Below are 55,463 nucleotides of genomic sequence, written 5' to 3' on the forward strand. Positions count from 1 at the left end.
GCCAGCGTTCGTCCTGAGCCAGGATCAAACTCTCCATCGAAAAAACAAAGAGCAAGACCATGACAAAAAACCAGAAAAACTGGCATCAATCACTAATCAATCACTCAAAGAAACCTGTAACCCAACCACAAAAGCCAGGCACGAGGCAACACACAAACTGACAAACAGTCTGTGCAAAAAATGGCATTGACTTATAGACACGCTGTTGAGTTCTCAAACTTCCGAAGCACACCAAGCCGAGGAACTAATTCCTACCGCTCGGGGCGACTTGAATTACTTTATTGGAGCGAGATCGTCGAGTCAAATCGAAGATTCTTTCTCCGTTCCGGCGTCACCGATTGGTCGAGCATCCGCCTTCACGACGTAATGTTCGCTTCTTCGATGAGTTGGGATCGGCGCCGGATCGCGGTCGAACCGGTCTTACTCGGCTCGCCCGCCTCTTCCAGGCGCTTGACTTACTTTAGGAGGTTCGTCCCGCCAAATCAAATCGACTGACTCCCCTGCCCCGACCGCTTCCCCGTGGGCTCCACGAAGGCAAAACCTGCGCTTGAGCGTGTGAGGTGCTTGGTCGACCCCGGGTTCGTCCGGTCCGCTCTCGCGCCCCGTCCGTGTCACCCGAAGGCTTAGAAGACACTACGCGGGTGACAGCCGGAAGTCAAGGTGGACCGCCACGTTCCCGTCGGGACCCCGCGGGCCACGTCCGCCTCGGAGCTCAGCGCTCCACCACCACGGCGCCCACGGTCTTCTTGCCCCGCCGCGTGACGACGTAACGACCGTGCAGCAGGTCTTCGGCCTGCAGGGTCGCGTCGACGTCGGTCACCTTGTCGTTGTTGACGTAGGCGCCGCCCTCGGCGATGGCACGCCGAGCCGCCGACTTGCTGGCGACGACGCCCGACTCCGTCAGCACGTCGACCACGAGGGGCAGCTCCTCCCCTGCGGTCACGACTGGCGCCTTGAGCTCCGTGCTCACCGCGGCCAACACATCGGGGGCGAGGTCGCGCAATTCGGAGCGTCCGAAGAGCGCATCGGCGGCCGCCTGTGCCGCGCGGCGTTGCTCTTCCCCGTGCACCAGGTCTGTGATGTCGTCGGCGAGAGCCCGCTGGGCAACCCGCAGGAACGGTTTCTCGGCTTGTTGCGCCGCGATGTCCTCGATCTCCTCGCGCGGGCGTTCGCTGAACACCTTCAGGTAGGACACGACCATGGCGTCCTCGGCGTTCAGGAAGTACTGGTGGAACGCGTACGGCGATGTCATCGCCGGATCGAGCCACACGGTGCCCGACTCGGTCTTGCCGAACTTCGTCCCGTCCGCCTTGGTGAGCAGTGGCGTCGCCAACGCGTGCACATGCGCGCCTTCCGAACGCCGAATCAGATCCACGCCCGCGGTGATGTTGCCCCACTGGTCTGAACCGCCGGTCTGGAGCGTGACGCCGTGTCGGCGGTACAGCTCTCGGTAGTCGAGCGACTGCAGAAGCACGTAGCTGAATTCGGTGTAGGAGATGCCCGACTCGAGCCGGCTCTTGACCACCTCGCGGTCGAGCATGCGGTTCACCGAGAAGTGCTTGCCGATGTCGCGGAGGAAGTCCAGCGCGGAGATCTCGGCCGTCCAGTCGAGGTTGTTCACCAGCCTCGCGGCGTTCGGCCCCTCGAGGTCAATGAGCCGTCCGACCTGAGAGCGGATGCGCTCGACCCAGCCCGCGACGACGTCCACGTCGTTCATGACACGTTCGCCCGCCTGCTTTGGGTCGCCGATGAGGCCCGTGGAGCCGCCGACCAGCAGGATCGGGCGGTGTCCAGCCCGCTGCAGCGCACGCTGCACCATGACCTGGACCAGGTTGCCCATGTGGATGGATGGCGCGGTGGGGTCGAAGCCCACATAGGAAGAGATCGGCCCCTCGTCCAGGTGGGCGCCCAGGGCGTCCAGGTCGGTCGAGTGGGCGATCAGCCCACGCCAGGAGAGTTCGTCGATCACTGCGTTCACGATGAGTCACCCTAGCCGACCCCGGCCGGCTCACCCCTCGCTGTTCGGCTCCGCCTGCCAACGCAGCTCGGCCGCGGCGGGTTCCTCGCGCGGCGTCTCGTCCGGCCCCTCGATCCACTCCGTGATCGCGTCGATGGCGTCCAGCACCTCGTCGAGTTGCTCCTCGACCCGGACGCGGGCGGTGCCGCCGCGTCCGTCCCTGGCGTTGATCGAGCCGTCGACGCTCAGGACCGACAAGACACCCTCGCCGATCCGCTCGTCGATTCGCGGCAGGTCGTCGGCCCTGAGGTCGTACAGCTCCTTGCCGTGCTCCTCGCAGTACCGCACTGCCTTCCCGGAGATTTCGTGAGCCTGGGCGAACGGGACGCGCTGACGCACCAGCCAGTCCGCGACGTCGGTGGCCAGCGAGAACCCCTCGGGCGCCCGCTGGGCCATCCGCTCGGGCTGGAACCGCAGGGTGCCGATCATCCCGGCCATCGCCGGCAGCAGCACGCGCAGTTGATCGAGCCCGTCGAACAGGGGCTCCTTGTCCTCCTGGAGATCGCGGTTGTACGCGAGCGGCAGCCCCTTGAGGGTGGCCAGCAGCCCGGCCAGGTTGCCGATCAGGCGTCCTGCCTTACCGCGGGCCAGTTCGGCGACATCCGGGTTCTTCTTCTGCGGCATGATGGACGACCCGGTCGACCAGGCGTCGTCGAGCTTCGCGAAGCCGAACTCGACGGTCGACCACAGGATGACCTCCTCGGAGACCCGGGACAGGTCCACGCCGATCATCGCCAGGACGAACGCCGCCTCGGCGACCAGGTCGCGCGCGGCCGTCCCGTCGATCGAGTTCGGCACCGAGGAGTCGAACCCCAACTCCGCCGCGACGAACTCCGGGTCGAGGCCCAGCGACGTCCCGGCGAGCGCCGCCGACCCGTACGGGGACACGGCCAGCCGCTTGTCGAGGTCGCGGATGCGTTCGACGTCGCGAAGCAGCGGCCACGCGTGGGCCAGCAGGTGGTGGCTCAGCAGCACCGGCTGGGCCGACTGCAGGTGCGTCCGGCCCGGCATCGGGACGCCGAGGTGCGCGCGGGCCTGGTCGTGCAGCGCGACGACGACCTCCTGCACCCCCGCGGCGACGACGCGCAGCTCCTCGCGCAGGTAGGACCGGATGAGGGTCGCGATCTGGTCGTTGCGGGAGCGGCCGGCGCGCAGGCGTCCGCCCAGCTCGGGACCGACCCGCTCCATGAGACCGCGCTCGAGGGCACCGTGGACGTCCTCGTCGGTCTCGGCCGCGACGAACGCGCCCGAGGCGACGTCGGCGTCCAACCGGTCGAGGCCCGCCAGCATGCCCGCCAACTCGTCGTCGGTGAGCAGCCCGGCGCGGCGGAGCGCCTTGGCGTGCGCCCGCGAGCCGGCGATGTCGTGGTGCGCGAGCCGCCAGTCGAATTGGGTCGACTTGCTCAGCGCGAACATCGCGTCCGCGGGGCCGCCGGCGAACCGTCCGCCCCATAACCGTCCCTCAGACTGCGCCATGATCACCCTTCGCTTCTTGAGATCTGCACCAACTGGGCGGCCACCTCGGCGCCGCCCTCGGGGTCGCGGGTCACGATCAGGATCGAATCGTCACCCGCGATGGTGCCCAGCACGGCGTCCCAGCCGACCCGGTCGATGGCCGAGGCCAAGTATTGTGCAGCGCCCGGCGGAGTCTTGACCACGACCAGATTCGACGAGGCCTCGGCGCCCACCAGCACCTCCCCACACAGCCGGTGCAGCCGCTCCTTGGCTCGGCTGCCTCCGCTCCCGGGGGACTCCGAGTTCGCGGCCAGGGCATACGCGAGTTCCCCGTCGGCGCCCCGCACCCGCAGGGCGCCGACGTCGACGAGGTCCCGCGACAACGTGCCCTGCGTGACCGTGAATCCCTCATCCCGCAGCAGCGTCGCCAGCTCACCCTGCGACCGGATGGGCGAACGGTTCAGCAGCGCCGCGATGCGGGCCTGACGTGCTGCCTTGGTTTGCGGGGCGTTCACCGCCCACCCTCGACGAGGCCGGCGAAGGCGGCGACGAACGGCTCGAGCTCCTCGGCGGTGATCGTCAGCGGAGGCGCCAGCCGGATGACGGAGGGACGCGGCGCGTTGACGATGAATCCCGCGTCCTGGGCGCGCTGCTGGACGTCCGGGGCGATCTCCTCGGCGAGGACGACGCCGCGCAGAAGGCCGCGACCGCGGACAGCGGACACCCCCGGGACGGTGGCCAGCTCATCGGCCAGCCAGTCGCCCACCTGCGCCGCGTGGCGGAGCAGCCCGTCACGCTCGATCACGTCCATCACGGTCAGGGCGACGCGCGCGGCCAGCGGATTGCCGCCGAACGTCGTGCCGTGCTGGCCCGGGGTCAGGAGCGTGCCGGCCTCGCCGAGCGCCACGCAGGCACCGATCGGGAAGCCGCCGCCGAGGCCCTTCGCGGACGTCACCAGGTCGGGCGTCACCCCTTCGGCGTGGTGCGCGAACCACTCGCCGGTGCGGCCCATGCCCGACTGCACCTCGTCGAGCCAGAGCAGGGCGCCGGCCTTCGCGGTGATCTCGCGGGCGGCCGACAGGTAACCCTGCGGGGGCTCGACGACGCCGTTCTCGCCCTGGATCGGCTCCAGGACGACCGCGGCGACCGTGTCATCGACCGCGGCGGCCAGGGCGTCCGCGTCGCCGTACGGGACGAACGTGACGTCGCCGGGCAGCGGGTCGAAGGGCTCGCGGTAGGCGGCCTTGTGCGTCAGCGCCAGCGAGCCCATCGTGCGGCCGTGGAAGGAGCCCTCGGCGGCGACCATGCGGGTGCGTCCCGTCCGGCGGGCGATCTTGAACCCCGCCTCGTTCGCCTCGCTGCCGGAGTTGGCCAGGAAGACCCGCGTCTCGACGTCCGCCGAGCCCTTCACCAGCGCCCCGAGACGCTCGCCGAGCTCGATCTGCGGGACCGTCGTGAAGAAGTTCGACGTGTGCATCAGCTTGCCGGCTTGGTCGGCGATGGCCGCGACCAGGTCCGGATGTGCGTAGCCGAGGGAGTTGACGGCGATGCCGCCCAGCAGGTCGAGGTAGCGGCGCCCGTCCACGTCGTAGACGTAGACGCCCTCGCCGCGGTCCAACACGAGCTTCGGCGTGCCGAACGTGTTGATGAAGGAGGCGCCGTAGCGCGCCAGGTAGTCCGCGGACGCGGTCATGCGATCACCGCCGTTCCCAGACCGTCGTCGGTCACCATCTCGAGCAGGAGGGCGTGCGGGTCGCGGCCGTCCAGCACGGTCGCCTGGGACACCCCGCCGCGGACGGCGCGCAGGCACGCCTCCATCTTCGGCACCATGCCCGAGGCCAGGCTGGGCAGCAACTCGGCGAGCTCGTCGGCGTGGATCATGCGGATGACGTCCTCGCTGTTGGGCCAATCGGCGTACAGGCCTGCCACGTCGGTGAGCACGATGAACCGCTCGGCACCCAGCGCCACGGCCAGGGCACCCGCGGCGGTGTCCGCGTTCACGTTGAAGATCTCGCCGTCCTCGTCGGGGGCGACGGTCGCGACGACCGGGATGCGGCCGGCGTTGACCAGGTCGAGCACGGCGTCGGGGTTGACGTGGACCACGTCTCCCACCTGGCCGAGGTCGAGGTGCTCACCGTCGACGACGAGGTCGCGGCGCTGCGCGGTGAACAGGCCGGCGTCCTCACCCGAGAGGCCCACCGCGAGCGGGCCGTGGGCGTTCAGCAGGCCGACGAGCTCGCGTCCCACCTGGCCGACGAGCACCATGCGGACCACGTCCATGGCCTCGGGCGTCGTGACACGCAGGCCGGCGCGGAACTCCGAGTCGATGTCGAGCCGCTTCAGCATGTGCGAGATCTGCGGGCCGCCCCCGTGCACGACGATCGGGCGGACGCCGATGCGGCGCAGGAAGACGATGTCCTCGACGAACGCGCGCTTGAGTTCGTCGTTGATCATGGCGTTGCCGCCGTACTTGATCACCATGATGCTGCCGGCGTAGCGCTCCAGCCAGGGCAACGCCTCGATGAGCGTGGCTGCCTTGGCCAGCTGTTCCGCCTTCGCGGTGCTGTGCATTTTCGCTGTGTGGGTGGTCATGAGGAGTACTCCGCGTTCTCCTTGACGTAGTCGTACGTCAGGTCGTTGGTCCAGATGGTGGCGGACGCCTCGCCGGCGCCCAGATCGGCGACCACCTCGACCTGGCGATCTGTCAGATCGACCAGCGAGCGGTCTTCCCCGAGCCCGCCGTCGGCGAACACGGTGACCCCGTTGAACGTGACGCTGACGCGCTCGGGGTCGTAGGCGGCCGAGGAGGTGCCGGCCGAGGCGAGCACGCGGCCCCAGTTGGGGTCGTTGCCGTAGATCGCGCACTTGAAGAGGTTCGACCGCGCGATGCACCGGGCGACGTCGACGGCGTCGTCCTCGGTGGCCGCGTGGTTGACGATCACCGCGACGTCGTGGGACGCACCCTCGGCGTCGGTGATGAGCTGGCGGGCCAGCGAGCCGCAGACGTCGGTGAGGGCGGCCGTGAACTCGTCGGCGTCGGGCGTGACGCCGCTCGCGCCGGAGGCCATCAGGATGACGGTGTCGTTGGTCGACATGCAGCCGTCGGAGTCCGTGCGGTCGAACGTGACCCGCGTGGCGGCGCGAAGCGCCTTGTCGGCGGCCTCGGAGTCGAGATCGGCATCGGTGGTGATGACCACGAGCATGGTGGCCAGCGCAGGAGCCAGCATGCCGGCTCCCTTCGCCATCCCGCCGACGCTCCAGCCGTCCGAGCCGGCCGCCGAGGCCTGCTTCGAGACGGTGTCGGTCGTCATGATCGCCTCGGCCGCGCTGGCGCCGTTCTCCTCGCCCAGCTCGGACGCCGCGGCGGTGATCCCGGCCGCGACCGCGTCCATCGGGAGGCGGACGCCGATGAGCCCCGTCGAGCACACCGCGACGCGACGGTCGGTGGTGCCGACGGCCTGCGCCGTCAGCGCCGCCGTCATGGCCGAGTCCGCGAGGCCGTCGGCGCCGGTACAGGCGTTGGCGCCGCCGGAGTTCAGCACGACGGCATCCAGCTCGCCGGACGCGGTGACCTGCCGGCTCCAGACCACCGGCGCGGCCTGGAAACGGTTGGACGTGTAGACGGCCGCGGCCGTCCTGCGCGGACCCGTGTTGACCACGAGCGCGAGGTCGCGGCGTCCGGTCGCTTTGATGCCGGCCGCGACGCCTGCGGCCTGGAAGCCCTGGGCTGTGGTGACGCTCACGGTGCCACCGCCACGGTGGTGAGGCCGGCGTCCTCGGGCAGGCCGAGCGCGAGGTTCATCGACTGGATGGCCCCGCCCGCGGTGCCCTTATAGAGGTTGTCGATCGCGGCGATCGCGACGAGGCGGTGCGCGGCGGCGTCCACGGTGACCTGCACCTGGACGTTGTTCGAGCCCACCACGGCGGCGGTCTGCGGCCAGACGCCCTCGGGCAGCACGGTGACGAACTGCTCATCCGCGTACGCGGCGACGTAGGCCTCCCGCGCCTGGTCGGCCGTGGTCGCGGCGTCCGCGAGCGGCGCGGTGACCGTGGCGAGGATGCCGCGGGTGGTCGGCACGAGCACCGGCGTGAACGACAGGCTGGGCTCGGCGGCGCCGAGCAGGCGCAGGTTCTGCAGGATCTCCGGCGTGTGGCGGTGGACGCCCCCGACGCCGTAGGCGCTGACGTTGCCGATGGCTTCGGCGCCGAGCAGGTGCGGCTTCAGCGACTTGCCCGCGCCCGACAGGCCGGACGCCGCGACGACCACGATGTCGGAGCCGGTCACGAGGTCGGCGGTCACCGCGGGCAGCGCGGCGAGGGTCGTCGCCGTCGGGTAGCAGCCCGGCACCGCGATGCGCTTGGTGACGGCCAGCTTCTCCCGCTGCCCCGGCAGCTCAGGCAGGCCGTAGGGCCACGTGCCGGCGTGGTCGGTGCCGTAGAACTGGCGCCAGGCGTCGGCGTCGGCCAGGCGGAAATCGGCGCCGGAGTCGATGATCAGGACGTCGTCGCCGAGCTGAGCGGCGATCTCGGCCGAGGTGCCGTGCGGCAGGGCCAGGAAGACGACGTCGTGGCCGGCCAGGTTGGCGGCCGTGGTGTCGAGCACCTCCCGGTCGGCGAGCGGCGCCAGGTGTGGATGGTGGGCGCCGAGCGGCGTCCCGGCGGACGACTTCGCGGTGAGCGCTCCGATTTCAACGTCGGGATGCCCCAGCAGAATCCGTAGAATCTCCCCCCCGGCATAGCCGGTACACCCCGCGACAGCAATATTTATGGTCACGTTCAACAGCATTCCGAGCTTCGCATAGTCATGCAAGCCAGATCCGGGGCACGGACGGGTGACTTGGAAAAAAGGCCCTGACCGGGTCCCCTCCCGTGGTGACCGCCGGGGCCTCTCAGCCGTCGAGCCGGGAGAAGTTCATGGTGTGGACGACGAGTTCGCCGGACTCGTCGCATTCGTCGAGGTCGACCACCGCCTCGATCGACCAATCGCGGTTGCCCTCGGGGTCGTCGATGATCTGCCGGACGTCCCACGTGCGGCCGCGCTCCGTGATGACCAGCATCGCCGGGCCACGGGCGTCGGGGCCGGTACCGATCTCGTCGTGTTCGTCCCAGTAGTCGCCGAGCGCGTCGTCCCAGCGCTTGCGCGTCATCACGACCCGCTGCCCGGTCTCGAGTTGCGCGAGGGCGTCCACGTCGTCGTCCGCGCACAACTCGACGCGGCGGAACATCGCGTTGCGGACGAGAACCCTGAACGCGCGCGCGTTGCCGGTGACCGGACGCGTGGGCGGCGCGACGTCCTCGGGCTGGGTGTCCGCGACGTCGCCGCTCATCGCGGTGAGCTCGGCCCACTCGTCCAGCAGCGAGGAATCGGTGAGGCGGGTCACCTGCCCGAGCCACTCGATGATGTCGGTGAGCTCGTCGGTCCGCAGACCCTCCGGCACCGTCTGCCGCAGGGCGCGATAGGCGTCCGACAGGTAGCGCAGCAACAGCCCCTCGCTGCGTTGCACCTTGTAGAACGCCACGTACTCGCCGAACGTCATCGCGCGCTCGAACATGTCACGCACCACCGACTTGGGGCTCACCGGCGTCTCGAGCAGCCACGGGTGGGAGGAGACGTAGGCGGTGTAGATCTCGTCCAGCTCGTCGGCCAGCGGGCGCGGCCACGTCACCTCGTCGAGGATCTCGACCCGCTCCTCGTAGTCGTAGCCGTCCGCCTTCAGCTCGGCGACCGTCTCGCCGCGGGCCCGGAACTGCTGCTGCACCAGCACCGTGCGCGGGTCCTCCAGCGTCGACTCGATGACGCTCACCACGTCGAGGGCGAACGTCGGCGACTCGTCGTCGAGGCGTTCCATCGCGGCGAGCGCGAACGCCGACAGCGGCTGGTTCAACGCGAAGTCGCGCTGCAGGTCGACGGCCAACGCGTAGCGGCGTCCGCCCGGGGTCGGCTCGTCGAGCCGCCGGACGACCCCAGCCGCGATCAGCGCGCGCCCCATGCCCGCGGCGCGCTTGATGAGGCGCCGCCGCACGGACAGGTCGGGGTGCACCGAATCGATCAGGCGCATCAGGACGTCCCCGGTGTCCTCGTCGCGCTGCAGCAGGTTCAGCAGCATGCCGTGCGTCACCCGCATGCGCGCGTGCAGTTCCTCAGGCTCGCTCTCGATGAGCTTGCTGAATGTCGCCTCGGTGTAGTTGACGAAGCCCTCCGGCGGCTTCTTGCGCCGGACGCTCTTGAGCTTCTTGGGGTCGTTGGCGTGCTTCGCGACGATGCGGGCGTTCTCGACCTCGTGCTCGGGCGCCTGCGCGACGACGTAGCCGACCGTGTCGTAGCCTGCGCGGCCGGCACGGCCGGCGATCTGGTGGAACTCACGGCTGCGCAGGATGCGCTGGCGGCGCCCGTCGAACTTCGACAGGGACGCGAACAGCACCGTCCGGATCGGGACGTTGATGCCCACCCCGAGCGTGTCGGTGCCGCAGATGATCGCCAGCAGCCCGCGCTGGGCGAGTTGTTCGACGAGGCGGCGGTACCGCGGCAGCATGCCGGCGTGGTGGACGGCCACCCCCGCGTGCAGAAGTTTCGACAGGGTCTGGCCGAACCCCCCGGCGAACGTGAACCCGCGCAGCGCCTCGTTCAGCGCCGCGCGCCGGGACTTGTCGACGATGCCGGAGCTCAGCAGCGCCTGGGCGCGCTCGACGGCCGCGGCCTGCGTGGAGTGGACGATGTAGACGGGCGCCTGGTGCGACTCCAGGATCTCCGCCACCGTGTCGTGCAGCGGGGTCATGGCCCAGTTGTAGACGAGCGGGACGGGGCGGGTGACGCCGCCGATCACCGACGTCGTGCGCTGCGTCGTGCGCTCCAGCGCGGACGCCAGGCCGGTCACGTCGCCGAGGGTGGCCGACATGATGACGAACTGCGCCTGCGGGAGCTCGACGAGCGGCACCTGCCAGGCCCAGCCGCGGTCGGGGTCCGCGATGAAGTGGAACTCGTCCATGATCACCTGGTCGACCTCTGCCCCTCGACCCTCGCGCAGGGCGATGTTGGCCAGGATCTCCGCGGTGCAACAGACGATGGGCGCGTCCGGGTTCACCGAGGCGTCCCCGGTCACCATGCCGACGAGCTCGGCGCCGAAGGTGGCGCACAGCGCGAAGAACTTCTCCGAGACGAGGGCCTTGATCGGCGCTGTGTAGTACGTCCTGCCGCCCGAGGCGAGCGCGACGAAGTGCGCCGCGGTGGCGATCATCGACTTGCCCGAGCCCGTCGGCGTCGTGACGATCACGTTGGCGCCGGCGAGCACGTCGATGAGCGCCTCGTCCTGGTGGGGATACAGGGTCAGGTCCTGCTCCCCCACCCAGCCGACGAAGGCGTCGTAGAGGGCGTCCGGATCCTTGCCGCCGGTGGCGGGCATGCGGTCGGTGAGCGTCACCGGCGCCCCTCCTCGTGCCGACGGCGCGTCACGCGCTGCGCAGGACGGCGCCGAACCGGTCGGACGCCGCCTTCACCGCGGCGTCGCGCGCAGCGGTGACCTCGGCCTCCTTCAGCGTGCGATCGGGCGCGCGGAAGCGCAGCGCGAACGCGACGGACTTCTTCCCCTCGGGCACCGGCGCGCCGGTGTAGATGTCGAAGACCATGACCGCCTCGAGCAGGTTCCCGGCCCCCTCGCTGACAGCCTGGGCCAGGCTCGCCACGGGCACGGACGCGTCGACGATCAGCGCGATGTCCTCCTTCGCGACCGGGAACCCGGACACGGGGGCGATCGAGCCGCGCCCGGCGAACAGCGACACCAACAGGTCGAGGTCGAGCTCCGCCGCGGCCGTGCGCTCGGGCAGGCCGAAGGCCGCGACGACCCGCGGGTGCAGCTCGCCGGCATACCCCACGACCGTGCCCCCGACGCTCAGGCGGGCGCACCGCCCCGGGTGCCAGGGCATCTGGTCGGCGGCCGTGCGGGTGAGTTGCAGGCCCAGGGCATCGGCCGCGAGGTCGGCGAACGCCAGCGCGACGCGCCAGTCGGCGGACACCGTGCGGCCGCTCCAGCCGCCGGTGACCCAGTCACCGGTCAGGACGACCGCCAGATGCCGCGGCTGGTCGGGCAGCGCCTCCTCGATCGCGGCGAGCTCCTCGTCGGAGGGGCGGCGCTCAACGCCCGGAAGCGGGGCGGCCTCCCGGCTCTTCGCCTCGAAGACGCGACCCGCCTCGTAGAGGGCGAGGTCGTCGTTGCCCCGCGACACGTTGCGGTGGACGGCCGCGAACAGGCCGGGCAGCAGCGACCGGCGCAGCAGCGGCGCGGTCTCGGCGAGCGGGTTGGCCAGCCGCACGGAGCGGTCGTCGGACGGCAGGCCGAGCTTGGCGCGTTCCTCGTCCGACGAGAACGGGAACGACAGCACCTCGCTGAAGCCGTTGGCTGCCAGCGCCCGGTTCAGGGCGCGGCGCAGCGTCTGCTCGGACGTGTAGCCGTGCCCGGTCGGCGCCATGGGGACGACCGACGGCAGGTGCTCCAGCCCGACCTTGGTGCCGACCTCCTCGACGTAGTCGTAGGGGTCACGCAGGTCGGGGCGCCACGTCGGCGGCTGCAGGGCGAGCGCGTCTCCGTCCACCGTGACCTCGACGCCGCTGCGGCGCAGGATCTCGACGACCCGCTCGGCGCTGACGTCCATGCCGAGGATGCGGGCGGGCAGCCCGGCGTCCATGCGGCCGGACGGCAGGGCATGCACCTCGCCGGCCACGGTCTCCTCGGCCGCGATCGTGCCGCCGGCCAGGGTCACGAGCAGGTCGGCGACCCGGTGCGCGGCGGCGTAGGCCGCGCCCTGGTCGACCGTGCGCTCGAACCGCCGGGACGCCTCGCTGGACAGCTTGTGCCGGCGCGACGTGCGCGCGATCGTGACGGGGTCGAAGCTCGCCGCCTCGATGACGATCGAGGTTGTGTCCTCGCGCAGCTCGGTCGCCTCGCCGCCCATCACGCCCGCCAGGCCGATGGCGCCGGAGTCGTCCGCGATCACCAGGTCGGCCGGGTCGAGCGCGCGCTCGACGCCGTCGAGGGTCACGAGTTTCTCCCCCTCGTCGGCCTGCCGCACCACGATGGGCCCGGTCAAGGCGTCGGCGTCGTAGCAGTGGTTGGGCTGCCCGGTCTCGAGCATCACGTAGTTGGAGATGTCGACGCTGAGCGCGATCGGCCGCATCCCGGCGGCGACCAGCCTCCGGGTCATCCAGGACGGGGTCTGCGCGTCCGGATCGACGCCGGTGACGGTGAGCGCGACGAACAGCGGGCACCCGGGCGTCTCCAGGCGCACGGGGTAGCCCGAGCTGGTCGGCGCCGGGGTCACCAGCGCGACCGGGTCGGTGAAAGCGACGTCGAGCGCCTGCGCGGCCTCGCGCGCCAGCCCGCGGATGGACAGGCAGTAGCCCATGTCGGTGGTGACCGGCATGTCCAAGACGTCGTCGCGGACGCCCAAGGCGTCCAGCGCGTCGACGCCCAGCGTCCAGGGACGGCCGGCGTCGTCGGTGTCGCCGAGCACCATGATGCCGCTGTGGTCGTCTCCGATCCCCAACTCGTCCTCGGCGCAGATCATGCCGTCGGAGACGTGGCCGTAGGTCTTGCGCGACGCGATCGCGAAACCGCCGGGCAGCGTCGTGCCGGGCAGCGCGACCACCACGTGGTCGCCGGGCGCGAAGTTGGACGCGCCGCAGACGATGCCGCGCACGTTCGGAGCCGGGGTCTCGCCCTCGCGCAGCGGCTCCGGCGCCTTCTCGGGCGCGTGCTCGGCGCCGCAGTCGACGTGGCACCACCGGATGGTCTTGCCGTTCTTCTGCGGCTCCTCGACGAAGTCGACGACGCGTCCGATGACGAGCGGGCCGGAGATCTCGCCGCCGACGCTGTCGACGGCCTCGACCTCGAGCCCGGCACCGATCAGGGCGTCGCCGAGCTGCCAGCCGGTCAGCCCCGCGGGCAGCGCGGCGTGCTCGGAAATCCAACTCATCGGCGCCCTCATCGCGCCTCCCCCTTCAACGAACGGCTGAACCGGATGTCGCCCTCGACCATGTCGCGCATGTCCGCGGCGTTGTTGCGGAACATCAGCGTGCGCTCGATGCCCATGCCGAACGCGAAGCCCGAGTAGACGTCCGGGTCGACGCCGGCGGCGGCGAGCACCCGCGGGTTGACGACCCCGCAGCCACCCCACTCGATCCAGCCCTCCGAGCGGCACGTCCTGCAAGGCCGCTCGGGGTTACCCACGGACTCCCCGTGGCAGACGAAGCATTCCAGGTCCATCTCGGCGCTCGGCTCGGTGAACGGGAAGTAGTTCGGACGCAACCGGGTACGGATGTCGCCGAACATCGACGTCGCCAGGTGGTCGAGGGTGCCCTTCAGGTTCGCCATCGTGATGCCCTTGTCGACACAGAGCCCCTCGATCTGGTGGAAGACAGGCACGTGCGTCGCGTCGAACTCGTCGGCCCGGTACACCTTGCCGGGGCACACGACGTAGACCGGTAGCGGGCGGTCCAGCAACGAGCGGATCTGCACCGGCGAGGTGTGGGTGCGCAACAGCTGGTGGTTCTCGATCGGGTCGACGAACAGGGTGTCCGTGGTGCCGCGTGCCGGATGGTCGGCGTGGATGTTCAGCGCGTCGAAGTTGAGCCATTCGGCCTCGACCTCGGGGCCCTCGGCGATCTCCCAGCCCATCGCGACGAACACGTCGCTCATCAGGTCGATCAGGCCGGTGATCGGGTGGATCGCACCCGCCGGGTGCAGGTCCATGGGCAGCGTCACGTCGACGGCCTCGGCGACCAGTCGCTGGTCGAGCTCGGCGGCCGAGACGACCTCCTGCCGTGCGGCCAGCGCCTGGTTGACGCGGCCTCGGGCCTGGCCGATGCGGCGTCCGGTCTCCTTGCGCGCCTGCGGGGGCAGGGCGCCGATCTCCCGGTTGGCCAGCGCCAGCGGGGACTTTTCGCCGGTGTGCGCCGCGCGCGCCGCCTTCAGCTCCGCGACGCTGCCGGCCGCCTCGAAGGCGGCCAGCGCGTCCGCGACCATCTCCTCGACGGCCTCCTCGCTCAGGACGGCGACCTGCTTGGGGTCGTAGTTGTCTCCACGCCCGCTCATTGGGCTCCTCTTCTTTGCTTCTGGGTTCGTCACGCGGGACGGCTCAGGCCGCCCGCGGGCTCAGGCCTCCGGCGACGCGGGCGAGGCGAACTCGACCCGGCCGACGGACCGGACGTCCGACTGCGCCGGCGTCGGTGCGCTGTGACCGGACGCCGCCCCGCGGTTGCCGTTGTCGCCGCCGGATTCCGAGCGCTGCGCGCTCGCCGACGCGTACAGGCAGATCGCGGCCGCGGTCGCCAGGTTCAGGCTCTCGGCCTGCCCGTAGATCGGGACGGCGACGGTCTCGTCCGACAGCTCCAGGCTCTCCGAGGGCAGCCCCCAGGCCTCGTTGCCCATCACCCACGCGGTGGGGCGCTCGAGGTCGGACGCGATGTCGGTCAGGTCGACGCCGGCGTCGCCGTCGGTGGCGAGGATCTGCATTCCCGCGGCGCGGCACGCCTCGATCGCCGTCTCCAGCTCGGCGCCCACCACGATCGGCAGATGGAAGATGCTGCCCACGGAGGCGCGGACGACCTTGGGGTTGTAGACCTCGACGGAGTCGGAGCTGAGGATCACCGCGTCCGCACCGAAGGCGTCCGCGCACCGGATGACCGTGCCCGCGTTGCCGGGGTCGCGGATCTGGGCGCAGATGACGACCAGCGAGACGTCCTTGCGGGCGTGCTTCTTCTTCTCCTTGGCCGGGTTCTTGCGCTTGGTGCCCATCAGCTCGGAGAGCGAAATGTCGATGTTGTGCGCGACCGCGACGACGCCCTGGGGCGTGATCGTGTCGGAGATCGTCGCGAGGTTCTGCTCGCTGACGCCGTACACCGGCACTTGGCAGGCGCGGGCCAGGTTGAGGATGTCGAGGTTGTCGTGGACGTTCGCCCAGCGCAGGAACAGCGACTCGACCACGCCTTCGGCCTTCAGCGCCTCGCGCACCGCCTGGCGTCCCTCGACCAAGAAGCGGCCGAGCGACTTGCGGTCTTTGCGGCGCACCAGCCGGCGCGCTTCGCGCATGACGGCCTGCGACGGCTCGTCGAGCTGGATGCGTTCCTCGGTCATCGCTCCTCCATTCTCATCCCGACCAGCTTCCCACACGTTGAGCGACCGGCCGGACACACCTCGGGTTGCGAAACGAAGCGCGGCGCCCCGGGAGCCGAACTCTCCGGGAGCGCCGCGCGACGTGATGCGGGGGTTGCGGTCAGGCGGCGTTCGCCGGGGCGGCCGCCTTCGCGGCCTCGACCAGAGCGGAGAACGCCGTCGGGTCGGAGACGGCCAGCTCGGCCAGCATCTTGCGGTCGACCTCGATGCCGGCGGCCTTCAGACCGGCGATGAACCGGTTGTAGGTCATGCCCTCGGCGCGAGCCGCGGCGTTGATCCGCTGGATCCACAGCGAGCGGAAGTCGCCCTTGCGGTCCTTGCGGTGGGCGTAGTTGTACGTGTAGCTGTGGAGCAGCTGCTCCTTGGCCTTGCGGTACAGGCGGGACCGCTGGCCGCGGTAGCCGGACGCCTGCTCCAAGACCTCGCGGCGCTTCTTCGCCGCGTTCACTGCGCGCTTGACGCGTGCCATCTGTTACTCCTTCGTCGTCGTTCGTCGGCTCGCGCTCAGCGGGCCCGCTTGCCCAGCAGCTTGCGCGCGTTCTTGAGGTCCGCGCCGTCCACGGCAGCGTCGACGCTCAGCCGACGGGTGCGCTTGGTGGGCTTGTGCTCGTTGAGGTGGCGCTTGCCGGCCTTCTGTCGCATGAGCTTGCCGCTGCCGGTCACCTTGAATCGCTTCTTGGCACCGGAGTGCGTCTTCATCTTCGGCATTCGCCGCTCTCTTCCTTCTTGATGCCCGGCCTGCCTCGGCAGCCGTCCGGGACGGGTTCTTACAGGTCGATGTCGGGGTCCATGTTGTCGGCCGGGCCCCGGCGCTTCTTCGTGGCGGACTGGGCCGCGGCGCGGGACTCCGCGAGCTCGCGCTCCTCCGCCTCGTGGTCGGCGGCGCGGGTCGCGGCGCGCGCCTCCTTGTCCGCCTTCTGCTCGGCACGGGCCTCCGCCTTCTTCCGCGTCGGCGCCAGCACCATGAGCATGTTGCGGCCGTCCTGCTTGGGCGCGGACTCAACGAAACCGTCGTCGGAGACGTCGTCCGCGAGCTTCTTCAGCAGGTTGAAGCCGAGTTCGGGCCGGCTCTGCTCGCGGCCTCGGAACATGATGGTGATCTTCACCTTGTCCCCGGCCTTGAGGAAGCGGACGACGTGGCCCTTCTTCGTCTCGTAGTCGTGATCGTCGATCTTGGGACGAAGCTTCATCTCTTTGATGATGGTGTTGGACTGGTTGCGTCGGCTCTCGCGGGCCTTCTGGGCGGCCTCGTACTTGAACTTGCCGTAGTCCATGAGCTTGCACACCGGCGGACGGGCCTGCGGCGCCACCTCGACGAGGTCGAGATCGGACTCGCGGGCCAGGCGCAGCGCATCATCGATGCGGACGATGCCGACCTGCTCCCCATTGGGGCCGACCAGGCGGACTTCATTCACATGGATGCGGTCGTTGATGCGCGGTTCGTTGCTGATTGTTCCTCCAGTTGTCGTTGGATCGGGCGCCCGCCCCAATCAAAAAAGGGCCCCCACGCGCGTGGAAGCCCAAGCCGGCGGCACTCGCCCCGGACGAAACCGGGGGCACCGGGACCTCTCAGCCGCGGCCGAGCAGGTGGGAGCTTGGCGTCTCCACTTGCATCGATCGCCCCCAACAGGGGACGGACCCGTCCAGTGTAGCGCCGCGGGGGCGCGCAGGCCAACCGGGCGGGTCAGCCCGCCGATGGCCCGGGTTCGGCGTCCGGGTCGGCGGCGTTCGGGACCATCCAGCCGAACTCGCCGGCCGAGACCTCGACGAGCCGGTGGCCCTGCGCCAGCTCCGTGACCAGCGCGTGCTCGATCACCAGCGAATGCGGACCCTGCAGGTCGATCAGCACCACGCGGGAGCCGGTTTCCTCGGCGGTGGCCGCCACGTCGTCGAGCGTGCACGGAACGGGGCGAGCGTCCGGGTTCCAGTCGGTCAGCGCGTCCAGGCCAGTGAACGCGACGATGCCGCGGGAGCCGTCGGCGGCCTGCACCATGACCGCGGCCATCTCGGCCTGTCGGTCCGGGTCGGGGCCCGATCCCCCGTCGTCGCCGGTCGCGACGATCGGGAGCAGCAGCCGGGACGTGCACAGCTCAGCGACGGCGCGCAGGTAGGGCTCGTGTCCCCCCGAGTACGCCTGGGCGAGGGTCGCGCGGAGCGCAGGGTCGGGTTCCCCGCGGTCGTGGGCGAAGGAGGCGTTCGGCGAGAAGAGGGACTTCATGGCGTCCACGGTAGCGACCGATCACCGGACGCCGACGCGCGTCGGTGGTGACGCCGGGGCTGACCGCGTGGAACGCTGGGGGCGTGCTCAACTACCTCTTGATCGTCTGCGCCGGACTCAGCGCGCTCGGCCTCATCATCACCGTCCTGTGCTGGCCGCGCGCCCGCTGGCGCACCGTCATCGCCTGGCTGGGCCTCTCGCTGCTGCCGATCGCGCTGTACCTGGCGGGGCTGGCGCCGCTCCTGATCGACGCCTGGAACGTCCTCGTGGAATGGAGCCGCCAGCTGCCGTCCATGCCGGTGCAGATGGTGGGGGCGGCCCTCGGCGGCCTCGGCATCCTGCTGATCGTGATCAGCCGTTTCCTGCCCAGGCGGCCTCGCCGCCCGCGCGTGGAGCAGACGGAGCAGCCGCAGGAACTCACGCGGCGGCGTCCGGTTTACGACGACCCGGCGCAGCAGGGCCGGACGAGGTCGTACACCGGCGGATCGACCTCCTCGGCGAACGGCCGAACCGCGTCGACGTCCGGCGGCGCCAGCGCCGAGGACGCCGAAGTGGCCGACATCCTCAAACGCCGCGGCATCGAGTGAGCACGACTCGTCGCCCCACCGTGGTGGCGACGCGCCTCCCAGCGCCCTCGAACTCGGGCATCTGATCGACGCGGAGCGACGCAGACGCCCGCGCTGAACCCCCGCGAGATCGGCGTCGGGCAGCCCTGATCCTGGCTCGTCGTCAGCGCCCGCCGCCGAACGACCGCTGGGCCTCGCGGAGCGCGGCGACGATCGCGTCGGCGCGTGCTCCGTCGGTGCGCATGACCCCCATCAGGGCGAGCCTGCCGGCGGGGTCGTCCAGCTGAACGAAGGCCCACGGGTCGCCGGGTGCGAAGCGGAAGCCGAGGACGTCCGACCACGGACGGTGGTGGGTGCGCAGGCCGTTGCGGAAGTGCAGTCCGGACGCGTCGGCCCGGACGTAGCTGAGGCCGACCGTCCACAGGAACGCCAGGATGAACGCGAGGAAGAGCACCAACGTCCCCACCTGGAGCTCGGTGAACAGGTCCCGGATGTGTTGGGGGAGGGAGAACCAGCCCAGCAGGGAGCCGCCGACCAGGACGATGGTCCACGCCACGCAGTTGACGAGCACGACGCGGGGACGGCCGACGACCGCTCCGTCCGCGGTGCGGATGTCGAACATCAGCTCAGCCGACAGGCGGCGATGTCGGTGACGAGGATGCCTTCGGCGCCGACCTCCCACAGGTCGTCCATGATGACCGCGGCGTCCTTCGCCGGGATCATGGCCTGCACCGCCAGCCACCCGTCCCGGGCCAGCGGAGAGATCGTCGGGGAGTCGATGCCGGGCGTGATGCGGCAGGCGGCGTCGAGCTTGGCCGACTCCACGTTGTAGGCGATCATCCGGTAGCTGCGCGCCGTCATGACGCCCGAGATGCGCCGCTGCAGACGGGCCAGCCCGGGCGGTTCGGGGGCGCCCGCAGGCTGGATGAGGATGGCCTCGGATTCGAGGATCGGCGGGCCGAAGACGTCCAGCCCGGCGCGGCGCAGCGTGCTGCCGGTCTCGACCACGTCCGCGATGGCGTCGGCGACCCCGAGACGGACGGCGCTCTCGACCGCGCCGTCCAGGTGGATGAGGCGAGCGGTGATGCCGCGCTGGACCAAGAAGCGCTCCAGCAGGCCCGGGAAGGACGTCGCCAGCCGGCAGCCCTCCAGGTCGTCGAGCTTCCAATCGGACCCGCCGGGGGCCGCGAAGCGGAACTTCGTGCCGCCGAAACCGAGCGGCATGATCTCGGTGGCCTTGGCGCCGGAGTCGAGCAGCAGGTCGCGTCCCGTGACACCCAGGTCGAGCGTGCGCTCCCCCACGTAGACCGCGATGTCGCGCGGGCGAAGATAGTAGAACTCGACGCCGTTGGTCTCGTCGACGAGGACGAGGTCCTTGGTGTCGGTGCGCTGCTTGTAGCCGGCCTCACGCAGCATCGACGACGTCGACTCCGCCAAGGAGCCCTTGTTGGGCAGCGCGATCTTCAGGAGTGCGGGTTCGGGGGTCACGACCCCGACTCTACCGGGGGCGCTCACAGGTAGCGGTACACGTCCTCGAGCGTGAGACCTTTGGCGATCATCATCACCTGGACGTGATACAGCAGCTGCGACATCTCCTCGGCCGCCTCGGCGTCGGACTGGAACTCCGCCGCCATCCAGACCTCCGCGGCCTCCTCGACGATCTTCTTGCCGATGGCGTGGACGCCCGCGTCGAGTTCGCGCACGGTGCCCGACCCCTCCGGCCGCGTCCGCGCCTTGTCGGTCAGCTCGCTGAACAGCTCTTCGAAGGTCTTCACGGGTGAGCAGCCTAGCCGCCGACCTGCCGCGGCCCCGTCACGACCGCGGCCCGGTACAGCCCCGGCCCGGTAAGGCCTCAGCCTGGTACAGCCCCGGCCCGTTACCGCCCGAGCCCGGTCACAGCCGCACGCCGAGCAGGGCGTCCACCGCTCGGGCGTAGGACGCGGCGTTCTCGGCGGCGCCCTCGTGACCGGAGGCCGAGGCGACCCAGGCGTCCACCGCGGCCAAGGCGGCCGGGGCGTCCAGATCGTTGGCCAACGCAGCGCGGACCGCGTCGATCATCGGTTGGGCCGGTGGCGTCGCGGCGCCCAGGACGACGCGCCAGCGGGCGAGGCGGTCGCGGGCGGCGGCGAGGTCGGCGTCCGTCCACTCCCAGTCGTCGCGGTAGTGGTGGGCCAGCAGCGCGAGCCGGATGGCCATCGGGTCCTCGCCGGCCTTGCGCAACTGCGACACCAGCACCAGGTTGCCCTTGGACTTGCTCATCTTCTCGCCCTCGTAGCCGACCATGCCGGCGTGCACGTACGCGCGGGCGAAGGGCTCGCCCGTGGCTGCCGTCCCCTCGGCTGCGCACATCTCGTGGTGGGGGAAGATCAGGTCGGAGCCGCCCGCCTGAACGTCGAAGTTCTCGCCCAGGTACTCCAGGGCGATGGCGGTGCACTCGATGTGCCAGCCGGGGCGTCCCTGACCGAGGGTGGACGGCCAGCTCGGCTCGCCCGGACGCTCAAGGAGCCATACGAGGCAGTCGAGCGGGTCGCGCTTCCCGGGGCGCTCGGGGTCGCCACCGCGCTCCCCGAAGATCCGCAGCGCCGCCTCGACGTCGAGGTGGGACTCGGTGAGGAAACCGGGGGCCTGTGAGGTGGCGAAGTACCAGTCGGGGTGGTCGGCGTCGTCCACCTGGTAGATCAGACCGGTCGACTTCAGGCGCTCGATCAGGGCGACGACCAGGTCGATCGATTCCACCGCCCCCACGTAATGCGCCGGCGGCAGGATGTTCAGGGCGACCATGTCGGTGCGGAACAGCTCCACCTGCTCGTCGGCGAGGTCCTCCCATTCGACGCCGGTCTGCGTCGCCCGCTCGAGCAGGGGGTCGTCCACGTCGGTGACGTTTTGGGTGTAGGTGACGTCGAGCCCGGCGTCGAGCCATGCCCGTTGCAGGAGGTCGAAGGCCAGGTAGGTGTTGGCGTGGCCGAGGTGGGTCGCGTCGTAGGGCGTGATGCCGCAGACGTACAGTCGGGCGCTGCCCTCGACGGGGCCCGACTCGACGAGCGCGCCGGTGGCGGTGTCGTGCACCCGCGGACGTCCACCCCGGGTTTCCAGGGTCGGGACGGCGGGACGTGGCCAGGCCTTCATGGGTCTCCTCGCGGGTCGGGACGCGGCGGCCGCTCGGTCGCCGCCGTCAGCCTAGTCGCCGAGCCCGGCGCCGTTCCGGCCGTGGACGTCCGCCTCCCCGACCGACCTTGGTGCCGGGGCTATTCTTGCGCGCGGACGTGGCGGCCCCGACGCGACGCGGAACACGGAAAGTTGGGCGGTTCAATTGATGGAGTGGTGGCAGTCGATCCTGCTGGGAATCGTCGAGGGGGTCACCGAGTTCCTGCCGATCTCGAGCACCGGCCACCTCACTCTCGTCGAGAAGCTCATGGGCTTCCACATCGACGACCCGAGCGTCACCGCCTACACGGCGGTGATCCAGGTGGGCGCGATGATCGCCTCGATCGTGTACTTCTGGAAAGACATCGTGCGCATCGTGGTCGCGTGGTTCGGCGGCCTGCGCAGCGCCGAGGGACGCAAGAACCCCGACTACCAGCTGGGCTGGGCGGTCATCGTCGGCTTCGCCGTCACAGCAGTCATCGCCCTGCTGCTCAAGGACTTCATCACCGGGCCGCTCCGCAGTCTGTGGTTCATCGCCGGCGCGCTGATCGGCTGGTCGGTCGTCATGTTCCTCGGCGACCGCCTCGGCAAGCAGCAGCGCGGCGAGCAGTCCATCACCTGGAAGGATGGCCTGCTGCTCGGCCTCATCCAGTGCTTCTCGCTCATCCCGGGCGTCTCTCGCTCCGGCGCGACGATCTCCGGCGGTCTGCTGATGGGCATCGACCGCGTCACCGCGACGCGGATGAGCTTCTTCCTCGGCATCCCGACCCTCGTGGCCGCCGGTGGCTACCAGGCGATCAGCGAGGCGTCCGCGATCGCGGGCCGGGGCGGCGTCGGCTGGGGCGCGACGCTCGTCGGCACCCTCGTCTCGTTCGTCGTTGCTTACGCCTCCATCGCGTGGCTGCTGCGCTATGTGCAGAGCAACGACTTCCGCTGGTTCGTGGTCTACCGCGTCCTGCTCGGCCTGGTCATCCTCGGCCTGCTGGTCGGCGGTGTGGTCACCGCGTCCTGATCCGCCGCTAGGGTGACGACACGGCCGCCGGTTCCGCGCGGCCCCGCTCGGCACAGGAGGTAGCGCGATGCAGCGGCGCAGGGTGGGAGGCAGCGGCCTCCACGTCGGCCGGCTCGGCCTGGGCACCATGACGTGGGGCCGTGACACCAAGATGGACGACGCCAGGCCCCTGCTCTCCGCCTTCGTCGCGGCCGGCGGCAGCCTGGTCGACACCGCCGCCGCGTACGGCAACGGCGAGGCCGAACGGATGATCGGCAAACTCATCCGCACCGAGGTGCGCCGCGACGACCTCGTCCTCGCCACCAAGGGTGGCTTCGGACTGCGGGACGGACGCCGGATCGTCGACACGTCCGCCCGCGCCATGCTCGAGGATCTGCGCGGCTCGCTGCGGCGGCTCGGCACCGACCACATCGACCTGTGGCAGGTGCACGCCTGGGGAGACGCGCCCTTGGCGGAGACGCTCGCCGCCATCGATCAAGCCGTCACGGCCGGCGACGTGCGCTACGCGGGGCTGTCGAACTTCGTCGGCTGGCAGACCGCCAACGCCGTGACCTGGCAGAGAGCCTTCCCCGGACGCGCGCCCCTGGTCAGCGCCCAGGTGGAGTACTCGCTGCTCGCCCGCCGCGCCGAGGTGGAGGTGCTGCCCTGCCTGCGGCACTTCGACGTCGGCTTCTTCCCGTGGTCGCCGATGGGACGCGGCGTCCTCACCGGCAAGTACCGCACCGGCATCCCGCGCGGCTCCCGCGGCGCGACCGAGCACTTCGGCTGGTACGTCGAGCCCTACCTCGAGCAGCGATCGCGCGCGGTCGTCGAGGGGGTCGCCAAGGCTGCCGACGGCCTGGGGATGACGCCGCTCCAGGTCGCGCTGCTCTGGGTCCGGGACGCCCCGGGCGTGACCGCTCCCCTCCTCGGCGCGCGGACGAAGGCGCAACTGGACGAGTACCTGGCGTGCGAGGAGATGACCCTGCCCGATCAGATCGCCCAGGCCCTGGACGATATCTCCGGCGGACCGAATGCCGGCCGTTCCGAGGAGTCGGTCGGCGGGTGACGCCTCGGCCGCCGGCTTCGGCTTGTCGTCAGCCGCGCCCACGCCGGGTCTCGTTTCGACAGGCTCGGCGGCCGGTTGCTATAGTTGCGGGGTTGCCGCAGGGCGGTGACAGACACCCTGTCCGGGTGGCGGAATAGGTAGACGCGCTAGCTTGAGGTGCTAGTGCCCGTTATAGGGCGTGGAGGTTCAAGTCCTCTCTCGGACACCGAGACAGACCCCGTTGCCGATCGGCACGGGGTTTTTCCTTGTCCCGACCCGCGCAGCCTTGCCGACGCCGGGTCCCAGCTCACTCCGACTCGATCTCCACGTCGTGCCTGCGCGCCGCCTTCTTGATCCGCTCCTTGATGCGGTCGACCTCGGTCTTGTTGTACTTGGCGGCGTTGGCGTCCTTGTTGATGTAGCTCCAGGCCGCCCGGACGTGCGCCGCGCTGTCGATCGGGTACTTGTTGTTCACCGGGTCGGCGAACTCGACGTCGCCGTACTTGCGTTCGCCTTCGTCCGGGTTCACGTCGTCGCGGTGGTGGATCTGCTTGCTCATGTCGGACCTCCTCGTCGCCACGAAAACTAATCGCGCACCACCGTACGCCCGCAAGCCTCGGCGCTCCGCGTCCCTCGGTGATCCCGTCATCGTTATCATATTGATCAGTCGCTATGAATCTCAGGACTTCCAGAACCGGGAGTTCTCCAGGCCGAGGATCACATCATGACCGAACGCAAGCGGGGCTTCAGGCCTTCGACGGCGCGCCGCAAGACCGAGTCGATCGCGATGGCTGCTCTCGTCGCCGCGGCGCTGCTGGGAGGCGGGTGTGCGTCCCCGGCGGCTTCCGATCCGGCGCCGGCCGGCTCCGTACCCGCGGCCCCGAGCCCCGCGTCGCAATCCACGACCGGGCAGCCACGGGACTTCGTAGCCCCGGCCACGTCGGCGGCATCTCAGGCAGACACGCCGGCGGCGGCCGCGCCGTCGTCGACAAGGACGTCCACTGCCCCGTCCACGACGGGGACGGACGCGATAGCTGCCGCCGGGTCCGCGGCAAAGTCCAGCGCGGTCTCCGCCGCCAGGTCAACCCGAGCCCCCCGCTCGACCTCCACCGCAACGAAGAGCGCCAAGGATCGCTCGTCCAAGGCGTCCCCGAAGAAGAAGGCGTCCCCGACGACCTCGTCCCCGAAGAAGTCTTCGCCAAAGAAGTCTTCGCCAAAGAAGAAGTCGTCGTCGAAGCGGGCTACTCCAGGGAACTTCGTCCACCCGGGTGCCTATTGCTCGGGCGGCACCGGGGTCTCGAAGACCGGCAAGCCGATGAAGTGCGCACCGGCCAAGGACGGGCGGCTGCGCTGGATGCGTGCCTGATCGTGGGACTGTTCTTCCGCAGAACCGTGAACCTGGGAGGCGGCCGTCGTGCCAACTTCTCCCCCTCGGGCGTCTCCTTCTCCCAAAAGATCGGCAAGCGCATCACGGTGAATAGCCGCGGTCGCGTCACGATCCGCATCGCTCCCGGCGTGAGCTGGCGGCTCTGACACTCGCGCGTGCGGGCCGCCGCTGACCGAACCTCAGTCCCAGATCGTCACGGGCTACCATCCACGGGTGATTGAAACGCTGCTGGGCTTCGGGTGGGGCGCGATCGCGCTCATGGCTCTGGGCGCCCTCCTGATCGGGATCGCCAAGACATCGTTCGGCGGCCTGGGCGCAGTCGCTGCGGCGTTGTTCGCCCTCGCGATGCCAGCGAAGGAGTCGACCGCGGCGATCCTCCTTCTGCTGCTCATAGGCGACGTCATCGGCGTATCGCTGTACGGGCGCAACGTGCAGTGGAAGCTCATCTGGCGGCTCGTGCCCACGATCATCCCCGGCCTCCTGCTCGGCTGGGTCTTCATGCGCTTGGTGGACGACACAACCATGCAGCGAACGATCGGCGTCATCCTGCTCGTCAGCGTGCTGATCCAGGTGTGGCAACGGAGGCGCCGGGGCGCAGAGCCCGCTTCGTCCGACCAGACCAGCTGGCCGGTCGCCGCGGGCACCGGCGTCGCGGCGGGCTTCACCACCATGACCGCCAACGCCGCCGGACCCGTCATGGCGCTGTACTTCTTGGCGGTCAAGCTCGACAAGGCGCGCTTCATCGGCACCAACGCCGTCTTCTTCTTCCTGATCAACCTCTGCAAGGTTCCCCTGCAGATCTCGCTGGGACTGTTCACCCCCACTGTCTTCACCCTCGGCGTCACGATGCTGCCGTTCCTCCTGCTCGGTGCGGTGCTCGGCGTGGTGGCCGTGCGCAGGGTGAGCCAGAAGGGCTTCGATCGCATCGTGATGGCGGCGTCGGCCATCTCGGCGTTCTCGTTGCTGATCCGCTGAGCCGGCGATCATCTTGCCTCCTCGGCAGGAGGCTCCGGCAATGGCCGGTCGCGTACCTCGCCGATGCGCCAGCAGCCGTCCTCGGTCGCCTCGGCCAGTCCCTGGGTGCTGAGCCTAGACAGCGCCGCCAGCGTGTCGCGCACCCCGAGCCCCGCCCGCAGCGACAGCTCGTCGGTGGGCCGGCGTCCGCGCGACGGCAGGGCCTCATAGACCGCCCGCTGCGCCGCGTCCAAGCCGTCCAACAGCCGCTCGCGTCGGGGCCGCCGCGGCGCCAGCCCGGTCCCGACCGGGCTGAGCAGCTCGACGATCTCTTCGTGCCGGGTGACGAGCACCGCCTCCCGGTCGCGGATCAGCTGATGCGGCGTGAACGACTGTGCGCTGGAGACCGGGCCCGGCACCGCCATCACCGGGCGGCCGCAGGCGCTCGCCCACGACACCGTGTTGCGTGCCCCGCTGCGCACGGACGCCTCCACGATCACTGTGCCGACGGTCGCGGCGGCGATGAGCCGGTTGCGGGCGAGAAAGCGCCGTCGCGTCGGGTGCTCACCCGGCGGATACTCCGAGACGACCGCCCCCGTGCGTCCCAGCTCGGCCAGCAGCGCCTCGTGGGCACGCGGATACGGCTCGTCGATGCCGCCGGCCACGAACGCCACCGACGGCCCGCCCTCGGCCAACGCCCCTCGGTGCGCCGCCGCGTCGATTCCGTAGGCCGCCCCCGACACAACGGTGTAGCCGCTCGCCCCGACCCCGGCGGCGAGGTCCGCCGCCACCCGCTCGCCGTAGGGGGACGAGGCCCGGGAGCCCACCATCGCGACCGAACTTGCCAGCAAGGCTCCCAGCGCCCGACCTCGCGCCCAGAGGCCGATCGGCTGCCCCGCCATGCGCTGCACCGGCGGGCAGCCCGCCAGCGTCCGCAACCCGGCGGGCCACTCGTCGTCGTCCGGGATCACGAATCGGATCCCCGCCCGATCCTCGGCCCGGCGGATGGCATCCAGGTCCACCGCGCGGGCCCGATCAGCCCACGGGCTCGCCGCCTTGGTGGTGGTCAGCACCCGCCAGGCATCGATCGGGCCCAGCTTGCGCAAGAGCTCGGCCGCGCGGGCGTCCCCGGCCTCCAGGACGCAGGCCAGCCCCCGTCGTGCGTCTCGTTCCTCATCAGCCACAGCGCGCCTCCACCTGTTCACCGCGGCGCATCGCGAGCGCCGTGTCCACATCGGCGGGGGTCGGGATCGGCTCCCCAGCCAGATCGGCGATCGTCCACGCCAAGCGCACGACCTTGTCGATCCCCCTGGCGCTCAGCAGACCGCGACTCACCGCCCGATCGAGCCGCTCGAAACCCTGCGGCAACGGCAGCTCCCGGCGCAGCACCCGTCCGGGCACCGCGCTGTTGAGCGAGAGGCTCAACGGAGCCAAGCGGTGCCGTTGCCGGTCGCGGGCCGCCGCCACCCTCGCCGCCACCGCCGCGCTGGCCTCGGCCGCGCCAGCCGCGGCGGCCAGGAACGACTGCCGCAGGGGGCGTAGCCCCTGCTGAATGTCGATGCGGTCGAGAATCGGACCGCTGATGCGCTCGCTGTAGCGACGGACCGCCATCGGGGAGCACCGGCACTGCGCCCCGGGCGTACCGGCCAGGCCGCAGGGGCAGGGGTTGGCCGCAAGCACGAGTTGGAAGCGGGCCGGGTACGTTGTCTGGGCCAGCGAGCGGGCCAGCACGATCACCCCCGACTCCAGCGGCGTGCGCAGTGCCTCCAGCGCACGCGGCGAGAACTCCGGCGCCTCGTCGAGGAACAGCACGCCGCAGTGGGCGTGCGAGACGGCCCCGGGCTGCGCTATGCGCGCGCCCCCGCCGACCAGCGCCGCGAGCGACGCCGAGTGGTGCGGCGCCGCGAACGGCGGCCGGGTCACCAGCCCGCCGTCGAGGGGGCGCCCGGCCAGCGAGTGGAGGGCCGAAACCTCCAGCGACTCGGCGACGCTCAGGTCGGGCAGGATGCTTGGGAGCCGCTCCGCGAGGAGCGTCTTGCCGACTCCGGGCGGCCCGTGCAGATACAGGTGGTGCCCGCCCGCGGCAGCAACCTCAAGGGCCCACTTCCCCTCGAGCTGCCCGACGACGTCGGCGAGATCCTTTCTGGGAAACTGAGGGGGTGCCGGCTCGTCCACCCGGTCGGGTTCGGACACCGCACGTCCCTGCAGCACGGCGAGCACATCGGCCAGGCTGGAAACGCCGTGGACCCGCAACCCCTCGACGAGACGAGCCTCCCCGAGCTGCCCCACAGGCACAACCGCGCGATCGCAGCCCTGTCGTTGGGCGGCGAGCAGCGCCGGAAGCACGCCTCGCACGCCGCGAACCCGGCCATCGAGGCCCAGCTCGCCGAGGAAGACGGTGTGCTTCAACTGGCCGGGCGGCACGGCCCGCTCGGCCGCCAGCGTTGCCACAACGATGGCGAGGTCGAAATGCGAGCCGGCCTTCGGCAGCGTGGCGGGCGTGAGGTTGATGGTCACGGCCTGGTTGGGCCACGTGCGATCCAGGGAGGTGATGGCCGCCTTGCACCGGTCACGCGCCTCGTAGAGCGCGGCGTCGGGCAGCCCCACGATGACCGTGCGTGGCAGCCCGCCCCCGATCGAGACCTCGACTTCGACGACGGTCGCTTCCAGGCCGACGAGCGCCACCGACAGCGCCTGGGCGATCCTCACGCGTCGATCCCCCGCACGTGGCTGAGCTTCGCGTTGCCGTCCCGATCGAGCAGCAGCCCGATCGCGTCCAGCCGCACCCGGCCTGGCGTCTCCCCGCATTCGCGCAGGAACTCCACCGTCAGCTCGCGCAGTCGGCGCACCTTCGCGTAGGTGATCGACTCCAGCGGATCCCCGAACCCAAGGCCCCGCCTGGTCTTCACCTCGCAGACGACGAGCGCCCCCTCATCGTCGCGCGCGATCAGGTCGATCTCGCCCACCCGGCACCGCCAGTTGCGGGCCAGCACCGTCCACCCCAGACCGGTCACGTAGTTCGCGGCCAGGTCTTCCCCATCCTTGCCCGTGGCGCGGCGGGGATCCGTCGTGGTCTTCGTCACAGCACACCTCCAGCCGCCACTGTGGGAGCCGGCGGGCCGGACGCGTCAAAGTCGACATTGCCCCCGATGACCGCCTCGCTCACGCGGCCCGGCCGAGCGCGACATCCGTCCTCACGGTGAAGGGTGGGGTATCCGGCGGGGATCCCTGAGTAGAGTCGGCACCATCCGCGAGGCCGACACCGGCCTCCCTTACCGGAAGGTCCACTTTCCATGAGTCTTGCCGCTCTCCCCGTCCGCGCGGTCGTCGGCGCGTTCTTCCTCAACTCCGGCCTCAGCAAGCGCAACCTCCCCGAGGAGGCTGTGCAGGGCCTGCAGAACATGGGCGCCGCCGGTGTCCCGCCGCTGAAGGACCTCGACACGAAGACCTTCGGCAAGCTGCTTCCTGCGGGCGAGATCGGCATCGCCGCGGCGCTGCTGACCCCGTTCGTCCCGGGTTGGCTGGCCGGCAGCGCGCTGGCCGCCTTCGCCGGCGGCCTGGTCAGCATGTACCTGAACACCCCCGGCATGACCAAGGAGGACGGCATCCGCCCGAGCCAGGACGGCACCGCCCTGGCCAAGGACTCCTGGCTCCTCGCGATCGGCCTGGGCCTCGTGATCGATTCCCTCGCCAATCGCAAGTGAGGCGACGCGTCCCAGGACGCACAAACGGCGAGTGCCCGGCGTGGTCACGCCGGGCACTCGCCGTTAAGCCCGCGACGGGCCGCGGTTCACTCAAAGATCGTCGGGCACCTGGAGCTCGGAGTGCGCGATCTCCTCGATCGAAACGTCGCGGAACGTCAACACCTTGGCCGACTTCACGAACCGAGCCGGGCGGTACATGTCCCAGACCCAGGCGTCCCCCATGGACACCTCGTAGTAGACGTCCCCGCCCTCGGTACGCACCTTCAGGTCGACCACGTTGCACAGGTAGAAGCGACGCTCGGTCTCCACGGCGTAGGTGAAGATCCCCACGACGTCCTTGTACTCGCGATACAGCTGGAGCTCCAGCTCGCTCTCGTACTGCTCAAGATCATCCGCACTCATGACTGCTCCAGCCTAATCGTTCGGGCAACGTTCTCCCACTTCAGCCGATGCACGGCGCACGGCCCTCGAGCGTCCAGGACGCTTTGGTGCAGCGCCGTGCAGTAGCCCTTGTGGATGTCGAAACGGTACTCGGGGTATTCCAGGTGGTAGCCGGCCATGATCCGGTCCCGCGTCACCTTCGCGACGATGGACGCCGCGGAGACGCTCGCCGCGACGGCGTCTCCCTTCCACATGGCCAGGGACGGGACGGCCAGGCCGTCCACCGGGAACCCGTCGGTCAGCACGAAGTCAGGGGCGACGTCCAGCCGGGATACCGCCCGCCGCAGCGCCTCGAGGTTGGCCACGTGCACGCCGAGGCGGTCGCACTCGGCGGGCTCGATGCGGACGGCCGACCACGCCAGAGCGCGCTCCGTGATCACGGCATAGAGCCGCTCACGTGTCGCCGGCGTGAGCTTCTTGGAGTCGTTGAGCCCCGGGATCGGACGCCCCGGCAGCACCACGGCCGCGGCGACGAGCGGCCCGGCGCAGGCGCCGCGTCCGGCCTCATCGGCGCCGGCGACGTGCGGGAACCCGGCGCGGGCCAGCCCGCGCTCGTAGCCGTAGAGGCCGGCGTCACGCCGGATGACGAACGACACTCGTCCCTCCTTGGGTCAACAGGCCGGAGCTTCTCCTCGCAGGACGGGCTGCGCCGGCGGAGCCCCGGTGCCCGCCGGGACCCCGGAGAACGTCGTCGGCCGCGGCAGATTGTGGAGGCGGTCCACAGGCAGGATGACCGCCACGGCCGTCCCCACCACGGACTCTTTGCGGACGAAGCCCGGCATCCCGCGGACGCCATCGGCCTCCTCGCCCAGGTGGCAGCGCGAGTCGGCGGAGTTGTTGCGATGATCCCCCATGACGAAGATCCGATCGGCCGGCACGATGACGTCGAAGGGGTACTCCGACGGCTTGACCTGCTGGTCGCCGTACTCGTCGACGTAGAGGTAACTGCGCTCGTCCAGTGCCTGACCGTTCACCGTGATCCGCCCCTGGGTGTCGCAGCAGATCACGTGATCGCCCGGCATCCCGATGACGCGCTTGATGAGATGCTCGCTGCGACCGTCCGGCATCAGGCCGACGAACATGAGCGCCTGCTCGAGCGGGTTGATGTCCGAGTCATCGTGGACGCCGAGCCACTCCAAGTCGTCGGTGAAGACGACGATGTCGCCGCGCTGGAAGGGAACCACCTTCTGCACGGCGACACGGTCTTCGATGAGGAGGGTGTTCTCCATCGACGGTGAGGGGATGACGAACACCTGCAGGAGGAACGTGCGCAGCAGCGTCGAGACGACCAGCGCGCCGGCGAGCACGATGGCGACCTCCTTGAGCATGGCCCGAAAGCCGCCGCCCTGGTCGGACTTGGTCTCGTCGCTTCGGACGTCTCCGGACTCGTCGTCCTCAGCCACCGCCGTGCCTCCCCGTGGGATCAGTTCTCGCGCTTCTCCTTGATCTTCGCAGCCTTTCCGTGCAGACCGCGGAGGTAGTACAGCTTGGCGCGCCGGACGTCGCCGTGGCGATCGACCTCGATCTTCTCGATGATCGGCGAGTTCAGGGGGAACGTGCGCTCCACCCCGGTGCCGAAGCTGACCTTGCGGACGGTGAAGCTCTCGCCCACGCCGGACCCGTTGCGCGCGATCACGTTGCCCGCGAAAACCTGGATACGGGAGCGGTTACCCTCGACGACTCGGACGTGGACCTTCACGGAGTCGCCGGGGCGGAAGTCGGGAATGTCGTCGCGCAGTGCAGACTGGGCGATCTCGGAAACGATCTTGTTCATGGTTTTTCCTCGTCGGTGCCACAGGTCACCCCGTCGGTGAATGGAGGCTGCCCGCGCGCAAACCCCCTGTGGCAGGAGCGTCACGGCGCAACAGCGACCAAGTTTGCCATACCGGGCGGGGCCCGGCGAAATCGACGCTTGAACGCTGGCCGATCTATTGAACAACAGCCGTCGCGGGGCGGATACTGAGGCCACCACACAGTCTCTCATCCAGAGGTGGACCAATGACGACGACGGGCTTCATCGGCGTAGGAACGATGGGACGGCCGATGGCCCGGCATGTGCTGGCCGCCGCCCAGCCGGACGACCGGGTGGTGCTCAACGCGCTTTCACCCAACGGCCTGGAGGAGCTTCTCGACGCCGGCGCGCGGTACGCGTCGAATGCCCGGGAGGTCGCCCAGCAGTGCGACGTCGTCGTCTACATGGTGCCCACGATGGCCGACATCCGGGGCACCCTCGACGGGCCGGACGGCCTGCTCGCCGGGCTGACCCCGGCCCCGCTCCTGCTCATCGTGAGCTCCACCTGCAGCTCGGCGGAGGTGCGGGATCTCGCTCGCGACCTGGACGAAGCGACGGGCGGCCGCATCGCGGTCGTGGACGCCCCCGTCAGCGGCGGAGCGGAGGGCGCCGAGGCGGGGACGTTGTCGGTCATGGTCGGCGGTGCGGACGCCGATGCGACCCGCGCGGTCGGCCTGCTGTCGGCGACGGGACGCGCGGTCCACCTGGGCCCGCTGGGCGCTGGGCAGATCGCGAAGGCCTGCAACCAGCTCATCGTGGCTGCCGAGGTCGTCGCGAACGCCGAGGCCGCGGTGCTGGCCGAGCGGTCGGGCATGGACGTCTCGTTGCTGTTCGACCTCCTGCTGGACGGGTACGCCACCAGCCGCATCATGGAGGTCAAGAGCCCGCGTTTCATCGCCCACGACCACTCCCCCTCGGGCCCGGCGAAGTTCCTGGTCAAAGACCTGCGGGCCTTCGCCGAGGAGGCCGAGCGCGTCGGCATGACGACCTTCAGCGTCGAGCCGCTGCGCGCGGTCTTCACCGGGCTGACGCAGGCGGGCCTCGGCGATCAGGACAGCTCGGTGGTCCAGGCCTACATCGAGCAGTCCGACGGCAAGGCCCCCTCGGCCTGACGCCTCGCCGGGGCGGCCATCCACGCCCGTCGGCTCCCAGCCCTCACGGCGGGGCCCCAGCCCGTCCGATCGGATCACGACAGACGCCGGCGCCGGCCCCGCGAGGGGACCGGCGCCGGCGATGTGGCTCAGGCCGCGGACCGAATCACTTGCCGTCCTGGCTGAACAGGGAGGCGATCAGGTCGCGGTTCAGCTGGCCGATCGTGTCGAGCGGGATCTGCTTGGGGCAGACCGCCGCGCACTCCCCGATGTTGGTGCAGCCGCCGAAGCCCTCGGCATCGTGCTGGCCCACCATGTTCTTCACCCGCAGCATCCGCTCCGGCTGGCCCTGGGGCAGCATCGCGAGGTGCGTGATCTTGGCCGACGTGAACAGCATCGCCGAGCCGTTGGGGCAGGCCGCCACGCAGGCGCCGCAGCCGATGCAGGTCGCGGCGTCGAAGGCACGGTCCGCCTCGCGCTTGTTGACCGGCATCGCGTTGGCGTCCACGGCCGAGCCCGCGTTGATGGAGACGAAGCCGCCGGCCTGGATGATGCGGTCGAAGGCGGAGCGGTCGACAACCAGGTCCTTGATGACCGGGAAGCCGCCGGCCCGCCAGGGCTCGACATCGATCGTCGCGTTGTCGGCGAAGCTACGCATGTGCAGCTGGCACGTGGTGGTCGGCACCGGCGAGGCGGCACGGCCGTGCGCCGCACCGTTGATCACGACGCCACACATGCCGCAGATGCCCTCGCGGCAGTCGTGGTCGAAGGCCACCGGCTCCTCGCCCTTGACCGTCAGGTCCTCGTTGAGGAGGTCGAGCATCTCGAGGAACGACATGTCCTCGGAGACGCCTTCCACCCGGTACGAGACCATCTTGCCCTGGGCATTCGCATTGGCCTGACGCCAGACGCGCAGGTTGATGTTCACTTGTAGCTCCTCTGCTTCAGCTCGATGGCCTCGTACTCCAGCGGTTCCTTGTGCAGGATCGGCTGCCCGCCGTCGCCGCCGAACTCCCAGGCACCGACGTACAGGAACTCGTCGTCGTGACGCAGCGCCTCGCCGTCCTCGGTCTGCGACTCGGCCCGGAAGTGACCGCCACAGGACTCACGCCGGTGCAGCGCGTCGATGCACATGAGCTCGCCCAACTCGAGGAAGTCGGCCACGCGGCCGGCCCGCTCGAGGGTCTGGTTGAAGTCCTCGTTGACGCCGGTGACCTTGACGTCGCGCCAGAACTCCTCGCGCAGCTTGCGGATCTCCGCGATCGCGTACTTGAGGCCCTCCTCGTCGCGCTCCATGCCGCAGTACTCCCACATGATGTTGCCGAGCTCCTTGTGGAAGGAGTCGACCGTGCGGCTGCCCTTGATGGAGATGAGGTGGTTGATGCGCTCCTTGACGCTGTTCACCGCCTCGACGACCGCCGGGTGATCCGCCTCGACCTTGGGCATGGCGCCCTTGGACAGGTAGTCGTTGATCGTGTTCGGCAGGACGAAGTAGCCGTCGGACAGGCCCTGCATCAGGGCAGACGCCCCGAGCCGGTTCGCACCGTGATCGGAGAAGTTCGCCTCGCCCGCGCAGTACAGGCCCGGGATCGTCGTCATGAGGTCGTAGTCGACCCAGACGCCGCCCATCGTGTAGTGCACGGCCGGGTAGATGCGCATCGGGGTCTCGTACGGGTTCTCGCCCGTGATCTGGGCGTACATGTCGAACAGGTTGCCGTACTTGGCCTCGACCGCCTTCTTGCCCAGGCGCTGGATCGCCTCGGCGAAATCGAGGTAGACGCCACGGCGGCGCAGCTGCGTCTCGCCGGTGCGGTGGTTCACCTCTTCCACCTCGGGGCCGACGCCGCGGCCCTCGTCGCACATGTTCTTCGCCTGACGGGACGCGATGTCGCGCGGCACCAGGTTGCCGAAGGACGGGTAGATGCGCTCCAGGTAGTAGTCGCGCGCCTCCTCCGGGATGTCGCGCGGATCCTTGGCGCAGTCCTCGGCGTTCTTCGGGACCCAGATGCGTCCGTCGTTACGCAGCGACTCCGACATCAGGGTCAGCTTCGACTGGGTGGTGCCGTGCACCGGGATGCAGGTCGGGTGGATCTGCGTGTAGCACGGGTTCGCGAAGTAGGCGCCCTTGCGGTGAGCCCGCCACCCGGCCGTGACGTTGCAGCCCATGGCGTTCGTCGACAGGAAGAAGACGTTGCCGTAGCCGCCGGTGGCGAGCACGACGGCGTCGGCGACCCAGGACTCGATCTCGCCGGTCACCATGTTGCGGGTGACGATGCCGCGGGCGCGTCCGTCGATGACGATCAGCTCGAGCATCTCGTGGCGGGGGTGCATCTTGACGGGGCCCGCCGCGACCTGCCGCTCCAGGTCCCCGCCGCGCCCTGCCGCTCCAGCGACTGGTAAGCGCCGATCAGCAGCTGCTGGCCCGTCTGGCCGCGCGCGTAGAAGGTGCGCTGCACCTGGACGCCGCCGAACGAACGGGTGTCGAGGAGGCCGCCGTACTCACGGGCGAACGGGACGCCCTGCGCGACGCACTGGTCGATGATGTTCGTGCTGACCTCGGCCAGGCGATACACGTTGGTCTCGCGGGCGCGGTAGTCGCCGCCCTTGACCGTGTCGTAGAACAACCGGTAGACGGAGTCGTTGTCGTTCTTGTAGTTCTTCGCGGCGTTGATACCGCCTTGGGCCGCGATGGAGTGCGCGCGACGGGGGCTGTCCTGGTAGCAGAAGTTCTCGACTTGGTAGCCGGCCTCGCCCAGCGTGGCAGCCGCCGCGCCGCCGGCCAGGCCGGTCCCCACGACGATGATCGACAGCTTGCGCCGGTTGGCCGGGTTCACCAGGCCGGCCTCGAACTGCCGCTTGGCCCACTTTTCAGCGATCGGGCCGTCGGGAGCCTTCGTGTCGGCGATGTCGTCGCCGAGCGTGAAGTACTCGTTGTTGAGAAGCTCAGTCATTGGTTACCTCACCCATCCGAAGAAGACAGCCAGCGGCGCGATCAGGAAGCCGACGAACAGCAGCACGGCCACGATCCACGCGATGGCGTTCAGGACCGAGCGCGAGCGGGGCGACGTGTTCGCGCCCAGCGTCGTCAGCGAACTCCACACCCCGTGGCGCACGTGCATGCAGACCGCGACGAGCCACAGCGCGTACAGCGGAACCATCAGGAAGCCCACCGGCGCCGAGAACGTGGCCACGAACATCTCGAACGGCGAGGTGCCCCGGGTGAAGCCCGGCGTCACGGCCTGCACCGTGAACTGCAGCAGGTGGAAGATCAGGAACAGCACGAGGATCACGCCGCCCCAGCGCATGGTGCGCGCCGAGTAGGTCTGAGCGAGCCGCTTCGTCGCCACATAGTGATCGGGGCCGCGGGCGGCGCGGTCGCGCACCGTCAGCTTCCAGGCCGCGTACATGTGCAGCACGATGCACACGATCAGGAAGGCGCGGAAGATCCAGATGAAGGCCCCGACCGGCACGATCGGGTAGAGGATGTCGCTCTTCAGCCAGTGCGCGTAGTGATCGAAGGCATCAGGCCCGCTGAACATCTTGAGGTTGCCGTACATGTGGGCGAGCAGGAAGAAGATCAGAATCAGTCCGGTGATGGCCATCATGGCCTTCATCGCGACTGTCGATCGGAGCGCTCTGCCCTGAGGAGTAAGAGTTGTTGTCGCCACGTGGGACACCCTAGACAATCCCGCGCCAAGTTGCTTGCGAGACGCCGGATCAGGAGAAGAATTCCTGCCGCGGGAGCAGGTCGGGGCGGCGCTCCCGGGTGCGCTCGAGCGCCCGCTCGTGGCGCCAGGCGCCGATGGCGGCGTGGTGCCCGGACAGCAGGATCGGCGGGACGTCCATCCCCCGCCAGGTCGCGGGCTTGGTGTAGACGGGGTACTCCAACAGGCCCTGGCCGGCGACGGAATGGGACTCCTCCACCAGCGATTCCGGGTTGCCGACGACGCCGGGGATGAGCCGGACGACGGCCTCCGTGATCGCCAGCGCCGCGACCTCGCCGCCGTTGAGGACGTAGTCGCCGAGGCTGATCTCGCGGACGTCCATCCGGGTGCGGGCGTACTCGACCACACGGGCGTCGATGCCCTCGTAGCGGCCGCAGGCGAAGACGATGTGCTCGGCCTCGGCCAGTTCGTGGGCCGTCGCCTGCTTGAACAACTCGCCCGCGGGCGTCGGGACGATCAGCGTCGCGGGGCCGGGATGCTCGGCGCAGATCTGGTCGAGCGCGGCCCCCCACGGTTCGGGCTTCATCACCATCCCGGCTCCCCCGCCGTAGGGGGTGTCGTCGACGGTGCGGTGGCGGTCGTGCGTCCAGTCGCGCAGGTCGTGGACCTCCCACGAGAGCAGGCCTGCGGCGCGCGCCCGTCCCATCAGCGACAGGTCGAGCGCGGCGAAGAAGTCGGGGAAGATCGAGACGATGTCGAGGCGCATCGTCACTCCGCCTCGAACAGCAGTCCGGGGATGTCCGCGACGACGAGGTACCCGGCGGCGACGTCCACCTCGGGCACGAGCGCCTCGACGAACGGCACGAGCCGGTCCTGGCCGGCGACGTCCACGACGAGTTGGTCCTGCGCGGGCGGGTGCTGGACGGCGCTCACGCGGCCGAGGACGACGCCGGCGGCGTCGCGAACCTCCAGCCCGATGAGCTGCCGGTCGTAGAACTCTCCGTCCTCGGCCGGCTCCTCGTCACCGGGGACGCCGATCCATACCTCGGCGCCGCGGAGCCCCTCGGCCGTCGTCCGATCGGTGATCCCCGCCAGCCCCACCAGAAGGACCCCGTTGTGCCACCGCGACGAGGCGACGCTGCCGGGGCGTCCGGCCACGACGACGTCCGTCCCGGGCGCGAAGCGGCGCTCCGGTTCGTCGGTGTGCAGGTAGACGGTCACCTCGCCGCGCAGCCCGTGCGGCTTGCCGAGCGTGCCCACGAGCACGCTTTCCTTGTCGGACATGGGAGAACCTTCCAGGGGGACGCGGCGACGCCCCGCGCGCGCAGGCGGGCGGGGCGTCTTCTCGAGACGGGTCAGTAGCGACGGCGCGGGCGGCGATCGACGTCGACGAAGTCGATGCGCACCTGCTCACGGCCCGCGAGGGCACCGATGACGGTACGCAGGGCTTCGGCGGTACGGCCCTGCCGGCCGATCACCTTGCCGACGTCCTCGGGGTTGACCCGCACCTCGAGCGTGCGCGTGCGGCGGCGGTCGAGGTCGGAGACCGCGACGTCGTCGGGGTTCGCCACGAGCCCGCGAACCAGGTGTTCAAGGGCGTCCGCGAGCATGATCAGGCCTCAGCCGGCTCGTCGGCAGCGGCCTCGGCGCCTTCGGCATCGTCGGTGGCCTCAGCCGCCCCGTCGCCCTCGGCGTCGGAGGACTTCTTCTTCGAGGTGATGGCGGCGGAGCTGGGCTCGTCGTCGGCCTCGGCGAGGGCGGCGTTGAACGTGGCCAGCTTGTCGGCCTTCTCCGGCTGCGGGTCGACGCCGGCCGGAGTCTTGTCGCCGCTGAACTTCTGCCAGTCACCGGTGCGCTTGAGGATCGCGACCACGGCCTCGGTCGGCTGGGCGCCGACGCCGAGCCAGTAGAGCGCGCGCTCGGAGTTGACCTGGATCACCGACGGGTCGTTCTTCGGGTGGTAGATCCCGATCTCCTCGATCGCGCGGCCGTCACGCTTCTTGTGCGCGTCCATCACGACGATGCGGTAATGCGGGGAGCGGATCTTGCCCATCCGCTTCAGACGAATCTTGACAGCCACGTGTGTGGTTTCTCCTGTACGAAACAAGCCCGCGCACGTGCGCGAGCGAGACGGGTGGAGGCCGTGTGCGGTGTGGGTTTGCCGCCCCCGGACTCCGGATGAACGGCGACCAGCGGGCATGAGAGGGCACCACCGATCGCAGATGCACAGGCCATTCTGCCACGAAGTCGGCGTCCGGCGCGAACCGCGCGTCGGTGGCGCGGCCGTCCGGGGGTACGGTACCTCCCGTGCGGGACGACAGACCAGCGGCGCGATCCGAGCGGACCCGGAGGCCCAGCGCCCTCGGCATGCTGGGACCGGCGTTCGTCGCCGCCGTCGCCTACGTCGATCCCGGCAACGTCGGGGCGAACCTGAGCGCCGGCGCCCAGTACGGCTACGCGCTGACCTGGGTGCTCGTCGTGGCGAGCGCCATAGCGGCGATCCTGCAGTACCAGTCGGCCAAGCTGGGCCTGGTCACCGGCCGCTCGCTGACCAGCCTCGTCCACGAGCGGCTCACGACCCGGACGCGTTCGCCGGGGTGGGGCCGGGCCTACGGCCTCCAGGCGTTCCTCATCGCCATCGCGACCGACCTGGCCGAGGTGGTCGGCGGCGCGCTCGCCCTCAACCTGCTCTTCGGCACCCCGCTGTGGCTGGCGGGCATCATCGTCGGCGTCGTGTCGGTGCTGCTGCTGCGCGCGCTGCGCATGAAGGGCGAGCACGCGTTCGAGCTGGCGGTCGCCGCGGTGCTCGGCCTCGTGGCCGCCGGCTTCTGGGGCGCACTGGCGTTCGCTCCCCCGTCCCCGGGCAAGCTGGCGGCCGGCCTGGTCCCCCAGGTCCCGGACACGCAGGCGTGGCCGATGATCGCGGCGATGCTCGGCGCCACCGTCATGCCCCACGCCATCTACCTGCACTCGACCCTGGCCATCGACCGCTACCGGCCCCACGGTCCCCTCACCCATCCCCTGCGGCCGCTGCTGAGCGCGCAGAAGTGGGACGTCGGCGTCTCGCTGCTGGTGGCCGGGTCGGTCAACATCGCGATGCTGCTGCTCGCCGCCGAGACGCTTCCCGGCACGGTCGGGGAGGCCGTCGAGGCTGCCCACCGCATCTTCATGATCGAGCTCGGCCCCGCGGCGGCGACGATCTTCGCGCTCGGGCTCCTGGCGTCCGGTGTCGGGTCGACGGTGGTCGGGACACACGCCGGCTCCCAGGTGCTCAAGGATCTCCTGCCCAAGACGCCGTCCCCGGCGGCGCGGCGGCTGCTGACGCTGGCCCCGGCCGTGTTGGTGCTGCTGGCCGGTGTGCCCCCGACGACCATCTTGGTGGCGAGCCAGACGGTGCTGAGCTTCGGCATCGCTGCCGCGGTGATCCCGTTGGCGCTCTTCACCCGCGACCGCAGCATCATGGGCGACCACGCCGACGGACGAGCGATGACGCTGGTCTCGGGCCTCATCGCGTTGCTCGTCGTGGCGCTCAACATCATGACGCTGGTGTCCGTCTTCGCCTGAGCCCCGGAGGCGGCGGAGCCTACGTCGCTCGACTCCCGCGACATGCGACGGAGTCAGCGCTGCTGGACGACGCGCCCGCGCAGGATGATGAAGCGCGGCTCGCGGACGATCGCCAGGTTCTCCCGGGGATCGGCGTCGAAGACGACCAGATCGGCGGACGCTCCGTCCGCCAGCGTCTCGCCGCCGAGCCAGTCCCGGGCCCGCCATGACGCCGCCCCCAGCGCGAACTCGGGCCCACCCACCTTGCCGAGCAGCTCGATCTCGTCGGCGATCTTGCCGTGCGCGATCGTCGTGCCCGCGTCGGTGCCGGCGTAGACGGGGACGCCCGCGTCGACGGCCTTGCCGATGGTCTCGAAGCGACGCTCGTGCAGCGCCCGCATGTGCGCGGCGTAGGTGGGGAACTTCCCGTCGGCCTGGGCGGCGATCTGCGGGAACGTCTCGATGTTGTACAGCGTGGGCACCAGCGCGACGCCGCGCTCGGCCATCGTCGCGATGGTGCCGTCGTCGAGCCCGGTGCCGTGCTCGATGCCGTCGATGCCGGCGTCGACGAGCTCGGTCACCGAGCGCTCGTCGAAGCAGTGCGCGGTGACGCGGGCCCCGTGGCTGTGCGCCGCCTCGATCGCCTCGCGCGCGACGTCGGCCGGCCACAGCGGGGTCAGGTCGCCGACCTCGCGGTCGATCCAGTCGCCGACGAGCTTCACCCACCCGTCGCCGCGTCGGGCCTGCGTCTCGACCTCGGCGACCAGGTCGTCGGGCTCGACCTCCTCGGCCAGGTTGCGGATGTAGCGCCTGGTGCGGGCGATGTGCCGGCCGGCGCGGATGATGCGGGGTAGGTCTTCCTCCTCGTCGACCCAGCGGGTGTCGGCGGGCGAGCCGGCGTCCCGGATGAGCAGCGTCCCGGCGTCCCGGTCGGCGCGGGCCTGTTCACGGGTGCTCTCGCGGTCGGCCGGGTGGGCGTCCTGCCCGACGCCGACGTGACAGTGGGCGTCCACCAGGCCGGGCATGATCCACGCGTCCGTCGCGATCGTCACCGCGTCCGCGACGGGTGTGAGGCTCACGCGGCCGTCCACGATCCACAGCTCGCGGCGCTCCCCCTCCGGCAGCACGGTGCCGCTCAGGTGCAGCCGCGCGGCCGGTCCGGCCGGCTCGTCGGCGTAGACGTGGGTGTGGGTGTGGCCCCCGTGGGTGTGGGTCACCGACGAGAGGGGCTGGCCCAGGGCGTCCAGGGCGGGCTCGTGGGAGTGCGTCATGGCCCCAGCCTGTCGCCAAGCCGCCGGGGGCACAACCGGGTCAGCCGCGCTTGTTGTTCTGCTCGAACATCTTGGCCAGTTCCGGCGGCAGCTGGAACTCGTCCATCGCCGCGTTCTGGCCCGCGTTGGCCAGCGGGAGCCCGAACTCGTCCACCTGCGGCTGCGCCGGGGCCTGCTGCGGGGTCGGCGCCGCGGCGGCCGAGCGCTTGGCCGGGTTGCCGGAGACGCCCTTCTTGTTCTTCTTCTTGGCCTGCGCGGCCCGCTTGGGTTGCGGGCGTCCGCCCATGCCGGGCATCCCCGGCATGCCGGGCATTCCGCCCTGACCGAACTGAGCCATCGCCTTGCGGGTCTCCATGAACCGGTTGACCAGAGAGTTCACCTCGGTGACGGTCGTGCCGGAGCCGCGGGCGATGCGGTTGCGGCGCGACCCGTTGAGGATCTCGGGCTCGGTGCGCTCAGCCGGCGTCATCGAGTAGATGATCGCCTCGATGCGGTCGATCTCCCGCTCGTCGATGGCGCCGATGGCCTCCTTGTGCTGGGCCATTCCGGGGATCATCCCGAGGATCTTGCTCATCGGGCCCATGCGGCGCACGGCCTGCATCTGGGTGAGGAAGTCGTCGAGGCCGAACCCCTTGCCCTTCCCCTTCAGCAGCTTCTCCGCCGCCTTCTGCGACTGCTCGGCGTCGAAGGTGCGCTCGGCCTGCTCGATGAGGGTGAGGACGTCGCCCATGTCGAGGATGCGTCCGGCCATGCGGTCGGGGTGGAAGACGTCGAAGTCCTTCAGCCCCTCGCCGTTGGACGCGAACATGATCGGCTTGCCGGTCACCTTCGCGATCGACAGCGCCGCGCCGCCGCGGGCGTCGCCGTCCAGCTTGGACAGCACGACGCCGTCGAAGCCGACGCCGTCGCGGAACGCCGTGGCGGTGTTCACCGCGTCCTGGCCGATCATCGCGTCGACGACGAACAGGATCTCGTCGGGGCGAACCGCGTCGCGGATGTCGATGGCCTGCTGCATCAGCTCGGCGTCCACACCGAGGCGTCCCGCGGTGTCGACGATGACGACGTCGTAGAGCTTGCGGCGGGCCTCCTCGACGGACGCCCGGGCCACCGCGACCGGATCGCCGACGCCGTTGCCCGGCTCGGGCGCGAACACCGGGACGCCGGCCCGCTGTCCGACGACCTGGAGCTGGTTGACGGCGTTGGGACGCTGCAGGTCGGCGGCCACCAGCAGCGGCTGGTGGCGGTTCTCCTTGAGCCAACGGCCGAGCTTGCCCGCCAGCGTGGTCTTACCGGAGCCCTGCAGGCCGGCGAGCATGATGACCGTCGGCGGCTGCTTGCTGAACCGGATCTGCCGGGTCTGGCCGCCGAGGATCTCGACGAGTTCGTCGTTGACGATCTTGACGATCTGCTGGGAAGGGTTCAGCGCCTGCGACACTTCGGCCTCGCGGGCCTTGACCTTGATCGCGGCGACGAACTCCTTCACGACGCCGAGGTTGACGTCCGCCTCGAGCAGCGCGAGACGGATCTCGCGGGCCACGTCGTTGATGTCGGACTCTGAGAGCCTGCCCTTGCCGCGCAGATTGCGGAAGGTGGTGCTCAGGCGATCCTGCAGTGTGTCGAACAAGGGGGTACCTCACGGTCAAGAGAAAAATACCGTCCCAGCCTACCGGGTGCGCACCGAAGCACGCGCAGCGACAGCGGGACGTCCTGGGCGCCGGCCCGTTGCCCGGCGCGCCGTGGCGGTGCGCCGGGAAGTGACTCAGGAGCCGAGGATGCCGTCCACGAACCCCTCGGCGGTGAACGGCGCCAGATCGTCGGCGCCCTCGCCGAGCCCGATCAGCTTCACGGGGACGCCGAGCTCGCGCTGCACCTGGACGACGATGCCGCCCTTGGCGGAGCCGTCCAGCTTCGACAGCACCAGCCCGGTCACGTCGACCACCTCGCGGAAGATCCGGGCCTGGATGAGCCCGTTCTGCCCGGTGGTGGCGTCGATCACGAGCAGCACCTCGGTGACCGGCGCCTTCTTCTCGATCACGCGCTTGATCTTGCCGAGCTCGTCCATCAGGCCCGTCTTGGTGTGCAGCCGGCCAGCGGTGTCGACGATGACGACGTCGACGCCGTCATCGATGCCGCGCGCGACGGCGTCGAACGCGACGGAGGCGGGATCGCCGCCCTCGGGACCGCGGACGACGGGCACGCCGACCCGGGAGCCCCAGGTCTCGAGCTGGTCGGCGGCGGCCGCGCGGAACGTGTCCGCCGCGCCCAGGACGACGGTGCGACCCTCCGCGACCAGCAGCCGGGCGAGCTTGCCGATGGTGGTGGTCTTGCCCGTGCCGTTCACGCCGACGACCAGGACGACGCCGGGCAGGCCGTTCTCGCCGGTGATGTTCAGGCGGCGATCCAGGCTGGGGTCGACCAGCGTGATCAGGTGCTCGCGCAGCACCTCGCGGGCCCGGCCCGGGTCGTCGATGCCCTCGACTTTGAGCTCTCGACGCAGCGACGAGACGAGCTCGGTGGTGGTGTTGACGCCCAGGTCGGAGGTGATGAGGGTGTCCTCGAAGTCCTCCCAGGTGTCCTCGTCGAGTCGGTCGCGGGAGATCAGGTTGAGGAACGCCTGCGCGAGCTGGTTGTCGCTGCCCGCCAGCCGGCGCCGCAGCCGAGCCAGGCGGGTCCCGCCGGCCTCGGGACGCTCGAGTTGCGGCTCGGGCTCGGTCGGCGCGAGGACCTCGGCCTCGGCGGCCGCCTCCTCCTCGTCACGGGTGATGGTGGCGGTGCCGGCGGTGGTTCCGGCGACCGGCTCCGTTGCGCTCGGCTCCTTGGTGACCAGCCCGCTCTCGCCGGCCGCGATCTCGCGCCGTCGTCGCCGATCGAGGGCGGTGCGCCTGCGGACGGCCGCGGTGATCGCGACGGAGCCCAGCACGATCACCAGGACCGCGCCGACGATGATCCAGATCAGGTTCGGGTCAAGTGGTGGCACACCGTCATCCTATCGGGGAGGGCGCCGGAACCCGGCGGGCACAACTCAGGCCCGGGTGCTGCCCTTCGAGGGCCCGGGCTCCCATCCCTCGGACCAGGTGTCGTCGTCGACGCGTTGGGTCGGGACGCTCGGGGCCGTCGAGAAGTCGGCCCACGTCGACGACGGCGCCGGTTCGGGGCGCTGCTGAGCCGGCTCAGCGCTCGACGCGCTCGGCTCGGCGGAGTCGTCGGACGCCGTCTGCGGGCTGGCCGCCGACCAGGCGCTGGGGGCGGAGTTCGCGCTCGTCGCCGAGCGTGCGCTGGACGCCGAGCGTGCGCTGGACGCCGAACGGGCACTGGAGGCGGACCGCGCGCTGGACGCGGAACGAGCCGAGGCGCGGCTGCGCAGCTGCTGCGGGATCTGGCGCAAGTCCTCGGCGCCGTCCTCGGCCTCCTCGAAGAACGAGACCAGTCCGCGCGGCGGGTCGGCCTCGCCGTTGAGGTGGCGGGCGGTCTTGGCCAGCGTCTTGGCGACCTCGGGGGCGCGGTGGCGGCCCTGGCCCTCCATGCCGACGACAACGACGCCGATGATCCCCACGGCGAGCACGAGGATCACGAGCATGACGAAGATCACGGTCGGCACGGTTGTCCCTTTCGATGTCTGTGCACCATTCAACCATCCCGGAGACGCTGGCTGATCACGGTCGACACGCCGTCCTCGCGCATGGTGACGCCGTAGAGCGCGTCCGCGATCTCCATCGTCCGCTTCTGGTGGGTGATGACCAGCAGCTGGCTCGTCTCGTGCAGTTCCTCGTAGATGTCGAGGAGGCGGCCCAGGTTCACGTCGTCGAGCGCGGCCTCCACCTCGTCGAGGATGTAGAAGGGGCTCGGACGGGCCTTGAACAGCGCGACCAGGAACGCCACCGCGACCAGCGATCGCTCGCCGCCGGACAGCAGCGACAGGCGCTTCACCTTCTTGCCGGCCGGACGCGCCTCGACGTCGACGCCGGTGAGCAGCATGTCGCCGGGCTCGGTCAGCACCAGCCGCCCCTCGCCGCCCGGGAACAACCGGGCGAACGAGTCGGCGAACGCGACCTCCACGTCGGCGTACGCCTCGGCGAAGACCTGCTGCACGCGGGCGTCCACCTCCTCGATGATGCCGGCCAGGTCGGACCGCGTGCGACGCAGGTCCTCGAGTTGCTCGGCCAGGAAGGCGTGCCGCTCCTGCAGCGCCTCGAACTCCTCCAGCGCGAGCGGGTTGATGCGGCCCAGCGCCGACAGGTTCTTCTCGGCGGCGCGGCGCCGCTTCTCCTGCTGCTCGCGGACGTAGGGCACCGGATCGGGGCGCTCGTCGTCCTCGCTCAGCGCCGACCCGTCGGGCGCGGTCAACACCGGGACGAGCTGGTCGGGGCCGTAGTCGGCGGCCAGGACGTCCGGGGTCAGGCCGAGCTCGGTCAGCGCGCGCTCGGCCAGCGCCTCGACCCGCATGCGCTGCTCGGCGCGGGCCAGTTCGTCGCGGTGCACCGTGTCGACGAGCGCCTCGAACTGCTTGGCGAGGTCGCGGCTGCGCCGGCGGGCGTCGGCCACCAGGCGCTCCGCCTCCAGGCGGGACTCCTCCGCCGCCTTCCGAGCGACGGCCGCGCGGCCCTGGGACTCCTCGATGCGGGCGAGCAGCCAGGTCGCGGCCAGCCGGGCCGCCTCGGCGATCTCGGCCTCGCGTCGCAGCTGCTCCTTGCGCTGGGCGGCCTTGGCCCGGGCCTGCCGCTCGGCCTGGGCAGCGCGCAGGAGGGAATCGGCGCGTCCCGCCACCGCGCGGGCCCGCTCCTCGACGGTGCGCAGCACGAGCCGCGCCTCCATCTCGGCCTGCCGCGCGGCGCTCGCCTCGCCGGCCAGCCGGTCGCGCTCGGCCGGGTCGGCCTGGGCCCCCTCGGTCTGGGCTGACGCCAGCTCGAGCCGCTGCGTCAGCGTGACGAGGGCGGCCTCGTTGGTCGTCTTGGCGGCCTCGGCGTCCCGCACGGACTTCTCGTGCCGCTCGGCCTCCGCCAACGCCGCCCGGGCTGTCTGGTTGAGCCGGCTGAGTTCCTCGGTGAGCGCGGAGAACTGCGCGTCGGATTCGTGCAGCCGCGCCAGCGCGGCGTCGCTGCGCTTGGTGGCCTCGCTCAGTTCGTCGGAGGCGCGGGCGAGATCGAAGCCCAGCCGCTCCACCTGCGCCTGGGCCGACTCCAACCGTGCGGACGCCTCGTCGACCGCCGCCTGCACCTCGATGAGGCTCTGTCCCGACGGCGAGCCGCCCACCGTGAACCAGCCACTGACGAGGTCCCCATCGCGGGTGACGGCCGCCACGTCGGGCAGGTCGGCGGCGAGCGCGCGGGCCGCCGGCAGGTCGTCCACCACGGCGACCTTGCGCAGCAGCCGGGTCAGCGACGGCCGCAGCGGCTCGTCCACCGTGACGACGTCGGCGGCGTAGCGGGCGCGGCCGGGCAGTTCGGGCCAGTCGCCCGGACCGTCGGCGGCGGACGCCCCGCCCACCAGCAACCCCGCGCGGCCCAGTTCGTCGGCCCGCAGCCGGCCCAGCACATCGACGGCGGCGTCCAGCCCGGAGACGGCGACGGCCTCGGCTGCCCCGCCGAGCGCGGCGGCGACTGCCGCCTCGTACCCGGGCTGTACCCCCACCAGCGCGGCGACCGATCCCATCACCCCGGCGACCTCGTCGGAGGCGGCCAGCAGCGTCGCGGACGCGTCCTTGCGGGCCAGGCCGAGCTTGAGGCCGTCCAGCCGGGCGGCCACCGCGGCGCGCTCCTGCTGGGCCGCCGTCTCGGCGGCGCGCAGCTCTTCCAGCGCGGCGGACGCCCTCTCGCGGGCCTGCTCGGCCGCCTCGTAGTCCTGATCGAGCCCGGACTCCCCGGCGCTGAGCCCGGCCAGCTCGGCCTCCCGTGCCGTGAACCGGCGCTTGGCCTCGTCCGCGCGGCGCGACGCGTCGTCGGCGAATCCGCGCAGGCGTCCGATCTCGTCGTCGGCGGCCTCGGTACGCGACTTCAGCGAGTTCACCTCGCCCGTCAGCCGGGCCAGCCCCTCGCGGCGGTCGGCTACCGCGCGGACCTGCGCCGCATAGGCCTTGTCGGCGGCCAGGTGGGCGGCCTCGAGACGCTCCCGCTCGGCGGTCGCGTCGGCCAGCGCCCGGCCCTTCGCCTGCGCCTCGGCGCCGAGCAGGGCCTCCTGCTCGCGCACCTGCTCGGCCTCCCGCTCGATGGCCTCCGGCTCGCGTCCCCGGCGCTCGTCGACGGTCGCTCCGGCGACGTTGCGCACCCGGTCGGCGGCGATCGTCGCCGTGGACGCCGCCCGCTCCCGCAGCCCGGCCAGCGCGTACCACGTCTCCTGCGCCCGCGACAGCGCGGGGGACGCCTGCGTGAGCCGCTCCTCGGCGGCCGCCTCGTCCTCGCGGGCCGCCTCGAGCGCGGCCTCGACGTCGAGGCGCTGCTTCTTCAGTTCCGCCTCGGCGGCCAGATCGGACTCCAGCGCCAGGCTCGCCATCACGTAATCGTCCGCGAGCAGGCGGGCCGAGCTGTCGCGCAACTCCGCCTGGACGACCGCCGCCTTGCGCGCCACAGCCGCCTGCCGCCCCAGCGGCTTGAGTTGGCGCCCGATCTCGCCGAGCAGGTCCTGCAGCCGGTCGAGGTTCGCCTGGGTGGCCTCCAGCTTCCGCAGCGCCTTCTCCTTGCGCTTGCGGTGCTTCAGGACGCCGGCCGCCTCCTCGATGAGCCCGCGGCGCACCTCGGGCGTCGCCGTCAAGATGGTGTCGAGCTGGCCCTGGCCGACGATGACGTGCATCTCGCGTCCGATGCCGGAGTCGCTGAGCAGCTCCTGGACGTCCAGCAGGCGGGCCGAGTGGCCGTTGATCTGGTACTCCGAGCCGCCGGCGCGGAACATGGTGCGGCTGATCGTCACCTCGGTGTACTCGATGGGCAGCGCCCCGTCGGTGTTGTCGATGGTGAGGCTCACCTCGGCCCGGCCGAGCGGAGCGCGTCCGGCGGTGCCGGCGAAGATGACGTCCTCCATCTTGCCGCCGCGCAGGCTCTTGGCGCCCTGCTCGCCCATCACCCAGCTCAGCGCGTCGACGACGTTGGACTTGCCGGAGCCGTTCGGGCCGACGATGCAGGTGATGCCGGGCTCGAAGATCAGGGTCGTCGCCGAGGCGAACGACTTGAACCCGCGCAGCGTGAGGCTTTTGAGGTACACGAGCTCACCCCTGCGCGGTCGCCTGCGCGTGGCGTCGCCGGACGCTGCGGAACGTCCACAGCTTGTTGATCACATAGTTGATCGGGAGGGTGAAGACGATCGCCAGCAGCTGGCTCCAGTACTCGCGCGACTGCAGGCCGGTCGACTCGTGGAACCAGGGGTCCGGCAGGTAGATCGGCGAGGTCGGGTTCGTCAGCGCGATCTTGATGACGGCACCCACGGCGGCGGCGATCGAGCCGACGGTGAAGAACGGCCACAGCTCCTTCCAGAACGGCGCCATGGTGTCGTCCTTCGCGAACGTCCAGTGCCGGTTGAGCAGGAAGTTCCACACGTTCGCGACGAGGAAGCCACCGATCCACACCAGCAGCGTGTAACGGATGTTGAAGGCGGTGCCCGGAATCGGTCCCCACACGACGCGCTGAGCGTTGACCGTGCCGCCGTTGGCCTTGTTCATCAGGAACGCGACGAACATGTTGACCAGGACGCCCGAGCCGCCCACCAGCCCGAACTTCAAAAACTGCACCGCGCTGTAGCCCCAGCGCTTGTACAGCCGCTCCCACAGGCTCATGCGGCTCGCTCCCCCGTCGCCGCCCGACGGTCCCGGGGCGAGAAGGAGCTTCGGTTCATGAAGGCCTCTCTGGAGGGGGACGCACGGCGGGGTCGGATGGACCCGATGAGTGTACGCCGCCACGCCTGGCCGGACGAGGCCGCCGCGCCGAGTCGGTCTCGCCGTCAGCGGGCTTCGGAGTCCCGCCTCACCTCTGCTGGAGACACGCAGCTCGGACGCATCGCACCGTGGGACGGGCTCTTGCGCGTCCTCCAAAACTGAGTACGCTCAAAACTGAGCGCATTCAGATTACGCTCTTGTGCCGGGAGGTAGGTATGCGAGATCAAGCATCAAGCGGGGCTGTCCGTAAGCGCCGACGGGTGGATGACACGCGCGACGCTGTCCTCAACGCCGCCCGTCGCCTGTTCTTCAAGAGGCGCTACGACGACGTCACCGTTCAGCACATCGCGGACGAGGCCCAGGTCGCCGTTGGCACGGTCTTCTACCACGGGCTCTCGAAAGCTGGGCTGTTCCTGGGCGTCCACAACGGCTTGCTGGAGCAAGCCATCGACGAGGGAGAACAAGCCAGCCGGCGCCTCGGATCCAGCGCCAGCCCCTCGGAACTGATCGAGGCTCTGGTACGGCCGGTCGCCCAGCTTCACGTGGGCCCACGGGCTGCCAGCATGGCGCGCTACCAGCGCGATCTGTTGTTCGGGGATTGCACCGACGCCTTCCGGCGCGAGGGATTTGATCTCGTGCGCCGGCTCGAGAGTCTCATCGCGAGCATTCTGGCGCCCGACGATCCGGAGGATTCGTCCGCCAGGCTAGCCGCGCGGACCATCTTCGCTGCCCTCCAGTTCGACACCGCGCTGCCCGCGTCCGATCTCGGCGCGTCGGAGCCGTTCGCGCGGTCCGGCGCCGAAAGCCTGCGCCGGAAAATCGACATGGTTGTCGAGGGATTCCTTTCGCTCACCGCGGGCGCGTCTGCCGCCCGTGCCGAGTCACCGGGCGTGAGCGTGCCAACTCGCAGATGAACGTCGTTACCAACTGCCGAAGGCGGCTTACGTCCTGCGGGACAAGAAGAGCCTGGCGGAGGAGCCGCTGCCCACGAAGATCCCGATCCCAGGCTTCGCGGAGGCCGCGATGGCCAGCAAGCTCCACGGCACCTGGCCCGGAGAGCTCCTCAAGGAGTCCGGACTCCTGTGACCTCAGGGCGGGGTCACACCCGTCGCGCTGGCCCGGTGGGGCGGCGACGCCTGCCGTCGCCCCACCCGGCCAGCCAGCCTCCACAGGACCCACCTTCGTCCCACATCGAGAAAGCACCGTCCGCAACCAAGGAGTTGCCCATGACTCGTGAGGAAGAGTCCGGCGTAGCCGGCGAACGCACCATGCTGGCGGAACGTTTCCACGCCGCCGACCACAGCATCACGCTCGAACACATCCCGGTGCCGCAGCCGGGGCCCGGTGAGGTACTGCTGAAAGTGGCCTACTGCGGCATTTGCCACTCCGATCTGTCCCTCATCAGCGGCGCCTTCCCGCCCCGTGCAGACGTCGTGACGCAGGGCCACGAGGTCGCGGGCTGGATCGAACAGATCGGCCCCGGGGTCCACGGGTGGGAGATCGGCACCGCGGTCATCCCCTCGGCGGGTCGCCCCTGCATGGAGTGCCGGAACTGCCGGCGCGGCAACTTCTCCGACTGCATGAACCTGCGCCTGATGGCCTTCGATTTCGACGGTGGCTGGGCGGAGTACGTGGTGGCTTCGGCCACCGGCCTCACCCGCGTCCCCGAGGGCGTCCCCATGGACCAGGCCGCCCTTCTCGCCGACGCCGTATCGACGCCGTTCGCGGCTGTGGTCCGCACGGCCCAGGTACACCTCGGCAATGCCGTCGGAGTGTGGGGATTGGGCGGGGTCGGGACCCACATTCTGCAGCTCGCCCGCCTCGCAGGCGGGGTGCCCCTGATCGCCTTCGACGTCGACGACGCTGCCTTGGAGCGCGCGAAGCGCCTCGGGGCCGACCACGCCTTCCGCAGCGACGACCCGGATCTCTTCTCCCGAGTGGTGGAAGCGACGGGCGGCCGCATGATCGACGTCGCTTTCGACGCCGTCGGCATCCCCGCCGTGTCGGAGCAGGCCGTCCGGCTGCTCGACGTCAACGGCAAGCTCGTCACCGTTGGCATGAGTGACAAGGACCTCAAGATCGGCACGTTCGCGGACCTGGCCCTCCAACGCAAGCAGATCCTGGGCCACCTGGGCTACAAGGTGCAAGACATCGCCATGCTGACCGAACTGGTGGCCCACGGCCGGCTCGATCTCTCCGAGTCGGTCAGCGCCGTCGTTCCGCTCGCGGAGATCGAGCGCGGCATCCGCATGCTCGAGCAGCGTGAAGGCAATCCGGTGCGGATCCTCGTCCAGCCCTAAGCGTCTGCGTCCCCAGCGGTCGCCCCCTCGTGTTCCGGAGGCTTGATCGGTGCTGACGCAGCCCGCTCGTGCTATCGCTGGCAGACCGGGCAGTAATGGGTGGAGCGGTTCATGAACGGCTCGCGGACGATCGGGGTCCCGCAGCGGGGGCACGGCAGGTCGGTGCGGCCGTAGACGTTCAGGGAGCGGTCGAAGTAGCCGGACTCGCCGTTGACGTTGACGTAGAGCGCGTCGAAGGACGTCCCGCCCTGGGAGAGCGCCTCGGCCATCGTGGCGCGCGCGGCGTCCAGCACCCGGCGGACGTCGGCCTCGGAGAGCTCGTTGGCCGACGCCGCGTAGTGCATCCGGGCGGCCCAGAGCGCCTCGTCGGCGTAGATGTTGCCGATGCCGGAGGTGACGGTCTGGTCGAGCAGGACGCGCTTGATGCCGCTGCGCTTGCCGCGGACGCGGCCGACGAGGGCGTCGACGTCGAGCTCGGGGTCGAACAGGTCGCGCCCGATGTGCGCGACCTCGGCGGGCAGGTCGGCGCCGCCCGGACTCAGACTGAGACCGCCGAACATGCGCTGGTCGACGAAGCGGAGCTGGCGGCCGTCGTCCAGGTCGAACAGGACGCGGGCGTGCCGTTGCAAGGCGGCGCCGGGGGCGTCCAGCCGGAACTGGCCGCTCATGCCGAGGTGGGCCAGCACGGCGTCCCCGTCGGTCAGCGGGAACCACAGGTACTTGCCGCGCCGCCGCGGCTCGGCGAAGGAGCGCCCGGCCAGGGTGGCGGCGAAGTCGTCCCCTCCGGCGAGGTGCCGGCGGACGGGGCGCGGGTGCAGCACGGTGACGCGCTCGATGCGGCGTCCGGTCAGCGCCGGGGCCAGGCCGCGCCGGACGGTCTCGACCTCGGGCAGCTCGGGCATCTAGCCCTCGTCGGCCTGCAGCGCCAGGAACGCCGTCTTGGCGGCGCCCTGCTCGGCCTGCTTCTTGGAGCGGCCCAGCGTGCCGTCGAAGACCCGGCCGCCGACAGACGCCTGCGCGGTGAAGCGCTTGTCGTGGTCGGGGCCGCTGGCCGTGTGCAGATAGACGGGGGCGGGCAGGCCGCGGAGCGCGCACAGCTCCTGCAGGCTGGTCTTCCAGTCGAGGCCGGCGCCCAGGGCGTCCGCGTCCTGAACCAGGTGGTCGAACAGCGTGTGCACGAACAAGGACGCCGCGTCGCGACCCGCCGAGAGGAAGATCGCCCCGATCAGCGCCTCCATCGTGTCGGCCAGGATCGACGACTTGTCGGCGCCCCCCGTGGCCAGTTCGCCCTTGCCCAGCCGGATCAGGCCGCCGATGCCCAGTTCGCGTCCGACGTCGGCGAGCGCGTACGTGTTCACGACGGCCGAGCGCAGCTTGGCCAGCCGGCCCTCGGGGTGATCAGGGAAGGTCAGGTACAGGTACTCGGTCACGACGACGCCCAGCACGGCGTCGCCGAGAAACTCCAGCCGCTCGTTGTGGGGCGCGGCGCCGTGCTCGTACGCCCACGACCGATGCGTCAGGGCAAGCTCGAAAAGCTGGGGATCGGCATGGATCCCCAGCTCGTCGAGCAGGTCGTGAATGCGGCTGGACGCCGCGGCCGTCACGGCTCGAGCGTCTGCCGGCGCGAGGTGCGCGGGCCGTACTGGCCGCAGGCCGGGCACGCGGTGTGCGGGAGGTGCTTCTCGCGGCAGGCCGGGTTCACGCAGGTGACCAGCGTCGGCGCCGCCGTCTTCCACTGCGACCTGCGGTGGCGGGTGTTGGAACGGGACATCTTCCGCTTCGGAACTGCCACGTCATCTCTCCTTGGTTCGGGCCCGGAGGCCGGTTAGCTTTCGTTGTCCGTCGACCACGAGGCCAGATCGGCCCACCGGGGGTCGATCTTCTCCGCGTGCCCGTGCTCCGGATCGCTGTTGAGGTCGGCCCCGCACTCGGGACACAACCCCGCACAGTCGTCCCGGCACAGCGGGATGAACGGCAGGTCGAGCACCACTGCGTCCCGTAGCACCGGCTCAAGATCGATGAGGTCGCCCTCGACGCGGTTGGCCTCCTCGTCGTCGGGTTCCTTGCCCGGGAAGAGGAACAGTTCTTGACTGTCGATCCGCGTGTTCGAGCGGATCTCCGTCAAGCACCGAGCACACTCCCCGGCCAGCTGAACGTCGGCATCGCAGGTGACCAGGACGCCCTCCACGACCGCCTCGAACTGGAGCTCGAGGTGGACAGGAGAGCCCGTTGGCACTCCGATCACGTCGTTGCCGATACCGTCGGGGGCGGGAACATCGACCGTCAGTTCCTTCATCGCGCCCGCGCGGCGACCCAATTCGTGGATATCGAATACGAGTTCCGAGCGGGGATCAATCGAGCGACTCGACATCGCGATCCCTCCACCCTGGTTCGACAGCGTCATAACCGAAGGACAACTCTACCGCGCCGCGGGGATGGATCAAAACCCGGCGACGTCGTCCTGTCCCCGCCCCTCCGCGGTGGCGGCCCGCTCCGAGAGCCGCCTGCGCATCCGGGTCAGTTCCGCCATCGTCCGGCTCAGCCCCGCCTCCAGCTCGGCCAGCCGCTCGTCCACGTAAGAATCGGCCTCGCTGCGCAACTCGGCGGCCTCCTCCTTCGCCCGGCGGACGACCTCCGCGTCGGATACCAACTCATCGGCCCGTGCGCGGGCGTCCGCGAGGACGCCGTCGGCCTCGGCGCGAGCCGCGGCACCCGTGTCGTCCCCGAGCCCGGCCGCGACCCGGTCGACCAGCGCCAGCACCTCGGCGCGGTTGACGAAGCAGGACGCCGACATCGGCACCGGGCGCGCGTCGGCGACCAGGATGCGCAACCGCTGCAGCGCCTCGCGGGCGTCCGCGCCGCTCATCGCCCGGATCCCCGGCGCTCGGCGACCTTCGCGGCGATGCGCCGGTCGACCGAGTCAGGCACGAACTGGGAGACGTCCCCGCCCAGGCCGGCGACCTCGCGGATCATCGTGGACGACAGGTGCGCCCAACGGGCGCTGGTGGGCAGCATCACGGTCTCGATGCCGGACAGGGCGTGGTTCATCTGCGCCATCTGCAGCTCGAACTCGAAGTCGCCGCCGAACCGCAGCCCCTTGACGATGGCGCCGACGTCGTGGGCCCGGCAGAAGTCGACCAGCAACCCGTCCAGCAGCGTGACCTGCACGTTCGCCATGCCCGCGCAGGCCTCGCTCAACATGGCGACCCGCTCGTCGGGCGAGAAGAGGTAGTTCTTGGCGCTGTTGCGGCCCACCGCGACCAGCACGTCGTCGAACAGCGTGGCGGTGCGCTCGATGATGTTCAGATGGCCGTGGGTCACCGGATCGAACGAGCCCGGGCAGATCGCCTTCATCAGTCCTCCTGTTCCCCCTCGTCCGGGGTGGCGAAATAGAGCGTCGTCTCACCGTAGCGGCGCGACCACGTCGTCCTCATCTCCTCGGGCCAGGACGGCGCCTCGTCCCGGCTCGACCGCTCGACCACGACGAGACCGTCGGCCGCCAGCCAACCGCCGCTCACGACGCGGCGGACGACGTCGGCCACGTGCCGCGAGGTCACCGAGTAGGGCGGATCGAGCCAGGCGACGTCGAACGGGCGCGCCTCGTTCTCGGCGAGGTAGCCCTCCACCGGCGCGGCCACCACGGTGACGTCCAGGCTGAGCTCGTGGGCGTTGCGGCGGGCGATGGCGGCGGTCGGTCGGTCCTTCTCGACCGCGACGACCGGGGCTGCGCCACGGCTGGCCGCCTCCAACGCCATCGCGCCCGACCCGGCGTACAGGTCGAGGAAGCTGAACCGGTCGAGCACCTCGTCGGCCGGCTCGCCGACGGTCCCGGCCCAGGCGAGCACCAGGTTGAA

The 55,463-nt window shown here is 70.5% G+C and carries 57 protein-coding genes, 1 tRNA gene and 1 pseudogene (1 of these 59 running past the window's edge); 12 read left to right on the forward strand and 47 right to left on the reverse strand.

What is annotated here, in order from left to right:
* A partial coding sequence (locus BN1187_RS14515; RefSeq protein ID WP_218184528.1) for a hypothetical protein occupies positions 1 to 190 on the forward strand: 190 nt, incomplete at its 5' end.
* A 522-nt stretch (positions 191 to 712) separates the two neighbouring features.
* Here the strand turns inward: BN1187_RS14515 and tyrS are convergent.
* The 15 genes from tyrS to BN1187_RS00075 all read right to left on the reverse strand — a co-directional run bounded on the left by tyrS (position 713) and on the right by BN1187_RS00075 (position 17,854).
* A complete protein-coding gene (tyrS, locus tag BN1187_RS00005) occupies positions 713 to 1,978 on the reverse strand; it encodes a tyrosine--tRNA ligase (RefSeq protein WP_040157345.1) in 1,266 nt (421 codons plus the stop codon).
* Positions 1,979 to 2,008: 30 nt separating this feature from the next.
* Entirely contained in the window at positions 2,009 to 3,493 is a 1,485-nt protein-coding gene (gene argH / locus BN1187_RS00010) for an argininosuccinate lyase (protein ID WP_082034431.1), read from the reverse strand.
* Between the two features lie 2 nt (positions 3,494 to 3,495).
* Positions 3,496 to 3,987 carry an arginine repressor gene (locus BN1187_RS00015; RefSeq protein WP_040157348.1) on the reverse strand — a complete coding sequence of 164 codons (492 nt, stop codon included), beginning with the start codon at positions 3,985 to 3,987 and terminating at the stop codon, positions 3,496 to 3,498.
* On the reverse strand, positions 3,984 to 5,165 hold the full coding sequence (locus tag BN1187_RS00020) for an acetylornithine transaminase (RefSeq protein ID WP_040157350.1): 1,182 nt from the start codon (positions 5,163 to 5,165) through the stop codon (positions 3,984 to 3,986). The genes BN1187_RS00015 and BN1187_RS00020 overlap by 4 nt, the downstream gene beginning before the upstream one ends.
* On the reverse strand, positions 5,162 to 6,064 hold the full coding sequence (argB, locus tag BN1187_RS00025; RefSeq protein ID WP_235750527.1) for an acetylglutamate kinase: 903 nt from the start codon (positions 6,062 to 6,064) through the stop codon (positions 5,162 to 5,164). Before argB ends, BN1187_RS00020 begins: the two co-directional genes overlap by 4 nt.
* Entirely contained in the window at positions 6,061 to 7,215 is a 1,155-nt protein-coding gene (gene argJ / locus BN1187_RS00030; protein ID WP_040157352.1) for a bifunctional glutamate N-acetyltransferase/amino-acid acetyltransferase ArgJ, read from the reverse strand. Before argJ ends, argB begins: the two co-directional genes overlap by 4 nt.
* Positions 7,212 to 8,246: an N-acetyl-gamma-glutamyl-phosphate reductase gene (gene argC, locus BN1187_RS00035; protein ID WP_040157941.1), complete on the reverse strand. Its 1,035-nt coding sequence runs from the start codon at positions 8,244 to 8,246 to the stop codon at positions 7,212 to 7,214. Before argC ends, argJ begins: the two co-directional genes overlap by 4 nt.
* A 115-nt stretch (positions 8,247 to 8,361) precedes the next feature.
* The gene (locus BN1187_RS00040) at positions 8,362 to 10,872 is read right to left on the reverse strand and encodes a DEAD/DEAH box helicase (RefSeq protein WP_040157944.1); all 2,511 of its coding nucleotides are present in this window, start codon (positions 10,870 to 10,872) and stop codon (positions 8,362 to 8,364) included.
* Positions 10,873 to 10,918: 46 nt separating this feature from the next.
* Positions 10,919 to 13,450 (reverse strand): phenylalanine--tRNA ligase subunit beta, encoded by a 2,532-nt coding sequence (gene pheT, locus BN1187_RS00045; RefSeq protein ID WP_040157356.1) that lies wholly within the window; start codon positions 13,448 to 13,450, stop codon positions 10,919 to 10,921.
* Positions 13,447 to 14,556, reverse strand: coding sequence for a phenylalanine--tRNA ligase subunit alpha (gene pheS / locus BN1187_RS00050; protein ID WP_040157362.1), 1,110 nt, complete (start codon positions 14,554 to 14,556; stop codon positions 13,447 to 13,449). Before pheS ends, pheT begins: the two co-directional genes overlap by 4 nt.
* Before the next feature lie 60 nt (positions 14,557 to 14,616).
* Positions 14,617 to 15,597 carry a TrmH family RNA methyltransferase gene (locus BN1187_RS00055; protein WP_072041906.1) on the reverse strand — a complete coding sequence of 327 codons (981 nt, stop codon included), beginning with the start codon at positions 15,595 to 15,597 and terminating at the stop codon, positions 14,617 to 14,619.
* A 139-nt stretch (positions 15,598 to 15,736) separates the two neighbouring features.
* Complete coding sequence (rplT, locus tag BN1187_RS00060; protein ID WP_040157365.1) at positions 15,737 to 16,105, reverse strand: 50S ribosomal protein L20; 369 nt, start codon at positions 16,103 to 16,105, stop codon at positions 15,737 to 15,739.
* A 35-nt stretch (positions 16,106 to 16,140) separates the two neighbouring features.
* Positions 16,141 to 16,344, reverse strand: coding sequence for a 50S ribosomal protein L35 (rpmI, locus tag BN1187_RS00065; RefSeq protein ID WP_040157368.1), 204 nt, complete (start codon positions 16,342 to 16,344; stop codon positions 16,141 to 16,143).
* A 59-nt stretch (positions 16,345 to 16,403) separates the two neighbouring features.
* Entirely contained in the window at positions 16,404 to 17,057 is a 654-nt protein-coding gene (infC, locus tag BN1187_RS00070) for a translation initiation factor IF-3 (RefSeq protein WP_390620196.1), read from the reverse strand.
* 263 nt (positions 17,058 to 17,320) lie between these two features.
* Complete coding sequence (locus BN1187_RS00075; protein WP_072041920.1) at positions 17,321 to 17,854, reverse strand: SseB family protein; 534 nt, start codon at positions 17,852 to 17,854, stop codon at positions 17,321 to 17,323.
* Between the two features lie 83 nt (positions 17,855 to 17,937).
* Here BN1187_RS00075 and BN1187_RS00080 point away from each other — a divergent pair, with 83 nt between their 5' ends.
* Complete coding sequence (locus BN1187_RS00080; RefSeq protein ID WP_040157375.1) at positions 17,938 to 18,441, forward strand: hypothetical protein; 504 nt, start codon at positions 17,938 to 17,940, stop codon at positions 18,439 to 18,441.
* A gap of 142 nt (positions 18,442 to 18,583) precedes the next feature.
* Here BN1187_RS00080 and BN1187_RS00085 read toward each other — a convergent pair whose 3' ends face one another.
* From BN1187_RS00085 to mshC, 4 genes are all read right to left on the reverse strand, one after another.
* Positions 18,584 to 19,042 (reverse strand): PH domain-containing protein, encoded by a 459-nt coding sequence (locus BN1187_RS00085; RefSeq protein ID WP_040157376.1) that lies wholly within the window; start codon positions 19,040 to 19,042, stop codon positions 18,584 to 18,586.
* Positions 19,042 to 19,908 (reverse strand): ATP phosphoribosyltransferase, encoded by an 867-nt coding sequence (gene hisG, locus BN1187_RS00090; protein ID WP_040157378.1) that lies wholly within the window; start codon positions 19,906 to 19,908, stop codon positions 19,042 to 19,044. The genes BN1187_RS00085 and hisG overlap by 1 nt, the downstream gene beginning before the upstream one ends.
* A gap of 23 nt (positions 19,909 to 19,931) precedes the next feature.
* Positions 19,932 to 20,195 carry a phosphoribosyl-ATP diphosphatase gene (locus tag BN1187_RS00095; RefSeq protein ID WP_040157380.1) on the reverse strand — a complete coding sequence of 88 codons (264 nt, stop codon included), beginning with the start codon at positions 20,193 to 20,195 and terminating at the stop codon, positions 19,932 to 19,934.
* Between the two features lie 118 nt (positions 20,196 to 20,313).
* On the reverse strand, positions 20,314 to 21,546 hold the full coding sequence (gene mshC, locus BN1187_RS00100) for a cysteine--1-D-myo-inosityl 2-amino-2-deoxy-alpha-D-glucopyranoside ligase (protein WP_040157383.1): 1,233 nt from the start codon (positions 21,544 to 21,546) through the stop codon (positions 20,314 to 20,316).
* A 187-nt stretch (positions 21,547 to 21,733) separates the two neighbouring features.
* On the opposite strand from mshC, the gene BN1187_RS00105 reads away from it, so the two are divergent.
* The 3 genes from BN1187_RS00105 (at position 21,734) to BN1187_RS00115 (ending at position 23,829) form a co-directional block, all read left to right on the forward strand.
* Positions 21,734 to 22,576, forward strand: a complete 843-nt coding sequence (locus BN1187_RS00105) for an undecaprenyl-diphosphate phosphatase (RefSeq protein WP_040157386.1) — start codon at positions 21,734 to 21,736, stop codon at positions 22,574 to 22,576.
* A gap of 67 nt (positions 22,577 to 22,643) precedes the next feature.
* Positions 22,644 to 23,624 (forward strand): aldo/keto reductase, encoded by a 981-nt coding sequence (locus BN1187_RS00110; RefSeq protein ID WP_040157390.1) that lies wholly within the window; start codon positions 22,644 to 22,646, stop codon positions 23,622 to 23,624.
* A 119-nt stretch (positions 23,625 to 23,743) separates the two neighbouring features.
* Positions 23,744 to 23,829 (forward strand) — tRNA-Leu (locus BN1187_RS00115).
* 81 nt (positions 23,830 to 23,910) lie between these two features.
* Here BN1187_RS00115 and BN1187_RS00120 read toward each other — a convergent pair.
* The gene (locus BN1187_RS00120; protein WP_040157393.1) at positions 23,911 to 24,162 is read right to left on the reverse strand and encodes a DUF6582 domain-containing protein; all 252 of its coding nucleotides are present in this window, start codon (positions 24,160 to 24,162) and stop codon (positions 23,911 to 23,913) included.
* Between the two features lie 266 nt (positions 24,163 to 24,428).
* Between BN1187_RS00120 and BN1187_RS14520 the strand changes: the two genes are divergently transcribed.
* Positions 24,429 to 25,136, forward strand: coding sequence for a DUF4236 domain-containing protein (locus BN1187_RS14520; protein WP_218184530.1), 708 nt, complete (start codon positions 24,429 to 24,431; stop codon positions 25,134 to 25,136).
* Positions 25,137 to 25,203: 67 nt separating this feature from the next.
* The gene (locus tag BN1187_RS00130; protein WP_040157400.1) at positions 25,204 to 25,965 is read left to right on the forward strand and encodes a sulfite exporter TauE/SafE family protein; all 762 of its coding nucleotides are present in this window, start codon (positions 25,204 to 25,206) and stop codon (positions 25,963 to 25,965) included.
* An 8-nt stretch (positions 25,966 to 25,973) separates the two neighbouring features.
* Here BN1187_RS00130 and BN1187_RS00135 read toward each other — a convergent pair whose 3' ends face one another.
* From BN1187_RS00135 to BN1187_RS00145, 3 genes are read right to left on the reverse strand one after another with little or no spacing between them, the layout of a single operon-like run.
* Positions 25,974 to 27,128, reverse strand: a complete 1,155-nt coding sequence (locus BN1187_RS00135) for a DNA-processing protein DprA (RefSeq protein ID WP_052462105.1) — start codon at positions 27,126 to 27,128, stop codon at positions 25,974 to 25,976.
* A complete protein-coding gene (locus BN1187_RS00140) occupies positions 27,121 to 28,653 on the reverse strand; it encodes a YifB family Mg chelatase-like AAA ATPase (protein ID WP_072041909.1) in 1,533 nt (510 codons plus the stop codon). The genes BN1187_RS00135 and BN1187_RS00140 overlap by 8 nt, the downstream gene beginning before the upstream one ends.
* Positions 28,650 to 29,027 (reverse strand): YraN family protein, encoded by a 378-nt coding sequence (locus tag BN1187_RS00145; protein WP_040157402.1) that lies wholly within the window; start codon positions 29,025 to 29,027, stop codon positions 28,650 to 28,652. The genes BN1187_RS00140 and BN1187_RS00145 overlap by 4 nt, the downstream gene beginning before the upstream one ends.
* Positions 29,028 to 29,237: 210 nt before the next feature.
* On the opposite strand from BN1187_RS00145, the gene BN1187_RS00150 reads away from it, so the two are divergent.
* Positions 29,238 to 29,648 carry a MauE/DoxX family redox-associated membrane protein gene (locus BN1187_RS00150; RefSeq protein WP_040157404.1) on the forward strand — a complete coding sequence of 137 codons (411 nt, stop codon included), beginning with the start codon at positions 29,238 to 29,240 and terminating at the stop codon, positions 29,646 to 29,648.
* A gap of 90 nt (positions 29,649 to 29,738) precedes the next feature.
* On the opposite strand, the gene BN1187_RS00155 is transcribed toward BN1187_RS00150, so the two are convergent.
* The 4 genes from BN1187_RS00155 to rplS are packed head-to-tail and all read right to left on the reverse strand — an operon-like array spanning position 29,739 to position 31,863.
* Positions 29,739 to 30,050 (reverse strand): DUF2469 domain-containing protein, encoded by a 312-nt coding sequence (locus BN1187_RS00155; RefSeq protein WP_040157407.1) that lies wholly within the window; start codon positions 30,048 to 30,050, stop codon positions 29,739 to 29,741.
* Positions 30,047 to 30,685: a ribonuclease HII gene (locus BN1187_RS00160; protein WP_040157409.1), complete on the reverse strand. Its 639-nt coding sequence runs from the start codon at positions 30,683 to 30,685 to the stop codon at positions 30,047 to 30,049. The genes BN1187_RS00155 and BN1187_RS00160 overlap by 4 nt, the downstream gene beginning before the upstream one ends.
* 15 nt (positions 30,686 to 30,700) lie before the next feature.
* Positions 30,701 to 31,492, reverse strand: a complete 792-nt coding sequence (gene lepB, locus BN1187_RS00165) for a signal peptidase I (protein WP_072041910.1) — start codon at positions 31,490 to 31,492, stop codon at positions 30,701 to 30,703.
* A 20-nt stretch (positions 31,493 to 31,512) separates the two neighbouring features.
* Positions 31,513 to 31,863 (reverse strand): 50S ribosomal protein L19, encoded by a 351-nt coding sequence (gene rplS / locus BN1187_RS00170; RefSeq protein ID WP_040157412.1) that lies wholly within the window; start codon positions 31,861 to 31,863, stop codon positions 31,513 to 31,515.
* Positions 31,864 to 32,087: 224 nt separating this feature from the next.
* Between rplS and BN1187_RS00175 the strand changes: the two genes are divergently transcribed.
* Entirely contained in the window at positions 32,088 to 32,993 is a 906-nt protein-coding gene (locus BN1187_RS00175) for an NAD(P)-dependent oxidoreductase (RefSeq protein ID WP_040157413.1), read from the forward strand.
* Positions 32,994 to 33,138: 145 nt separating this feature from the next.
* Here BN1187_RS00175 and BN1187_RS00180 read toward each other — a convergent pair whose 3' ends face one another.
* The 7 genes and pseudogenes from BN1187_RS00180 to rpsP form a co-directional block, all read right to left on the reverse strand.
* A complete protein-coding gene (locus BN1187_RS00180) occupies positions 33,139 to 33,900 on the reverse strand; it encodes a succinate dehydrogenase/fumarate reductase iron-sulfur subunit (RefSeq protein ID WP_040157416.1) in 762 nt (253 codons plus the stop codon).
* Positions 33,897 to 35,923, reverse strand: a pseudogene (locus BN1187_RS00185) (fumarate reductase/succinate dehydrogenase flavoprotein subunit). The gene BN1187_RS00180 and the pseudogene BN1187_RS00185 overlap by 4 nt, the downstream one beginning before the upstream one ends.
* Before the next feature lie 3 nt (positions 35,924 to 35,926).
* The gene (locus tag BN1187_RS00190) at positions 35,927 to 36,586 is read right to left on the reverse strand and encodes a succinate dehydrogenase cytochrome b subunit (RefSeq protein WP_052462107.1); all 660 of its coding nucleotides are present in this window, start codon (positions 36,584 to 36,586) and stop codon (positions 35,927 to 35,929) included.
* Between the two features lie 103 nt (positions 36,587 to 36,689).
* Positions 36,690 to 37,403: a tRNA (guanosine(37)-N1)-methyltransferase TrmD gene (trmD, locus tag BN1187_RS00195; RefSeq protein ID WP_040157959.1), complete on the reverse strand. Its 714-nt coding sequence runs from the start codon at positions 37,401 to 37,403 to the stop codon at positions 36,690 to 36,692.
* A 2-nt stretch (positions 37,404 to 37,405) separates the two neighbouring features.
* On the reverse strand, positions 37,406 to 37,921 hold the full coding sequence (gene rimM, locus BN1187_RS00200; protein WP_040157422.1) for a ribosome maturation factor RimM: 516 nt from the start codon (positions 37,919 to 37,921) through the stop codon (positions 37,406 to 37,408).
* A gap of 71 nt (positions 37,922 to 37,992) precedes the next feature.
* On the reverse strand, positions 37,993 to 38,247 hold the full coding sequence (locus BN1187_RS00205; RefSeq protein ID WP_040157425.1) for an RNA-binding protein: 255 nt from the start codon (positions 38,245 to 38,247) through the stop codon (positions 37,993 to 37,995).
* 2 nt (positions 38,248 to 38,249) lie between these two features.
* Positions 38,250 to 38,717, reverse strand: coding sequence for a 30S ribosomal protein S16 (rpsP, locus tag BN1187_RS00210; RefSeq protein WP_040157428.1), 468 nt, complete (start codon positions 38,715 to 38,717; stop codon positions 38,250 to 38,252).
* Between the two features lie 290 nt (positions 38,718 to 39,007).
* Between rpsP and BN1187_RS00215 the strand changes: the two genes are divergently transcribed.
* Positions 39,008 to 40,201, forward strand: a complete 1,194-nt coding sequence (locus BN1187_RS00215; RefSeq protein WP_218184540.1) for an Nramp family divalent metal transporter — start codon at positions 39,008 to 39,010, stop codon at positions 40,199 to 40,201.
* A 53-nt stretch (positions 40,202 to 40,254) separates the two neighbouring features.
* Here BN1187_RS00215 and BN1187_RS00220 read toward each other — a convergent pair whose 3' ends face one another.
* The 6 genes from BN1187_RS00220 to BN1187_RS00245 form a co-directional block, all read right to left on the reverse strand.
* The gene (locus BN1187_RS00220; protein ID WP_052462108.1) at positions 40,255 to 41,451 is read right to left on the reverse strand and encodes an amidohydrolase family protein; all 1,197 of its coding nucleotides are present in this window, start codon (positions 41,449 to 41,451) and stop codon (positions 40,255 to 40,257) included.
* A gap of 40 nt (positions 41,452 to 41,491) precedes the next feature.
* Positions 41,492 to 43,075 carry a signal recognition particle protein gene (ffh, locus tag BN1187_RS00225; protein ID WP_040157431.1) on the reverse strand — a complete coding sequence of 528 codons (1,584 nt, stop codon included), beginning with the start codon at positions 43,073 to 43,075 and terminating at the stop codon, positions 41,492 to 41,494.
* Between the two features lie 135 nt (positions 43,076 to 43,210).
* Positions 43,211 to 44,428: a signal recognition particle-docking protein FtsY gene (ftsY, locus tag BN1187_RS00230; protein ID WP_040157433.1), complete on the reverse strand. Its 1,218-nt coding sequence runs from the start codon at positions 44,426 to 44,428 to the stop codon at positions 43,211 to 43,213.
* A gap of 45 nt (positions 44,429 to 44,473) precedes the next feature.
* Complete coding sequence (locus tag BN1187_RS00235) at positions 44,474 to 45,049, reverse strand: hypothetical protein (RefSeq protein WP_040157435.1); 576 nt, start codon at positions 45,047 to 45,049, stop codon at positions 44,474 to 44,476.
* A 29-nt stretch (positions 45,050 to 45,078) separates the two neighbouring features.
* The gene (gene smc, locus BN1187_RS00240) at positions 45,079 to 48,642 is read right to left on the reverse strand and encodes a chromosome segregation protein SMC (RefSeq protein ID WP_040157438.1); all 3,564 of its coding nucleotides are present in this window, start codon (positions 48,640 to 48,642) and stop codon (positions 45,079 to 45,081) included.
* 4 nt (positions 48,643 to 48,646) lie between these two features.
* Positions 48,647 to 49,210 carry a GtrA family protein gene (locus BN1187_RS00245; RefSeq protein WP_040157440.1) on the reverse strand — a complete coding sequence of 188 codons (564 nt, stop codon included), beginning with the start codon at positions 49,208 to 49,210 and terminating at the stop codon, positions 48,647 to 48,649.
* 359 nt (positions 49,211 to 49,569) lie between these two features.
* On the opposite strand from BN1187_RS00245, the gene BN1187_RS00250 reads away from it, so the two are divergent.
* Both BN1187_RS00250 and BN1187_RS00255 read left to right on the forward strand, forming a co-directional pair.
* Entirely contained in the window at positions 49,570 to 50,223 is a 654-nt protein-coding gene (locus tag BN1187_RS00250; protein WP_040157442.1) for a TetR/AcrR family transcriptional regulator, read from the forward strand.
* A 312-nt stretch (positions 50,224 to 50,535) separates the two neighbouring features.
* Positions 50,536 to 51,609, forward strand: a complete 1,074-nt coding sequence (locus tag BN1187_RS00255; RefSeq protein WP_052462109.1) for a zinc-binding dehydrogenase — start codon at positions 50,536 to 50,538, stop codon at positions 51,607 to 51,609.
* A gap of 71 nt (positions 51,610 to 51,680) precedes the next feature.
* On the opposite strand, the gene mutM is transcribed toward BN1187_RS00255, so the two are convergent.
* The 7 genes in view from mutM to rsmD are tightly spaced (at most 36 nt apart) and all read right to left on the reverse strand, a layout consistent with a single transcriptional unit that may run on beyond the window.
* Positions 51,681 to 52,511, reverse strand: coding sequence for a bifunctional DNA-formamidopyrimidine glycosylase/DNA-(apurinic or apyrimidinic site) lyase (gene mutM / locus BN1187_RS00260; RefSeq protein ID WP_040157444.1), 831 nt, complete (start codon positions 52,509 to 52,511; stop codon positions 51,681 to 51,683).
* Positions 52,512 to 53,213 carry a ribonuclease III gene (rnc, locus tag BN1187_RS00265; RefSeq protein ID WP_040157446.1) on the reverse strand — a complete coding sequence of 234 codons (702 nt, stop codon included), beginning with the start codon at positions 53,211 to 53,213 and terminating at the stop codon, positions 52,512 to 52,514.
* The gene (rpmF, locus tag BN1187_RS00270) at positions 53,210 to 53,401 is read right to left on the reverse strand and encodes a 50S ribosomal protein L32 (protein WP_040157449.1); all 192 of its coding nucleotides are present in this window, start codon (positions 53,399 to 53,401) and stop codon (positions 53,210 to 53,212) included. Before rpmF ends, rnc begins: the two co-directional genes overlap by 4 nt.
* 33 nt (positions 53,402 to 53,434) lie before the next feature.
* The gene (locus BN1187_RS00275) at positions 53,435 to 54,013 is read right to left on the reverse strand and encodes a YceD family protein (RefSeq protein WP_235750528.1); all 579 of its coding nucleotides are present in this window, start codon (positions 54,011 to 54,013) and stop codon (positions 53,435 to 53,437) included.
* A 36-nt stretch (positions 54,014 to 54,049) separates the two neighbouring features.
* Positions 54,050 to 54,475 carry a hypothetical protein gene (locus BN1187_RS13970; RefSeq protein WP_040157453.1) on the reverse strand — a complete coding sequence of 142 codons (426 nt, stop codon included), beginning with the start codon at positions 54,473 to 54,475 and terminating at the stop codon, positions 54,050 to 54,052.
* Positions 54,472 to 54,963, reverse strand: a complete 492-nt coding sequence (gene coaD / locus BN1187_RS00285; RefSeq protein ID WP_218184531.1) for a pantetheine-phosphate adenylyltransferase — start codon at positions 54,961 to 54,963, stop codon at positions 54,472 to 54,474. Before coaD ends, BN1187_RS13970 begins: the two co-directional genes overlap by 4 nt.
* A protein-coding gene (rsmD, locus tag BN1187_RS00290) for a 16S rRNA (guanine(966)-N(2))-methyltransferase RsmD (protein ID WP_040157457.1) crosses the window boundary here: on the reverse strand, positions 54,963 to 55,463 show its 3' portion. The gene runs 99 nt beyond the window's last position; only the last 501 of its 600 coding nucleotides appear in the window; its start codon lies beyond the right edge, outside the window; it ends in the stop codon at positions 54,963 to 54,965. Before rsmD ends, coaD begins: the two co-directional genes overlap by 1 nt.

The organism is Nigerium massiliense, from assembly GCF_000826085.1.
GTDB lineage: Bacteria > Actinomycetota > Actinomycetes > Propionibacteriales > Propionibacteriaceae > Propioniciclava > Propioniciclava massiliense.

Excerpts from the sequence above, each read along its gene's own strand:
- BN1187_RS00020 (WP_040157350.1), bottom strand. The coding sequence starts at position 5,165 with ATGACCGCGTCCGCGGACTACCTGGCGCGCTACGGCGCCTCCTTCATC.
- BN1187_RS00110 (WP_040157390.1), top strand. The coding sequence starts at position 22,644 with ATGCAGCGGCGCAGGGTGGGAGGCAGCGGCCTCCACGTCGGCCGGCTC.
- pheS (WP_040157362.1), bottom strand. The coding sequence starts at position 14,556 with ATGAGCGGGCGTGGAGACAACTACGACCCCAAGCAGGTCGCCGTCCTG.
- BN1187_RS00055 (WP_072041906.1), bottom strand. The coding sequence starts at position 15,597 with ATGACCGAGGAACGCATCCAGCTCGACGAGCCGTCGCAGGCCGTCATG.
- mshC (WP_040157383.1), bottom strand. The coding sequence starts at position 21,546 with ATGAAGGCCTGGCCACGTCCCGCCGTCCCGACCCTGGAAACCCGGGGT.
- BN1187_RS00190 (WP_052462107.1), bottom strand. The coding sequence starts at position 36,586 with ATGAAGGCCATGATGGCCATCACCGGACTGATTCTGATCTTCTTCCTG.
- pheT (WP_040157356.1), bottom strand. The coding sequence starts at position 13,450 with ATGAGGGCGCCGATGAGTTGGATTTCCGAGCACGCCGCGCTGCCCGCG.
- BN1187_RS00155 (WP_040157407.1), bottom strand. The coding sequence starts at position 30,050 with ATGAGTGCGGATGATCTTGAGCAGTACGAGAGCGAGCTGGAGCTCCAG.
- BN1187_RS00105 (WP_040157386.1), top strand. The coding sequence starts at position 21,734 with ATGGAGTGGTGGCAGTCGATCCTGCTGGGAATCGTCGAGGGGGTCACC.
- BN1187_RS00075 (WP_072041920.1), bottom strand. The coding sequence starts at position 17,854 with ATGAAGTCCCTCTTCTCGCCGAACGCCTCCTTCGCCCACGACCGCGGG.
- argH (WP_082034431.1), bottom strand. The coding sequence starts at position 3,493 with ATGGCGCAGTCTGAGGGACGGTTATGGGGCGGACGGTTCGCCGGCGGC.
- BN1187_RS00275 (WP_235750528.1), bottom strand. The coding sequence starts at position 54,013 with ATGACGCTGTCGAACCAGGGTGGAGGGATCGCGATGTCGAGTCGCTCG.
- coaD (WP_218184531.1), bottom strand. The coding sequence starts at position 54,963 with ATGAAGGCGATCTGCCCGGGCTCGTTCGATCCGGTGACCCACGGCCAT.
- trmD (WP_040157959.1), bottom strand. The coding sequence starts at position 37,403 with ATGCGCCTCGACATCGTCTCGATCTTCCCCGACTTCTTCGCCGCGCTC.
- BN1187_RS00120 (WP_040157393.1), bottom strand. The coding sequence starts at position 24,162 with ATGAGCAAGCAGATCCACCACCGCGACGACGTGAACCCGGACGAAGGC.
- BN1187_RS00150 (WP_040157404.1), top strand. The coding sequence starts at position 29,238 with ATGAGTCTTGCCGCTCTCCCCGTCCGCGCGGTCGTCGGCGCGTTCTTC.
- rpmI (WP_040157368.1), bottom strand. The coding sequence starts at position 16,344 with ATGCCGAAGATGAAGACGCACTCCGGTGCCAAGAAGCGATTCAAGGTG.
- BN1187_RS00245 (WP_040157440.1), bottom strand. The coding sequence starts at position 49,210 with ATGAGCCTGTGGGAGCGGCTGTACAAGCGCTGGGGCTACAGCGCGGTG.
- BN1187_RS00040 (WP_040157944.1), bottom strand. The coding sequence starts at position 10,872 with ATGCCCGCCACCGGCGGCAAGGATCCGGACGCCCTCTACGACGCCTTC.
- BN1187_RS13970 (WP_040157453.1), bottom strand. The coding sequence starts at position 54,475 with ATGAGCGGCGCGGACGCCCGCGAGGCGCTGCAGCGGTTGCGCATCCTG.
- mutM (WP_040157444.1), bottom strand. The coding sequence starts at position 52,511 with ATGCCCGAGCTGCCCGAGGTCGAGACCGTCCGGCGCGGCCTGGCCCCG.
- BN1187_RS00255 (WP_052462109.1), top strand. The coding sequence starts at position 50,536 with ATGACTCGTGAGGAAGAGTCCGGCGTAGCCGGCGAACGCACCATGCTG.
- rimM (WP_040157422.1), bottom strand. The coding sequence starts at position 37,921 with ATGTCCGACAAGGAAAGCGTGCTCGTGGGCACGCTCGGCAAGCCGCAC.
- BN1187_RS00085 (WP_040157376.1), bottom strand. The coding sequence starts at position 19,042 with ATGTTCGACATCCGCACCGCGGACGGAGCGGTCGTCGGCCGTCCCCGC.
- argB (WP_235750527.1), bottom strand. The coding sequence starts at position 6,064 with ATGACCACCCACACAGCGAAAATGCACAGCACCGCGAAGGCGGAACAG.
- rplT (WP_040157365.1), bottom strand. The coding sequence starts at position 16,105 with ATGGCACGCGTCAAGCGCGCAGTGAACGCGGCGAAGAAGCGCCGCGAG.
- BN1187_RS00220 (WP_052462108.1), bottom strand. The coding sequence starts at position 41,451 with ATGACGCACTCCCACGAGCCCGCCCTGGACGCCCTGGGCCAGCCCCTC.
- BN1187_RS00175 (WP_040157413.1), top strand. The coding sequence starts at position 32,088 with ATGACGACGACGGGCTTCATCGGCGTAGGAACGATGGGACGGCCGATG.
- rplS (WP_040157412.1), bottom strand. The coding sequence starts at position 31,863 with ATGAACAAGATCGTTTCCGAGATCGCCCAGTCTGCACTGCGCGACGAC.
- BN1187_RS00205 (WP_040157425.1), bottom strand. The coding sequence starts at position 38,247 with ATGCTCGCGGACGCCCTTGAACACCTGGTTCGCGGGCTCGTGGCGAAC.